This is a genomic window from Blastococcus sp. TF02A-26, assembly GCF_003319125.1.
GTDB lineage: Bacteria > Actinomycetota > Actinomycetes > Mycobacteriales > Geodermatophilaceae > Trujillonella.
Window position 1 is genome coordinate 55,810 of the sequence record NZ_QOHG01000005.1, and the last position, 56,661, is coordinate 112,470.

Below are 56,661 nucleotides of genomic sequence, written 5' to 3' on the forward strand. Positions count from 1 at the left end.
ACGCCCATCGGCTCCCAGGTGGCGAAGGTGAGGTACTCGCCGCGGGAGGGGGTGATGTCCCCGACCATGGTCTCCAGCGTCGCGGCCATGTAGCGGAAGGTGTTGGCCGCACTCAGGCACAGCGCCCGGGTCTCGCCGCGGGTCTTGCCGGTGTCGAGGGTCTGCAGGGCCGAGATGGTGTCGGCGTCGCGCTCCAGGGCCTCGCCGATGCGGTAGAGCACCCGCGCCCGCTCGTGCGGCAGCATCGCCGCCCAGCCGGACTCCGCAGCGGCCTGCAGCCCGCCGCGGACGGCGCGGTCGACGTCCTCCACGGTGGCGCCGTGCAGCGTCGCGAAGACCTTGCCGGTCGCCGGGTCCACCGACTCGATGGGCTCGCCGCTGCCCCGCTGCCACCGGCCGGCGACGAGGATCTCGTCGCGCAGCGAGGCCTGCAGGGCGTCGGCGGAGGAGGACCGCTCGGCGGGCGCGTTCGGCACGCCCTGCACGGGTCCCGGCCGATCGGTCATGGTGTCTCCCTCGGTGGTGCTCCTCTGAGTGCTCATCTTCTTAGCGCTCAGAGATATGCAGCGAATGTAGGAGTGGGCCCGCCCACGGTCAAGGGGCGGGGTGGGACTCGCACGGTGTTCCGTTCGGTTCGGCCTCCCTGCAGGGAGGTCCTTCACGCGATGAGCGGAGGGCGCGCGGTCAGCCCGCTCAGCGTGCGGAGGATCGAGTACGGCACCACCGCGCTGGTGCGCGGGTTGTCCGGGCTCGGCTTGTTCTGCACCTGGAACACGTAGGAGCCCTGCGGCCCCTCGGCCTCGATGCGGTGGGTGGTCAGGTCGGCCGCGGGATCGGCGTGCAGCTCCACCCGGACGACGTCGGGGTCCCCGACGGCCAGCGCCAGGGCGGCCGCGACGTTCAGCGACTGCGGGAAGAGCCGGGAGGCCTCCGCGGGGGTGCCGGCGAAGACGAGCACGTCCTCGGCGGCATCGCGGACCCGCCGAGCCTCCGCCTCGTCCATCCACGGCTGGACCAGGGCGGCCGGCTTCTTGGTGGTGCGCAGGACCGCGCGGTCCAGCCCGCCGACGGCGGCCGCCGAGGCGAGCAGGTCCAGCCCACCGAGCGCGCCGTGCGTGCAGCGCAGCCGGCCGGGGCCGAGCTCGTCCAGCCGCCCGGCCAGGCGGGGGTCGAGCAGGGCCGCGATCGAGCTCACCACCAGGTCGCGGCCGGCTGCCAGGACCGGCTCCACGACCTCGAGCAGCGCGTCGGGCCCGGCGCACTCGACGACGACGTCGCAGGCCGCGAGGGCCTCGTCGAGGCCGAGCCGCGGGACCGGGAGCCCCGGGTCGTCGGGCGAGCGGGTGACGACGCCGACCAGCGTCGCGCCGTCCACCCCTCCCCTCAGCAGCTCCCGGGCGACCACCCGGCCGATGGCGCCGTGACCCAGCAGGGCCACGCGGAGCCCCGTCCCCGCGGCACGGACCGCGGCGGTCCGTCCCGTGGGGCCGGGGACGCCATCGACTCGGGTGGTCATCGGAGGATCAGCCCTCGGCGACGTAGGTGTCGTCGGCGGCCTCGTAACCGTCCTCGAGCAGCCCCTGCTCGACCAGGATGTCGGCGACCTCCTGGATGCGGTCGACGTCGGTCTCGGCCAGGAACTCGGGCAGCGCGATCTCCTGCGCGACCTCCGGCGACACCTGAGCGATGGTCGGCAGCCACTCGCGCCACTCGGCCTCGTTGGCGACGATGTCCTGCCCGGCCGCGTACATCGCCCGGGCGAACGCCGCGACGGTGTTCGGGTTGGACTCGATGAACTGGTCGCTGGCGATGAAGTTGGAGACCGCCAGGCCGTCGTTCGGGCCCTCCTCCGAGGTCAGGTCGACGATCTCGCGCATGCCCGCGGCCAGCGCCGCCGAGGAGAACGGCTCCGGGGAGTAGCCGACGTCGATGGATCCGGCCTCGACACCCGACAGCATCTCGGGGAAGGGCACCTCGACGAAGGTCGGCTCGACGTCGTCCAGGCCCTCCTCGTTCAGCAGGTTGCGCAGGGTGACGTCACCGATGTTGTTGGTGGCGTTGATCCCGATCGTGGCGCCGTCGAGGTCCTCGAGGGTCTGGATGTCGGAGTCGGGGTCGACGTAGACCGACAGGCCGCCGGCGCCCAGGGCGCTGGTGAGGACGACGGTCTGGATCGGCAGCCCGCTCTGCGCGGCGATCGACGTCGAGATGGTGTTGGAGAAGCTCATGTCGAGCTCGCCGGTGGCCACGTTCTGCGCGGCCTGCGGGCCGCCCTGGACCGGCTCGAGGGTGACCGTGAGGCCCTCCTCCTCGAAGAAGCCCTTCTCCTGCGCCCAGTACAGCGCGGAGTAGTCGGCCAGCGGCAGCGCGCCGACGGTGACCTCGGTGGTCTCGAGCTCGCCGTCGCTGGAACCGCCGCCGCCGCCCCCGGAGCTGTTGCCGCTGTCGTCGTCCGAGCCGCACGCGGCCAGACCCAGCAGCGCGAACGCGGTCGCTCCCGCGACCACACCACGGAACCTCATGTAGATACCTCCGGGCTCAGAAACTGAGCGCCAAGTTGTCGGGACGGACGTGACCGGGCGGTCACGCGGGGCGGCGGCCCGGGGGCCGCCGGGCTCAGACGGGAGCCACCTGCTCCTTGCTGCGGAGGAGGCGGGTCACGTGACCGCGGATCTCGACGAACCGCGGGTCGGTCTTGGTCGCGATGTGGTCGCGCGGCCGCGGCAGGTCGACCTCGATGACCTCGGCGACGACGCTGGGCGGCGCGGACAGCACGATGATCCGGTCGGCGAGGTAGACGCTCTCGTCGATGTCGTGGGTGACCACGAGCACCGTGATGCCGAGCTCGGCCTGGATCCGCATGAGCAGGTCCTCGAGGTCGGCGCGGGTCTGCGCGTCGACCGAGGCGTACGGCTCGTCCATCAGCAGCAGCTTCGGGTGGCTGGCCAGCGCGCGGGCGATCGCCACGCGCTGCTGCATGCCGCCGGACATCTGCCAGGGGTAGAGCTTCTCCTTGCCGGAGAGCCCGACCTCCTCGATGGCGAAGCGCACGCGCTCGGCGCGCTCCTTCGCCGGCAGGTGCTTGATCGGGAAGGCCACGTTCTTGTCCACCCGCATCCAGGGGAACAGCGAGCGCGAGTAGTCCTGGAAGACCATCGCCAGGCCCTCGGGGACGCCGTTCACCGGGGTGCCCTCGAACTCGACGCGGCCGGCAGTCGGCTCGTCGAGACCGGAGATGATCCGCAGGAGCGTCGACTTGCCACAGCCGGACGGGCCGACGATGACGCTGATCTTGGAGGCCGGGACCTCGGCGCTGATGCTGCGGACGGCGAGGTTGTCGCCGTAGCTGCGGGAGACGCCGTCGAGCAGGAGCTCGGCGCTGGTGGCGGCGCGGGGCGCCGGGTTCTCGGTCACTCGGGCCTCAGTCATTCTGCTGGGTCGCTCCTCGGTGCCAGGCGAGCGCACGGCGCTCGATCGCCAGGAAGATGAAGTTGAAGGCCACGCCGAGGAGCACCAGGACGATCAGCACCGACCAGAAGCCGGCGTAGTCGAAGGTCCGCTGGGACTGGATCAGCAGGTAGCCCAGGCCGTTCTCGGACTTCTGGAGCTCCGAGATGATCATGAGGATCAGGGAGAAGGACAGCGACGTCCGGATGCCCGCGAAGATCTTCGGTGCCGCACCGGGCAGCACGATGTGCAGCAGCTGGTCGCGGGCCGGGATCCGGAACACCTGGGCGGCCTGCGCCCGGGTCTGCCCGATCGAGCTGACCCCGTCGATGGTGTTGAGCAGGATCGGCCAGACGACGCTGAACGCGATCAGGAAGACCTTCGGCGAGTCACCGGTGCCGAAGAGGAAGAAGAAGACGCCGAGCAGCGCCGGGCTGGGCAGCGACCGGCCCAGGTGGATCAGCGGCTGGAACAGCGCGGTGAGCACCGGCGAGATGCCGAGCAGGACGCCGATCACCACGCCGACGACGATCGCGATGCCGAGACCGGCGAGGGCCCGCCCGACGCTCGGGAAGAGGTGGTCGTAGGTCGCGTCACCGAGGAAGAGCCGCGACGCGTCGCCGGAGAGGAAGTCCTCGACGAACCGCTCGAGGGAGGTGAGCGGGTCCTTGACGAACAGGCCCGACCGCCGGCCCTCCGAGATCAGGTACCAGACGCCGATGATCGCGGCGGGGACCAGGAGGCGGAGCAGCACCGTCACCGGCCAGGGGAAGCCGGCGCGGGCCCGGCGGCGCGGCGGCGCGGGGACGGCGGCGCGCTCCTCGACGGCCTCGGACTCCGGGGCGCTCAGCGGCACGTGGATCGGGTCGGTGCCCTGCTGGACCGTCACGACTCCACCTCGCTGGCGCTCGGCTGCGTCGCGAGCGACGCCACTGTGTCCTCTGGTGATCTCGCGAGCTCGATCACTGTGCGAGCCCCTTCTTCCAGCCGAACACCACGTCGTCGAGCTTCGCCATGACGAGGTTCACGGCGACGCCGAGCACGCCGGCCACCAGGGTCGCGGCGTAGACGATGTCGAGGTTGGTGGCGTTGGCGGTGTTCTCGAGGATGTAGCCGCCGATGCCCGTGCCGTTGCCGATGAGCAGCTCGGCGCTGACCGCGACCAGCAGGCCGATCGAGGCGGCGATCCGGACGCCGGTGAAGGCGAACGGCAGGGCGCTGGGGATCTTCACCGTGCGCAGGACCGCCAGGTCGCTGTTGCCGAAGGTCTTCGCCGTCATCACCGCGGTGGTGTCCGTGCTGCGGACGCCGTACATGGTGTTGAGCAGGATCGGCCAGACGCAGGAGAGCGCGACGGTGAGCGCCAGGGGCAGCATCCCCTGGCCGATGAGCAGGACGAGGATCGGTCCGACGGCCACCGACGGCAGCACCCGGAAGGCCTCGACCGGCCACTCGAACGCGACGAAGACGCTGCGGAACGCGCCCATGAGGCCGCCGACCAGGACGCCGACGCCGGTGGCGATCGCCAGGCCGAGCATCCACTCGCCGAGGGTGAACAGGACGGCGTCCCAGAAGGTGCCGTCGGGTAGCAGGTCCGCGACGCCGCCGAGGACGCCGGTCGGGAGCGGGAGTCCCGCGACGTCGAGGAGGCCGGTGCGGATCACGGCCTCCCAGACCGCTGCGACACCGACGACGCCGACCACGCCGAGGACGGCCTGCGACCGACCGCTGAGCGGTTCGTGCAGGAGCTTCACCCGGATCTCCCTCCTCGGACCGTGCCCGGCGGATGCGTCGCAGTGGGCCGGACCACATCTGTCGACAGATGGTCGCCGGGCGTTCCGCGAGCCGTCAATAGCTGAGCGCAAAGACTCTTGGTAATTAACCGCTTTGACACGTGGCGCCGGGCTCCGGTGACGCAGCGCACTCCTCGGACGTCACCGGGTGACATCTTCCCCGTGTCCGACCACCCCGGGCCGAGCGGTCCGGCCGGCGAGTCCCCACACGCCCGCGACGACCACCGCGAGCGCCAGGGCCAGGAGCGGAGCGGCGGGCACTCCCCCGGCCATCAGCCCGCCACCGACCAGTGCCGGCGGCAGCCAGACCACCACCGGGATCAGCCGCGGCGGCCGTCCCCGGCGCCGGCGGGCCGACTCGACCCAGAAGGGCACCGCGATCGGCGGGGCGATCCCGGCGAGCAGCGACAGCCAGTCGACCAGGATCCGGTGGAAGGCGAGGAGTCCGAGCACCAGACCCAGCCCGGTGATGACCGCGACCGCCACCCGCGCCGGGGCGCCGGTGAACGTCTGCAGCGCCAGCCCGCCGGAGTAGGCCGCGGCGATCGCGGGGGCGAGGACGGCGACCGCGACCAGCAGGTCGCCGACCGGCACCCCGCCGGGCCGCATGGCGGCGACCGCGGCGAGGCTGGCGTCCCCGCCGTCGGTCCCGGACAGCCGCAGGGCCACGCCGATCAGCACGAGCCCCAGGGCGGGCAGGACGAGCGCGGCCACGCAGGCGAGCAGTCCGCCCCGGTGCTCGAGGCCGGCCGTGAAGTCCGGCGAGCGGAGCATGAAGACGGCGACGTAGCCGACGAACGCGGCCAGCAGGACGACGGCCTCCCCGCCGGGACCCGCCGCGACGGTCACCGGCGACCGCAGCCGGTCGACGCCCAGCAGCAGGAGGGGCGAGGCCACGAGCGTGAGCACCGTGGTGGCGACGGCGACGCGGTTCCAGGAGCGGACGTCGCTGAGGGCGAGCGCGCCGACGACGGCGCCCACGGCCGCGGCGCACAGTGGTCGGGGCAGGTCGAGGACCCGGGCGAGCGACTCCCCGCCGATCCCGATGCCGAAGCCGACCCAGCCGACCATCCCGGCCGCGATCAGCACGCCGACCGCCGTCCGCGCGGCGGGCGAGAGGTAGCCGCGGCTCAGCTGCGTGAACGTCTGTCCGGTGCCGATCGGCGGGCGCAGGCCCAGCCGGCCGTGCAGGACCAGCAGCACCGCCATCAGCGCGACGGCGGGCAGCAGCCAGACCAGCGGGAGGGGTCCGCCCCCGTCGGCCAGCTGGGTGCCCAGCACCAGCGCGCCCGGCGAGCTGCCGATGGCCAGCCAGCCCCCGACGTGGCGGGTCCACCGGACCGGCGCGGCGACGTCACTGACCACCGGGACAACTTAGCGATCAGGGACTTTGCGGCAAGACACCCCGCGGGCCCCGCATCTCAGGTGAGCGGCACGGTCCAGGCGTCGTATCCGTACACCCAGTCGGCGTTGCCGGCGGTGCGCAGCCAGTCGTTGCCGCGGGAGCCGATCTGCACGTCGGCGGTCCGGCCGCGGCGGGCCTGCTCGTAGGCCTGCAGTGCCGCGGTGTCGCGCCCGGGCTCGGCGGCGGCCAGCGCGCGGGCGAGGACGACGGCGTCCTCGATAGCCATCCCGGCCCCCTGCGCCATGAACGGCATCATCGGGTGACACGCGTCGCCCAGGAGGGTGCGCGTGCCGACCGACCAGCGCGGCAGCGGGTCGCGCACGTAGAGGGCGGACTTCAGCACCGAGTCGCAGGCGTCGAGCAGTGCGCGCGCCTCGGCGTGGAAGCCGGCGTAGGCGCGGCGCAGCTCGTCGACGTCGCCCGGCGCGGTCCACGACTCCTCGCGCCACGACTCCTGAGGGCGGGTGGCGAAGACGAAGACGTCCTCGCCGCGGTTCAGGGGGAAGGTGACGATCTGCGTCGCAGCGTCCGGGCCCCACCACTTGGTGAAGGCGCCGAGGTTGGGGATCCCCTCCAGCCGCGCGGCGGGGACGACGGCGCGGTAGGCGACGACCCCGGTGAACTCGGGCTGCTCGGGGCCGAACAGCGCCTCGCGGACGACGGAGTGGATGCCGTCGGCGCCGACCAGCACGTCGACGGTCGCCGAACCGCCGTCGGTGAACTCGAGGACGGTCCGGTCGCCGTCCTCGCGGAGGGCCGACAGCGTGCGCCCCAGGTGCAGCACGCCGTCGGGCAGTGCCGGCACGAGCGCGTCGAGCAGGTCCGCGCGGTGGATCGTCAGCTGCGGCGAGCCGTAGCGCTCCTCGGCGACGGTCCCCATCTCCAGGCGCGAGGTCTCCTCGCCGGTGTCCCAGGTGCGGCTGATCCGGTGGCTGGGACGGGCCGCGGTCCGGCGCAGCGCCTCACCCACCCCGAGCCCGTCGAGCGCGACGACCGCGTTGGGCGTCAGGTTGATGTCCGCACCCACCCGGCCGAGGCGGCCGGCCTGCTCGAAGACGACGACCTCGCGACCCAGCTGACGCAGCGCGAGCGCTGCCACCACTCCTCCGACGCCGCCACCGACGACCCCGACCACCTGCTCGCCCATGACGACTCCCCTCAAGATGTGTAAGTACCTATATTCTCAGCACTTACGTATCATCGGCGCAACACCCCTGGCCCGAGGAGGCGGCGTGGCAGTCGAGGGAGCCCGGCCCGACGAGGTGGACGCCGTCCTCGACCGCTGGGTGCAGGTCCGCCCCGACGTCGACCCGGCCAGCATCGGCGTCTTCGGGCGGATCGCCCGGCTGGACCTGATGCGGCGGGCCGCCGTCCGCAGACTGCACGAGCGGCACGGCATCACCTCGGCGGCGTTCGACCTGCTCTCCCAGCTGCGCCGGGCCGGTCCGCCGCACCGGCGGACGACCGGGGAGCTCGCCGAGGCCACCCTGCTCACCTCGGCGGCGACGACGCTGCGCATCGACCGGCTGGAGACCGACGGTCTGGTCCGCCGTGTCCGCTCGGACGACGACCGGCGGGTGGTCTACGCCGAGCTCACCGAGGCCGGACTCGCGCGGATCGACGCCGTCTACGAGGAGCACATCGCCCTGGAGGACCGGCTCCTCGCCGGCCTCGACGCGGCTGAGCGCGCGCAGCTGGCGGACCTGCTGCGCGCGCTCACCCACTCCGTGAGCGGAGTCGCTCGATGACGGTTCCCGCACTCGAGCGACTCCGCTGACCTCAGTCCCGGGCGACCAGGACCGGCACCTCCTCGGCCGGCCGCGGCGCGGGGACGGCCGCGGGGACGGCGTCCTCGTGGCGCAGCTCCGGCAGCCAGCGCAGCCACCGCGGCAGGTACCAGTTCCGGTCCCCGAGCAGCTGCATGACGGCGGGGACGAGCACCGCCCGGACCACCGTCGCGTCCAGCAGCACCGCGATGGCGAGACCGAGTCCGACCTGCTTCATCGACGTCATGGACAGCGTCACGAAGGTGAGGAAGACGAAGACCATGATCACCGCGGCGCTGGTGACCGTCCCCGCCGACGACGTGATGCCGCGCGCGACCGCCGTGCGCGTGTCCAGCCCCTGGTCGTGACCCTCGCGGATCCGCCCGAGGATGAAGACGTGGTAGTCCATCGACAGGCCGAACAGGATCACGAAGAGGAACAGCGGGATCCAGTTCACGATGCCGCCGGTCTGGTCCAGGCCGATCAGGTCGGCGCCCACGCCCTCCTGGAAGACCAGCACGAGCGCCCCGTAGGCGGCGGCCACGCTCAGCAGGTTGAGCACGATCGCGGTGATCGCGATCGTCACCGAGCGGAACGAGACGAGCAGCAGCAGGAACGCCAGGACCAGCACGAAGGCGAACACCCACGGCGTGCGCTCGGCCATGAGCTCGTCGAAGGCCACCGACTCGGCGGTGCTGCCGGTGACCACCGCGGTCACGTCGTCGACCCCGCCGACCGTGGCCGGCACGATGCCCTCGAGGGTGCTCAGCGCGTCGCGTGAGGCCTGCTCCTCGCCGTCGCCGACCAGCGGGACGCTGACCACCGCGACGGTGCCCGCCTCGTTGGTCTCGACGTCGATCGGGTCGTTCATCTGCCCGCTGGCCAGCGCGCGCTCGCGCAGCTCGGTGAGCGCCGCCCGGACCTCGGGGGCGTCCACGTCCGGTGCCTCGACCACGACCTCGGCCGGGGACGGGCCGCCCGGGAACGTCTCCGTGATCCGGTTGTACGTCTGGATGATCCCCAGGTCCTGGGGCAGGTCGTTGACGCTCTCGTTGCGAAGGTCCATCGACAGCGCCGGGACGGCCAGGCCGACCAGCGCGGCCCCGGCGACGAGCGCGGCGACCAGCGGACGGCGCAGCACGACACCGAGCACCGCGGGCCAGAACCAGCCGGGCCGGCCTTCGCGACGGCGGCGGGCGAACGGCAGCCGCCCCTTCTCCACCCGGTCGCCGAGCCACGCCATCATCGCCGGCAGCACCGTCAGCGAGCCGAGCACCGAGATGGCGACGACGAGGATGGTCGCCGAGCCCATGCCCGTTAAGGCGGAGAACCCGGTGAGGAACATGCCGGCCATCGCGACGACGACCGTGATGCCGGAGATCAGCACCGAGCGGCCGGAGGTGGCGGCGGCGATGTCGAGCGCGTCGACCGGGCCGGCCCCCTTGGCCCGCTCCTCCCGCTCGCGCTTGAGGTAGAAGAGCGAGTAGTCCACACCCACGGCCAGGCCGATGAGCAGCATGACGATCTGCGCGCTGCCGTCGACGTGCCAGATCTGGCTGGTGAGGCTGAGCAGCCCGAGCGCGCCGACGAACGCGGTGAGCGCGAAGACCAGCGGCAGGACCGCCGCGACCAGGGCGCCGAAGGTGAACAGCAGGACGGCGAGCGTGATCGGGATCGACAGCAGCTCGGCCCGCTGGAAGTCCTCGTCGAGGGTGTCGCCGATCGCGACGTCGGCGCTGGTGTCGCCGAACTGCTCGACCCGGACGTCGCCGTGGTCGGCTGCGACGGCGGCGACGGCGTCCTGGATCGGCTCGAGCCGCTCGTCGGCGGTCTCCGGGTCACCGGCGATGTCGAGGGTGACCAGGGCCGAGCGGCCGTCCGCCGAGACCAGCGGGGCGCCGTCGAGGGGGCTGACGACGTTCGTGGCCTCGGGGGTCGCCCGGAGGGCGGCGACCAGGTCGGTGAGGGCCGCGGTGACGGCCGCCTCCGGGACGTCGGCGTCCCGCTGGACGAGCACCATCTCCGAGGCCGGTTCCTCCCAGCCGTTGTCGTCGAGGATCTGCTGGGCGCGCGCGGAGTCGCCCAGGCTGTCCTCGGCGGCGGTGGTCTGGGCCTGCGGCACGAGCGTGCCGATGGCCAGGGCGGCCAGGACGAAGGCCAGCCAGCCGAGGACGGCCGCCTTGCGGTGCCGGGCGCTCCACCGCCCCACCCGCCCGGCGAGGTTGCCCGATCGCTGCATCGCACGTCTCCTGTCTTCGAGGCTCGAGATGTCCGTTGATGAATCTGCTGCTCAGGCGCGCGTCGACCCATCCCGCCAGCTGGCGGAGTCGGTGTCGGGCCAGCCCGACACCCCCGGGCCGCGCGCCGCGCCGAGCCTGTCGCCGGCGGGGCCGCGCGCCCATCGGGGAGCACCCCCATCCGCCCCTGGTCCTGCCGCTCCCGGGAACTCCGGGGAGTCCCCGGGTCGGTGACCCCGTTCCTCGCCGATGTCCGGTAGGACCGTCGAGCGAGGTCGACGCGAGGTCGGGGGGAACGTGCAGAGCTCGGAGGTCGCCGGGTGGCAGCCGTCGTACGCGCGGCTCGCAGCGGAGTGGGCGGCTCTCGGCGCGGCGGCACCGGGGACCGCCGTCCATGACGTCGCGGACTGGGACCGCCGCTTGGCCGAGCTGGCCGGCGAGGTGGCCGGGCTGCGGGCGGCCGGGCTGTGGCGCTCGGGCTCGCGCACGCTGCTCGCCACACTCGGACTGCAGTACGACGAGCTCAGGCTGACCGCCGCGCTGGCGTGGCTGCTGCGGCCCGACGGCCACCACGGGCTCGGGGACGGCCTGCTGCGCCGCCTGTGCGCGCTGGTCGGGAGCGAGCCGACCGACTTCGACCCCGTCACCGTCGATCTCGAGGAGGTGCGGGCCGACACCCGCGCCGACCTCGTCGTGCGGCTGCCCGGAGCGGTGCTGCTGGTGGAGGCGAAGGTGCGGGCGGGTGAGCAGCCGAGGCAGTGCGCCCGGCTGGCCGAGCTGTGGGACCACGAGGACCCCACGCTCGTCTTCCTGACCCCCCGTCGTCGTCCGCCGACGACCGCCGAGGAGAGCCATGACCGCTGGCACACGGTCAGCTGGGGCGACCTCGCCGAGCTGACACGTGCCGCGACCGCAGAGGCCGAGGAGCCGGCGCCGGGCGTCCTCGACGTCGTCGCCACGTGGGAAGGAACCGTCTGATGGACCCGAAGGTCGACTTCTACTGGCGCAACCGCGCCCAGATCGAGGAATGGGCGTCGCTGCGCAGCACCGCGGTGGGCCTGCTCGTGGAGGAGTTCCAGGCACAGGTCGACCTCCTGCGCGAGTTCGCCGCCACGTCCGACGACGTGGCCGTCGTCGACTCGCACGACCCCGTCCTGGTCGGGCTCACCCGGCCTTCGCGCGCGCCTGCGGCGCCGAGGTGATGCAGGGCTGGACGGCGCTCGCTCCGCCGCTGGACGAGGCAGTCGCCCAGGTCACCAGGTAGGACCTCCCGAAGACAGGCCCTTCCCACCCCTCTCCGGGCCCGTCGCCGAGCACACTGCGGCCGTGAGCGTGGCAACCGGCGTCATCGTGCCCCTGGTGAGCGCTGCCCTCGCCGGCGTCGTCGCGTGGCTCGTCACTCGGAGTCAGAGCCGCACGTCGAGGGAGAACTGGGTCCTGGACAAGCGCTACGCCGTGTACGAGCGCGTCGTCGACTCCTGCCTGGAACTCCTCGCCCAGGCCTCGACGGGCGACGTCGATCCGGCGGAGGAGACGAGCCGCTTGCTGCGCATCCCCGCCACCCGCTCGACGCTGATCGGTCGCCTCACAGCGCTCCAACTCGTGGCTCCGGCCGGCATCCAGGACCTCGGACACCAGATCGGGCTCGACGCCTGGGCAGTGGCACGGGACAGCACGAACGCGGAGGCGTTCTACGCGCAGATCGACACACTGGTCCGCCTGCTGCGTGAAGACCTCATCCCGCCGGACATGCGGTGAGCGCGCCGGCTCACGGCACTCCCGTCCGACACGGGCGCTCCCGGCCGATGCCGACCGAGTGGCACATGCGCACCTCGGGCAGCGCTCCGGAGACGAATCTGCCGCGCCTCCCCCGTCGGGGCGGCGCGGCAGATCGGTGTCTCAACCAGACGTGCACCCGAAGGGACTCGAACCCCTAACCTTCTGATCCGTAGTCAGATGCTCTATCCGTTGAGCTACGGGTGCCTGTGTTCAGTTGTCGTGCGCGGAGGCTCCGGGATTTGAACCCGGGATGGGGATTAACCCAAACCGCATTAGCAGTGCGGCGCCATAGACCGGACTAGGCGAAGCCTCCCGGGGTCCGAGTCCCCTCGGAACCACCGCGGAAGAGACTACCAGCGCCCCGGCGGCCCCTTGCAGGGCCCCGGTCAGGCCGGCACCGGCTCCCGCGACACGGCGGGGACGACGGCGCGGCGACCGGGGACCAGGGTCACGAGGACCGCCACCGCGGCGCCGGTCACCGCGAGCAGCAGCGCTCCGGAGACGCCGGCCGGCCCCTCGATGAGCGCACCGCCCAGGGCGGCGCCGATCGCCGAGGCCCCCACCGTGACCGTCGACAGCCAGGTGAACGCCTCGGTGGTGGCCTGCGCGGGGGCGATCGACCCGACCAGCGAGTTCTGCACGGTCAGGGTCGGGGCGATGACCGAGCCGCCGAGGAACAGCAGGAGGCCGAGCACCCAGGGGCTGGAGATGGCCGCGAGCGGGGCCAGCCCGATCGTCGTCCCCAGCAGCAGCCAGCGGTACTGGCGCGGCAGCGACGCGCTGACCACGCGGGCGCCGAACCAGAGCCCGCCGGCGACCGAGCCCAGCGACCAGACCGCCAGGAGGACGCCGGACATCCCCGGCGACCCGGCGTCCTCGGCGAAGGCGGGGACGGCGATCTCGATCGCGCCGAAGCCGACCATGAGCGCCGCGCCGCTGATCAGGACCCGCGGCATGCCGGGGGCGCGCACCGTGGAGAAGACGCCGGACTGCACGTGCGGCGCGGGCTCCCAGGAGCGCATCGCCTTCGAGACGGCGATCGAGACGGCCCCGGCGACGGCGAGCACGCCCGCCGTCCCCACGGCGACCGCCGGCGCGGTGACCACCGCGAGCGCGGCGACGAGCGCCGGGCCGATGACGAAGACCAGCTCGGTCGTCGTCGCGTCGAGCGCGAACGCGGCCGGCCGCACCCGGGGGTCGGTCTTCGACCACAGCGCGCGGACCGTGCCGCTGACCAGCGGGGTCGCGGCACCGGCGGCCGCCGAGGCGGCGACGACCACCGACGTCGATGCCTCGAGGAGGACGACGGCGACGAGCGCGGTGAGCAGCAGCGGGTAGGCCACCGCCTGGGCGAGCAGCACCGGGCGCGGCGAGCGGCGGTCGGCGAGGCGGCCGAGGACCGGGGCCATGCCGGCCATGGCGACGCCGAGGGTGGCCGACGCGAGGCCCGCCACCGCGAAGGAGCCGGTCTGCTGCTGCACCATGAGCAGCAGTGCCAGCGGCACCATGGCCGAGGGCAGGCGACCGGCGAAGCCGCCGATCAGCAGCGTCGGGGCGGAGGACAGCCGCCAGACGGAGAGGTACGCACGCACGGTGGAGCTCGTCTCAGGAGTTGCGGGAAGATGTAGGTGGTCATCGATGGTTGACCACCTACGAGCCACGGTAGCGACGGAGGAGTAGGGAGTCAAATGAACTACGACACCTACGCGTCGAACGCCGTCGAGCTGGCCATCGACCTGGCCAACGTCGACCGCGACGTCGACGCGTGGCCGGTGGACTTCCTCCGCGCGCACGACGAGTGGTTCTCCCCCGGCTCCGCCCGCGAGTTCTCCCCGGAGGAGTCGCAGGCTGCCGGCGAGATCGCCGACCTGGTCCGCGCCGTGGCGCTCGCGCAGACCCAGCCCGAGGTGCTCGACCGCCTCAACGCGCTGCTGTCCCGGGCCCGTCCGGAGCCCTACGCCACCGACCACGACGGCGAGCTCCACCTGCACTACACGCCCGACGAGGCGCCGGTGCTCGACCAGATGACGACCACGGTCGCGATGGGCCTGTCCCAGGTGGTGACCCAGCACGGGTGGCAGCGGCTCGGCGTCTGCTCGGCCGAGGGCTGCGAGGACGTCTACGTCGACACCTCGCGCAACGCCAGCCGCCGGTACTGCTCCAACACCTGCGCGAGCCGCTCGACCGTCGCCGCCTACCGCGCCCGCCAGAAGACCTGAGCGGAGTCGCTCGAGCGCGGTTTCCGCACCCGAGCGACTCCACTAGCGTCGCCGCGTGAGGTCACCGCGGCACTGGGACGCCCGTCTGCATGCCGCCATCGGCGCGATCCCGGCCTCGCCCGCCGACCGCTGGCTGCGCCGGCTCTCCACGTTCGCCGACCGCGGCAAGCTCTGGTTCCTCGTCGCCGCGCTCATGGCGACCCGGAAGGGCGCTTCCCGCCGGGCGGCCATCCGCGGCGTGGGCTCGCTGGCCGTGACGAGCAGCGTGGTGAACGCGCTGCTCAAGCAGATCTTCGGGCGTCGCCGTCCGGACCTCGGGCTGCGCGACGAGACGCGGCTGCTGCGCCGGACGCTGACCACGCACTCCTTCCCCAGCGGGCACTCAGCGTCGGCCGCGGCCTTCGCCACCGGGGTGGCGCTGGAGAGCCCGCTGGCCGGAGCCGCGCTCGCGCCGGTGGCGCTCGGCGTCGGCTACTCGCGGGTGCACGTCGGCGTGCACTACCCGGGCGACGTCCTGGCCGGCTTCGCCGTGGGGACGGCGGTGGCGGCGGCCAGCCGCAAGTGGTGGGCGGTCCGGCCACGGACGCCGGCCCGGGTGCGTCCGGCGCTGTCGGCACCAGCGCTGACCGACGGCGAGGGGCTGTTCGTCGCGGTGAACCCGCGGTCGGGCGACGCGGAGTACGACCCCGCCTCCGACATCCGGCGGCTCCTGCCCCGGGCCGAGGTGCTGGAGATGTCGGAGGAGCGCGGGGTAGCCGAGCTGCTCGGGGAGCCGGCGCGCTCGGGCCGGGCTTCCGCCCTCGGGGTGGCGGGCGGCGACGGTTCGGTCGCCGCGGCTGCGGCGATCGCGCTGGAGTACGGCCTGCCGCTGGCGGTGATCCCGGCCGGCACGCTCAACCACTTCGCCCGGGACGTCGGGGTGGACACCATCGAGGAGGCCGCCGAGGCGGTGACCTCGGGTGCTGCGGTCAAGGTCGACGTCGCCTCGCTCAACGGGACGCCGTTCCTCAACACCGCGGCGATCGGCAGCTACCCGGAGATGGTGCGCCGCCGCGACGCGCTGGCGGGGCGGATGGGCAAGTGGGCGGCGATGACGGTGGCCGCAGCGCGGACGCTGCGCGTCGGGACGCCGGTGGAGCTCGCGCTGGACGGCCGTTACGTGAAGGTGTGGATCCTCTTCATCGGGAACTGCCTGTACACCCCGCGCGGGCTGGCGCCGGCGTGGCGGCCGCGGCTCGAGGACGGGCTGCTCGACGTGCAGTACCTGCGTGCCGACATCCCGTTCAGCCGCACCCGCGCGGTGCTCGGCACGCTGCTCGGCGTCTCCGACCGGGTGTCGGGCTACGCCGAGATGAACGGGACGTCGGTGAAGGTGCGCTCGTTGTCGGGTCCGCAGCCGGTGGCCTACGACGGCGAGATGGGCAAGCCCGCCACCGAGTTCTCGTTCACCAAGGGCGGGTCGCTGACCGTCTACTGCTGCCGGACGACCTGAGGTCCGGCAGCCGCTCTCGCGGGGTTGCTCGTGCTCTCGCGGTGCTGCAGCACCGCAAGAGCGCCGGTTCGACCGCAAGAGCGGGGCTTTGCGGGTGTTGCTCGTGCTTCGCGGGTCCTGCAGAGCCGGTAATGGGTGAGTTCGACCCCCAATGGGCCCGACCGCCGCACTCCTGCGGTGTTCCTCGCGCTCTCCGCGGTGGTGCAGCACCGCAAGAGCACGAGTTCGACCGCGAGAGCTGGCCCTTTGCGGGCGTTGTGAGGGCGTTGCGGGTCCTGCAGCGTCAGCAGCTCGCGAGTTCGACCTGCAATGGGCCCGATCGGGCGGTTGTCCACAGCGAGGACTGCGCTGGTCGAGGCGGGATGGCTAGTCTCCGCAGTCCGTGAGGACGGGGAGGCGGCGCATGGCAGCGGGGTCAGGCCGACGGACGACGGCGGGGCTCGGACTGGCCGCGGTACTGCTGTGCGGCTGCAGCGACGAGTCGAAGCCCGCCGAGACCCTGCCCAGCGCCAGTGACAGCCCGTCGACATCGGCCGAGGCGCTGCCGCCCCTGGGTCCGCCGGACTTCCCCGTCCCCGCCGAGGCCCGCGAGAAGACCCCGGAGGGCGCCCTCGAGTTCATTCGGTACTACATGCGCCTCACCGAGGAATCGGCCGAACGTCGTCTTGATCCTCAAACCCTCGTTGACCTCAGTCAAGGCTGCGGAATCTGCATCCAGATTTCTGAATCGATCGCTGGAGATCAGGCAGCCGGATACCGCTACGAGGCCACCTCGACGGATTTCCGCCCCAACGGACCGGGCATCCTTTCTGGGGACCAGGCTGAGGTTGCATTCGTCTACTCGCAGGGTCCAGTGACGGTTCTAGACGCCGCCGGCCAAGTGGTTGCAGCACGTTCGGCGCCAGCGACCGGCGAGCTGCAATCGGGGGCACAGCTCGTCTGGGACGCGCAGCGGAGCACATGGCTCGTGACGTCGCTGACCGTCGGATGAGGCTCCAGGCAGCGGGCGCTGCACTAGTACTGATGTTCATGGAGGTAGTGCTGGCTCCTGCAGCCGGCGCCTGCGTGTTGAGCGCATGCCCAGCGCCAGAAGTCAGTGCGGGTACCGGTGCTCTGGAAGCGACTTATGCAGTTCAGACGCCGGGAGGCCAGTGGGTCGCGAGCAACGCTGCTCCCGAGGCCCACCCCTACACGTACCGCCTTCTGACTCCCTGCGCGGCGGCGCAAGCAGCAGCTGAGCCGTGCCAGGACTCCGACGACCGGGCGTGTCCCAGCGGTCCGGAGCAGGTGGTCCGCGAGCTCGTCGTCCAGCAGCGTCGGGTCGTCGTCCCGGGGCTGCCGGAGATCGACGGTCTCCCGGTGCCAGCCGGCCTTCCGGCGGGAACACAGTTCGGGGACTGGCTCGCATCCCCGCGGGAGTGCGTCGACATCACGGCGCTGAATCCGGCGCCGTCGCCGGACGAGGTGTTCCGCTACTTCGAGCGGCTCCCGCTCCCCCAGCTCCCCACCCGCCAGCAACCACCGGGCGACGCCCTCGTCGGCCTGCCCGTCATCTTCTTCACCGACGGCCCGACCACGCAGACCTACAGCCTCGACATCCGCGGCTTCACCGTCGACATCGTGGCCACCGCGCAGGGCTTCACCTGGCACACCGGCGACGGCACGACGATGCAGACGACCGACCCCGGCGCCCCCTACCCCGCGCACACGATCACGCACGACTACGCCTCGGGCACCTACAGCGCCTCCCTCACCACGACGTGGGGCGGCACCTTCACCGTCGATGGCAGCGCCGCCGTCGACATCCCCGGGACCACGACCACCGACGGCCCGCCCGTCACCTTCGCCGTGGTCGAGGCACGCGCCGTCCTCACCAACCCCTACGACTGACCTACCGTGGTCGCCGTGCAGCTCTCCGCCGCGGTGGCCGACGTGGTCCGGTCACTCCTCGCCGACCGCGGGTGGTCGGGGCGGCAGCTGGCCCGCGAGACCGGCATCAACCAGGCGAGCGTGGCCCGCAAGCTCCGCGAGGACAGCCCGTTCGACCTCGACGACCTGCACGCGATCGCCCAGGCGCTGAGCGTCGACCTCACCGACCTGATCAGCGCCGCGACGCGACTGCTCGGCTGACCGCCGAGTCAGACCAGCTCGCGCTTCGACCCGCAGCCGGCACAGAGCTCGTACCGGCGCGCCTGTGCCCGGAAGGCCGGGTTGAGCCGGTGCACCCCCTGCCGGACACGGCGGGACTCGGTCACCGAGACGTCCTCGCTGCCGCACACGTCGCACGGGCGCGAGCCGGGACCGAGGCACTTCCTGCGTCTCCTCGTCTCCACGCGCTCATGCTGGCAGCACCCGGCCGCCGGCGGGAGACCTCCGGCTACGCCCGACGGCGCGCGAAGCGCCAGGTCAGGATCGCGGCCGCGACGGCGACGAACATCATGCCCACGCCGATCAGCGTGGTCTGCGTGGTGCCGAGCAGCACCAGCACGACGCCGATGACGACCACGGCGATCATCTCGACGGCGACCACCACCAGCAGCAGCCCGAGCAGCGCCTTCCCCATGGAGCCCAGGGTGCCGGGTTCCGGAGCCGACCGACAGAGGCCCTCACCCGCCGGGGCCAGATCCTGCGGCGGGCGAGAACCCTCACTACGGTCCGGGATGGGGTGTCCCGCCTGCTCAGGTGGGCATGAGGACACCGACACGGTCCCGTTCACGGAAGAGGTCTGCCCATGTTGGTCCGCCGGATCGCCCGGCCACTGCTCGCCGCTCCCTTCATCTACGGGGGGATCAGCACGCTGCGCAAGCCGCAGGATCGCGTGCCCGGCGCCGCCCCCGTGGTGGAGAAGATCGCCGACGCCGCCGACAAGCAGCTGCCGGTCGAGGTCCCCAAGGACGTCGAGCAGTGGGTCAAGGTCGACGCCGCCGTCAAGGTGGCCGCCGGCTCACTGTTCGCGCTGAACAAGGCCCCGCGCCTGACCGCGCTGGTGCTCTCGGCCTCGATCGTGCCGACGACGCTCGCGGGGCACCGCTTCTGGGAGCACACGGACCCGGAGGAGCAGTTCGGCCAGATCTCGAACTTCCTGAAGAACACCGGTCTGCTGGGCGGCCTGCTCCTCGCCGCCGTCGACACCGAGGGCAAGCCGTCCGTCGGCTACCGCGCCCGCAAGGCCGCCAAGCTCGCCGCCAAGGCGACCGAGGAGGGCTACGAGAGCGCCAGCAAGCGCGCGGCCAAGGCCCAGAAGAAGGCCGCCAAGCGCGCCAAGAAGGCCCAGAAGAAGGCGAAGAACTGACCGAGCCACTCCCGCCCGCGGCCGCGCTCCGGAGGATCGCCTTCCTCCTGGAGCGCGCCCGCGAGCCCTCGCACCGGGTCTCGGCCTTCCGCACCGCGGCGGCCGTGATCGACACCCTGGACGACGCCGAGCTCGACCGGCGGATCCGCACGAAGACGCTGACCGACCTCAAGGGCATCGGCCCGAAGACCGGCACCGCGATCGTGCAGGCGCACAAGGGCGAGGTGCCCGAGTACCTGGCCACGCTCGAGGAGGCGCACGCCGAGCTCGTCCCGATGGCCGACGACGTCGCCGCCTTCCGGGCACTGCTCAGAGGCGACCTGCACAGCCATTCGGACTGGTCCGACGGCGGCAGCCCCATCCGCGAGATGGCCGAGGCCGCGACGGCGATCGGTCACGAGTACCTCGCCCTGACCGACCACTCCCCGCGGCTGACCGTCGCCAACGGGCTGACGGCGGCGCGGCTGGAGAGGCAGCTGGACGTCGTCGCCGAGCTCAACGAGGAGCTCGCGCCGTTCCGGATCCTCACCGGCATCGAGTGCGACATCAACCTCGACGGCAGCCTGGACCAGACCGACGAGCTGCTGGAGCGGGTGGACGTCGTGGTGGCCAGCGTGCACTCCGACCTGCGGGCCGAGCGGTCGGTGATGACCGAGCGGATGCTCGCCGCCGTCGCCAACCCGCACACCGACGTCCTCGGCCACTGCACCGGCCGGCTGGTGATCGGCCGGAAGCAGCGCAACGGCACCCAGCGCCCCCGCCCGGAGAGCCAGTTCGACGCCGAGGCCGTGTTCTCCGCCTGCGTCGAGAACGGCGTCGCCGTCGAGATCAACTCCCGGCCCGAGCGGCTGGACCCGCCGCTGCGGCTGCTGTCGCTCGCCGTGGAGCTGGGCTGCGACTTCGCCATCGACACCGACGCGCACGCACCCGGTCAGCTCGACTGGCAGTCCAACGGCTGCGAACGGGCCGTGGCGACCGGCGTCCCGCCTGAGCGGGTCATCAACACGCTGACCGCGGACGAGTTGCTCGACCGGTCGGTCTGATCGACTTACGCGGCGGTGCTCGCAGCGGCGCCTGCCGACGCCCCCGTCGCACCGCGCAGCACTCGGCGTACGAGGAACACGAGCACGACGCAGCCCACACTGTGACCGAGCGCCAGTCCCCAGACCGCGCCGACGATCTCGTGCGACAGGGCACCTCCCAAGGCCAAGGCCATCGACAGAGGCGCCTGCACGAGGGTGGCTCGCAGCAGTACGTCGGCGCGACTCAATGCCTTGAGGGGCAAACCGGCGCAGAGCATCACCGCTTGCGCGCACTGCGTGACGCCGACCGGGAGCAGGACTTGTTGCGCCGTCTTCCATGAATCGCCGAGCAGTTCTCTGCCGACCGAGTCGGGCAGCAGGAGCAGAACGCCGACGACGGTCACACAGATGGCAACGCTGCATGCGGTGATGAGCAAGGTCGGCCGACCGAGCGCGCGAGGGCCCAGCGCGGCGAGACGTCGGGCGAGGAAGGGCACCACAAAGCTGACGATCGCGCCGAACAGCACCTGGATGGGCCCGAGAAGCGTCTGCGCGAACCGCATACCCCCGGTATCCGCAGTCCCGAGGATGACCAGGAGAAGCGTCGTGGTCAGCGCGAACCCACCCATGCTGATCGTGAATTCGCTGCCCAGACGGACACCGAGTGGCGCACTCTCCCGCAGCCACGCCAGACTCGCGCGCCATCCTCGCGGGGTACCGAACTGCCAGACCCCCAGCATCGCCCCGGCCCATGTGCCCAGCGCCCAACTGGCCATGTACCAGACCAGCTCGGTCGTCCCGGACCAGATGCACAGGCCGATGGCCGCCACCTCCACAACCATGCGGAGGCCGTCGTTGGCTGCCGCCTTCCGGGCGTCGCCCGAGGCGAAAGCAGCACTGCGCCAGCTGTCCTGCAGGAAGTGGCCCGGCAGCACGGCGGCGAGCAGGAGCAGGGCCGCCCCGATGTCACCTCGGACCGCCAGTGCTGCCGTCAGACACAGCATCGCGGCGACGAGCGCGACGAGCAGGCTGGAACCGGCGGCCCGACGAGCCGCTGCGGACCGTTCTCGTGCACCGGCCGCACTGAACCGGATGACGAACGGGTCGGTCGCGACACAGTGCATGATGCCCAGCGCGAGGCTGAAGAGCAGGAACGCATAGGCGAATGACCCAGCGACATGCTCGTTCACGGCCCTGGCCACCGCGATGGTGATCCCGAAGTTGGCGATGCTCGAGAAGACCTGGTCCACGGCCGTCCATGCGGCCTGGTGGAGGGAACTGCGCGCCGGCGAGGCGGCCTCGTTCGCGCCGATCACAGGCTCCCCTTCGGGGAGGACCTCGATGGGCCCACCGGAGAGACCCGATTCGCTGCGATCCGGCGCGTCGCCGCATGACGGCTTCACAGTGCCCGACCGCTCTCATCCGGTTTCTCCCGGTCAGCGATCATCGACGTGGCTGGTGTCGTCACCTACGTCGAGGTCCCAGCCGAGTCTCCGCACGGCACATCCCCGGGACGGTACTCGGTCCACCTGCTCACACGGCTGACGGCAGGCGTGTCCTGCAGCTCGGTGCCGGTCGTGTCCGACCGGCATTGAGCGCGCCGAGCGCCGCCCGATTCGCCCCACCCGAGCGGGGGAGACCGGACTTGTCAGGCGGCCGATGAGACCGCACGCTGACACGGCTGACACCACCATTCCGGTCACGCGCGCGACCATCTCTCGATCCGGTGCACTCGTGTCGGGCGGAATGGGAGATGAGGGGACGTGCATGTTGACTGGTCCGGCTGGGGCTCCCATGACCGGACGCCGACCCGTGGCCGTAGGCGCCGTCATCCCGTGCAAGAACGAGGTCGAGACGATCACGCGCTGTCTGGCCGCTCTCCGTGGCCAGCAGCCACCGCTGAGCCGGATCGTCGTCGTGGACAACGGCTCGACCGACGGCAGCGTGGAGTTGGCCAAGCAGTTCGCTGACACCGTGCTCGAGGTGCCGGACGGCAGCATCTCGGGCCTGCGCAACCGTGGAGCCGCTGAGCTGGCCGGTGTGGATGTGATCGCCTTCGTCGATGCCGACACCGAGGTCGGCAGCAACTGGTTGCAGGCCGGCCTCGAGGCCTTAGGAACCGGAGCCGACCTGGTCGGCTCTCGGACCCGGGCCGGCGATGACGCTCGCTGGGTGGCCCGGCGCTGGGCGGCCATCGAGGCGGCCCGGACACATTCGCGCTCGCGGGTGTGGAGCCAGCACATGCTCGTGCGAGCTTCCCGCTTCCACTCTGTCGGCGGCTTCGCCGACATCCCGACCGGCGAGGACGCCGACCTCTCCATCCGCATCGCCGAGGCCGGCGGCCCCGTGACCCTCGTGCCCGGGATGCAAGCCATTCATCACGGCTTCCCTGCGACGCTACGGACCTTCCTGCGCCGCGAACGCTGGCACACCCGTGCTCCGGGCTGGTTCCCCCGGATGGCACGCGGCAGTCAGATCCTGGTGGCCGCGGGAGCAGTCTGGAGCGGGGCCGGTGCGATTCTGGCCGTCGACGCACTCGTCCGGCGGAGGACCGGCCGCCTGCGGCTATGGGCGGCCACGTCGGCCATCGCCGTCCCTGCGCTGGGCACGACGACGTCACGCCGTCCGGCAGCCGTCCTCCAGGACGGCCTCCTGCTGAGCATCTGGACGGCGATTCGGGTCGCCCGCCTTCCGGCCGAGATGCGACACGACCGCATCGCCAGGAACGGTGGGTGAGCGGCTCACCCCGCCGGCTCCACCGTCCCGGTCGCGGCCCTTTCCCCCCGGCCGCCCGAGGGCAGGGCTCCTGACCCGAACGTCCGGGCGGCGCACTCCGCAAGCGTGTGGGGTGGGCGCCATCCCACCGTCGAGGTCAGCCGCGAGGGCGGGAAGGAGAGCGGCTTGAACCGGGCGTCGAACAGGTGGGTGTCGAACAGAGCCGGCAGTCGCGCCGGCCGCCCACTGAGGGCACGGATCACCCCGGCGGCTGCCACCCCGACGCCGCGGAGGGCCGCATGGGGCACCACGACGATCCGGCCGCCGTAGCCGGCCCGGTAGAGCTTCGCGTAGTCCAGCGGGGTGATCGGGAAGCCGTCGACGACGTTGTAGGTTCCTCCGTCCGCCCGCGGATCGCAGACCACCGTCGCGAACGCGTCGGCGCAGTTGTCGACGTGGGTCAGCGGCAGGGGCTTGCGGGAGCCGACGACGACCGTGGTGTCCCTGGCCCGCACGCCGACCCCCCACACCCAGTCGTTCCCCGGCCCCCACACGAAGCCGGGCCGCAGGACCGTCAGCGTCCACGGTGCACCGACCGCCGCCCGCCGGCACACCCGCTCCTGCCACAGCTTCGCTGCGGTGTAGCCGTCCCGGGTGTGGAGGTCCGCCTCGAGCGGACTGTCCTCGTCGAGGGAGCCGGAGACCTCGCTCCAGTCGTAGACGGAGAAGCTGCTGCACAGCACGAGGCGGCTGACGCCGCTGCCGGCCATGGCGGCGAGCAGGTGCTCGGTCGCCGTGACCGTCCCGGTGAACTGTGCGCCGGGTGAGCCGGCGACCACTGCGGCGAGGTGCACGACCGTCTCGACACCGTCGAAGAGCGCGGGAGACACCGGCCTGCGGAGGTCGCCGACGACCACCTCCGCACCCATGGCCGCGAGGTCGTCGTCCGGACGCCGGACGAGTGCCCGAGCGGTGAGGCCGCGGTCCCGGAGCGCGGCAACCACACGGCGCCCCAGAAAACCCCCGGCGCCGGTCACGAGCACGCTCACCGCAACTCCTCCACCTGATCGGTCAGCCCGGCGACGATACGGGCGGTGGCGTCCACGTCGTCCAACGAGAGCGGTGGCTCCGTTCCGTCCTCCAGGCTTGCGTAAAAGGCGCCGAGGAGGAACCAGAGTCCCTCGTAGCTCCCGGGAGCCGATGTCAACTTCCCCCACAGGGAGCGCGCCGCCGACGAGACGGTGCCCCTGGCCTCAGCGACTGCATTGGCGAGCGGTCGGAGAGGTGGCGGGCCGCCACGGAGCGAGTCGACGGTGAGGCGGCCCTCGTAGAGGTTGATGCGCGCCTGGGCGCGCTCGCCGAAGACGCTGACCCAGAAGCCGTCCGGGCCGGACCTGCTGCCGAAGCTCAGCGTCGCCAGTCCTGCGTCGGTCCGCACGGTCCCCACCATGTCGACGTACGGCACCGGCGTCCGACCGGCCTCGCCGGGCAGCCACGTCGCGTGGACGCCGGTGGGCTCGCCCAGGAACTCGTGCACCAAGGACGCCATGTGCGGCAGGAAGTCCGTGATGGGGCCACCCGGCAACTGCAGGGTCGGGTGCGGCAGGAACGGGTCCGCGAACGGGTGGTTGCTCCCGGCGATGCTCTGGAAGAAGCGGACGTCGATCTGGTGGACCGCTCCGAACTCACCTCCGCCTATAAGGCGCTGGACCTGCCGCACCTCCCGCGCGAAACGGTAGTTCTGGTTCTCGATCAGGCGCAGACCCCGGCTCCGCGCCTCGTCCCGGAGCCGCGACCAGCCCTCGTACGTCGGGGCGACCGGCTTTTCGACGACGACGTGAGCCCCTGCCTGAAGCGCGTCGAGGGCGATTCCCACGTGCGCGTTGGGCGGGGTGGTCACGTGCACCGCGTCGGGACGGGCGTCGGCGAGCATCGTGCCGGTGTCGGCATACCAGCAGCGCACGCCGAAGCGCTCGGCCGTCGCCTCGGCGCGAGCCGGGGAGAGATCGACGACCCCGACCACCTCGACATCCGGGAGCGACTTCAGGCAGGCCAGGTGCGTCTCGGCGATGGCCCCGGTTCCGACGACGGCGGCCCGGGTCACGCCGACTCCCTGCTAACGGTCATGACAGCGACCGCCTCCCTGCATCTGTCGGCAGCTCCTCGTCGATCGAGGGAGCTGACCCTAGTCACCGTCGTCGCCGGTTCCCGTACGTGGTGCGGTCGACCACCCGGAGGAGTGCTATAACCTCTCTTCCGTGCTCTGCTTTCCGGTCTCCTGGTCCTGCGGTGACGGCCAGCGCCGGCAGCAACCGCGTCGGAGCCCGCGCTGAGCGCCGAGAGCTCCGCCCCCGGGGCGCCGGATACCGAGGTCCAGGCGCCCTCCGGCCGCCGCACGGTCCGGCGAGGCGGCAGATCGTCCGGCAGGTGGCGCATCGTCGCGATCGTCGGTGCCGCGATCGTGCTCGGTGCCCTGGTGGCAGGGGTGGGAGCGGCCATGACCGGCCAGCAGTACACGGCATCGGCCGAGGTCCGCTGGGATCCGACCGGCCTGGAGACCGTGAGGGCGAGTGTCCCCAACTCGCCCGATGCGCTGGACCGTCAGGTCGCCGACCAGCGGGAGGTGGTCCTCTCGGACCAGGTCGTCAACAGCGCCGCCGACGAGCTCGGCATGGACCCGGAGGAGGTCCGCGACATCGTCGAGGTCGGCACCCAGGCCGGTAGCAGCGTGCTGACCATCAGCGCCACGGACGACGACGCCAGGCAGGCGGCCGCCGTGAGTGCGGCGATGACCACGGCCTACGTCGACTCCGCCCGCTCGTCCAGCGCGGGCGTCCTGGCCGATCAGGCCACGGTCCTGCAGGGCAGCATCGACCGGCTGCAGGACGAGGCCGCGGCGTTGAACGACGAGCTGGCGAGGGTCAACGCCGATCTGGCCACGATCCCCACGGCCTCCCCCGCCTACGGAGCCACCCAGAACCGGGCCACCCAGACCTCGAACCGCCTCGCCGACGTGGCGGCCCGGCTGTCGGACCTGACCGGCCAGCAGGACACGTTCCGCGCCTCCGCCGACCTCTACACCGGTCCGGCCTCCGTGCTCCGTGAGGCCGAGACCCCCGATAACCCCTCGTCGCTGTCCGTCCCCACGGCCGCGGTCCTCGGAGCGGCTCTCGGGCTGCTGCTCGGACTCTGCGCCGTCTTCTTCCTCTCCCGGCGGTGGAACGCCCCTGCCGAGGGCGGCCGGCCCACCGCCGGCGCGTGACACCGACCCCGGAGACCACCTCCGCCATGGATCCCGTGGCGCCCCGCACGCCCGCCACGTGGGAAGCGGCACGGGGCCGCGCGACCGCGCCCTGCTCCATCGCCCTACTGGTGGGCTCGGTCCTCCTCCAGCGGTTGGGGTTCAGCGTCGGGGGCGGCCAGATCCACCTGACGGTGCCGTTCACCCTGGTCGTCCTGGCCATCGGCATGCGCACCGGGGAGTTCCGCATCGTCGGCGCGAAATTGCGGGCGGTCGCCGTCATGTGGTTCGCCGCCGGCGTCTGCACGCTCCTGCAGGTGGCCGTCGGATTTACGCCCTCCCTGCTCTCGCTGGGCTTCGTCATCGTGCTCTACGCGATGCTCGCGTTCTCCGCCAGGCTCTCCCCCGCGGCCGTGGCCTCGGTGGAGCGGGTCTTCCTCGGCATGATGGCCGGCTTCGCCGTCGTCTCGGTCCTGCAGATGCTGGTGCAGTTCCTGGGCGTGCCCTACGAGGACCTGCTGCAGCGAGTCGTGCCCGAGTCCCTGCTGCTCAACGAGTACCACACGGCCGACCCGATCGCCTACGGCGAGTCGTTGCGCCGCTCCAACGGCGTCCTCTTCCTCGAGCCGTCGTTCTTGTCGATGTACCTCGGTCTGGCCGTGGCCCTGGCCGTCTACCGGCGACGCGGGTGGGTCCTGGTGACCGTGCTCCTCGTCGGTTTGGTGCCGCCGCTGGGTGGCAGCGGTGTGGTGGTCGCCGTTCCGGCTCTCGCCCTGCTGGCCCTCACCAGCGGCCGCCGCGCGCTCCTCACCATCCTGCCGGCGCTCGCGGTGGCCGTCCTCGTCGCCACCGTGACACCCCTCGGGGAGCGCTACATCGAGCGGTCCACCGAGGCGACGGACTCGCGTACCAGTTCGAGCTTCCGGCTCATCCAGCCGTACTCGGCGCTGCTCGGTCCCTCGGTGGACGGCCCGCTCGTCGCCGCGGTGGGCCATGGTGCCGGCAGCGCCAACGACTACCTGATCGCGGTCGGTACGCCCGAGGTGACCCAGCCGATCGTGCCGAAGGTCGTCTTCGAGTACGGCATGGTGGGGGCGCTGGGCATCCTGATGGTGCTGCTCGTGACCCTCGGCAAGGGTGTGCGGGCCAGGCCCTGGACGGCGGGGCTGCTCCTGCTCTACCTGTACGTCAACGCGTCGTTCCTGGAGAGCACCACCGTCTTCATGACCCTGTTCTGGATCTCACTGCTCCCGGCGGTGTCGGCGGATCACCAGAGCCGGCGGTAGGCCTCCGCCGAGTCCGGCATGCGCACGTCGTCGCCGAAGATCAGGAACCGGTTCCCGTAACGGTCGTCCTCGACGTTGAACAGGATCTCGTAGAGCACCTGCCCTGCACCGGTGCCGCCGTGCATGCTGAACCACTGGTACATCCCCTCCACGAAGGCCGGGGAGTCACCGAAGTCCGCATTGCCCGACCACTCGGACACGGCGAAGGGCAGTCCCATGTCCTCCGCGAACTGGCGGTGAGCCTCGAGCCCCTTGGGGGCGCCGTACTCGTCGACATCGTCGAGGCTCTCCTGGAACTCCTCGTCCGTGCCGGCGTAGGGGTACTGGTTGTAGTAATCCACGCCGAGGACGTCGACCTGGTTGGCGCCGGGGAAGGTCTCGCGCCAGTCGATGCCGGTCTCGACCGACTCCCGGTTGACGTTGAAGACCAGCAGGGACTCCGGGTAGATCTCCTGCTGCAGCGCCCTGAAGCGGTTCCAGGCCGCGCGGAAGTCCTCGGCCTCGGTGGAGTCGACCGACCACGGGTACCAGTCGCTGTTGCTCTCGTGGGCGAAGCGGATGTACGTCGCCCCACTCTTGTCCCCGCGGAATTCCTGGAGCCGGGTCAGCGACTCCCGCCAACGCTCGTCGTAGGCGCCGTCCGCGGCAGCCTCCCACGTCTCTCCGTCGTCGATGGCGCCGATCGCGATGTCGATCGGGCCGTCCCAGTCGGCCCAGTCCCCGCCCGGCGCCAGGTCCCAGAGCTCGACCATCGCCTCGTTGGTGTCCGACCACTGCCCGGCGATCTCCAGCGGCCGGCCGCGCCAGTCGGTGAACTCGCCGGAGACGGCCGCGTCCCCCGACGCGCCGGACAGCCAGACGCCGGTACCGGCCGGGCGATCACCGGCGCCGGGTCCTGCCGGGTCGCGCCCAGCGACCACGAACGCGGCGACGAGAGCCAGCGCGACGACGAGCACGCCCGCCCACAGCGCGGTGCGGCGGCGCCGCCGGGTCTCCGGGCGCTCCTCGGACCCAGCTGGCCGAGGGGCGGGGCGCGTCGATGTCGACATGGGTGTTTCCTCCCGGGGAGGAGCACCCGACCGGGACCGAGCCCGGAGCTGCGACGCCGAGGAGCGCCGTCGGGTACAGGTGGATGGGTCGATGGACGGCGCAGGGACATCCTCGACGAGCAGCACCGCTCGGCCCGTGGCCTACACCGTGACTGTAGGTGCGTACGGAGCCTCTCGCTACGTCGCAGCCGGCCCGTGGGCCCCATCAGCGGCCCGGACCGGCCGGCCCGCAACCCAGTGCGGTCAGATCACCGCGTAGCGCCGCACCCGCACCTTCTCCTTGGCCGCCTCCACGGTCCGGGCGGCCAGCGACCCCACGGTGAAGTCGATGATCCAGGCCCGACGAACGTTCTCGCCGAGATTCGGGCCGGCACCGTGCACCATGTGCAGGTCGTGCGCCGTGGCTCCGCCGAGCGGACAGGGGGCCTCGGAGACCTCCCTCTCGTCCACCTCGAGGTACTGCACCGTCTTGCCATCGGCCGTCGTCCGCGTCAGGTGCGGCCGCCGCCCGGCCCGGTGACTGCCCGGCACGTAGCGCATCGCACCGTCGGCCACCGCGGTGTCTTGGAAGGGCATCCACACGGCCAGCCGCTCGGCCCGGTCAGGGTCGTACCCCGAGTCCTGGTGCCACGAGGTGGTGCCCGCGAGGCCCGGTGGCTTGTAGATCGCGTGGTCGTACAGCGGGTAGGCGCCCGGTCCCAGCAACTGCCTCGCCAGGCCCAGCGCTGCCCGGAAGAGCGCCGTGCGACGCAGGGCCGGCGCCAGCGTCGAGACGGCGTTGATCTCGGGCAGGATCGGGTTGCTGCGGTTGGCCGAGCCGCCCAGATCGTGGGCGAACTGGGGCGGGATGGACGCGAACCGGTCGAACAGCTCGTCGAGCAGCGCGCGCGCGGCCGCGATCTCGGACTGCGCGACCCCGAGCGACGGCACGACGACATACCCGTCCTCGCTGAAGCGTTCCTGTACGGCCCGGGACTCGATGCCGTCGAGGGTCATGGCACCTCGCATGCTGACGGGGTCCGGCCCCGATCACCGGGATTCGGTGAACACAGCACGGACAGCTCGTGCACACGGTGTCACCGATGACGCGCCGACGCACCCCTTTCCGGTGTGAGGTAGGCGCTTCTCCCCCGGTCAGGGGCTAGAAGAGGTCCCGGTAGCGAGCCGCGGACAGCGGGAGACGTCCGCCGCCGAACAGCCGGTAGTCGTCGCCGTCCATGTCGACGTTGAACTGGATCTCGTAGAGCAGCTGACCGGCTCCGCCGCCGGCGTTCGCAGCGAAGAAATCGTGCATCCCTTGGACGAAGGCCGGCGAGTCACCCTTGCTGGCCTTGCCCGACCACTCCGACACGGCGAGCGGGAGACCGACGCTGCGGGCGAAGTCGAGGTGGGCCTGCAGCCCCTTCGGCGCGCCGTAGCCGTCCGTCTGCCGGACCGACGCTGCCCAGTCCGCCGCGCTGCTCACATAGGGGTACTGGTTGTAGTAGTCGACGCCCATGACGTCGACCTGGCCCGCTCCGGGGAAGGTCCGCCGCCAGTCGAAGCCCGTGCCCACGGACTCCCGGTTCACGCAGAAGACGAGCTTGGCGGCCGGGAAGATGCGCTGCTGGAGGGCGCGGAAACGACCCCACGCCGTGATGAAGTCGCGCTCCTCTCCGGCGGAGACCGACCACGGGTACCAGTTGCTGTTCATCTCGTGGGCGAAGCGGATGAAGACCGTGCCGGCCCGGGCGCCCCACGCGGCGCGCATGTTCTCCAGCGACTGCTGCCAGCGTGCGTCGTAGGCGCCGGTCGCCGCCGCGGCCCACGACTCGTCCGCGCTGATGGCGCCGATGGCGATGTCGATGGATTGGTCCCAGGCGCCGTACTCCTGCCCGGGATCCAGCGACCACAGCTCGATCTGACCCACGTTGCTGTCGGCCCAGGTCCCGGCGATGGGTACCGAACTCCCGCGCCAGGCAGCGAACTGCCCGTTCGCCACTCCCGTTCCGGAGGCCCCGGACAGCCAGGTGCCCGACGGCACGACAGGAGCGGCGCCGGCGGTCTGAGGAGCAGGTGATGCGACGGACGGCGGCACAGCCCCCGTGGCCACGGGTGCGGGGGCCCGCGCGGGCTCGTCGCTCGAGGGGTCCGCGGACGGCGAGATGGAGCCGGGGTCAGCCTCCGTGGACTCCGGCGGAGCGGCCGCCGGCGAGGAGGGCACGGCCTCGCTCGGTGTCCGGGGAGCCGTAACGGAGTCGGTGTCCGACGGAGTCGCTGCGGCCGAGGACCGTGCCGGGGCGGAGTCGTCCCCTTCGAAGGCCGAGGCGAGCGACAGCCCGCCGTCCGCGCAGGCGGCGACGGGGACCAGGACGGCCGCGACGGCCAACCCGGCGAGCAGCCGGCGCCTCGCGGGGGAGCGACGCGACGCACGGTGGACGGACATGGGGGATCCCTTCGGAGTATTTGGTCCCCAGGCGGAGCACGGCATCGTCTGTGACGTTTGACCCCTGCGCAGAGCGACCGCCCCATTACAGACTGCAAATTGCCGGCGCTCAAGACCCTGGAGTTACTAATCTGTGATCTGTCCGGTCCCGCCCGGAACGGTCTCTGCATCGTGACCAGCGCGGACCGCTCGCCCGATGCCGGACTGTGGCAGACGACACACTGCATCAGCTCACAAGCCCGTGCGCGTGGTGTGCGGGCAGCCGCCCCGCTACTTTGCGTGTGCAGTCCGCCACCGGAGGTCCCCAACGTGCGCAGCATCGTCGTCGCCAAGTTCGTGCCATGGCCACCGAACAGCGGGGACAAGCGCCGGACCCTCGGGATCGTCCGGGCGCTGCGGCAGCACGGTCCGGTGACCTTGTGCGCCTTCGAGGGCACCGACGAGGATCCCGAGCCGCTCCGGGCCGAGGGGATCGACGTCCAGACCGTTCCCTTGCGGCGCCGCCCGAGCGACCTCATCCGTTCGCTGCTGCGCAGCCGCTCCCTGACCGCTGCCCGGTTCTGGGACCGCGACCTCGCCTCGGTCGTCGCATCGGCCGCGACCTCCGACGCCGACGTGCTGGTGGTCGAGCACGTGCAGCTCCTCGACTACGCCCGGAGGGCGACGGCGGGCCTGCGCGTGCTCGACATGCACAACGTCGAGTCCCTCTTGATGGCCCGGATGGCCGCCGCGGCCCGGGGCCCGCGCCGCCTGGTCTACGCCGCCGAGTGCCGTGCGTTGCGCGCCCTCGAGCGTCGCGCCACCGGCGCGGACTTCGTCGCCGTGGTCAGCGACGCCGACCGGACGGCGCTGCGTCCGGTCGTGGACCACCCCCGCGTTGTCGTCGTACCCAACGCCTGGGACGAGCCGAACCCCCTCCCGCCCGCGGAGAAACCCGTCGTCAGCTTCGTCGCGCTCCTGTCCTGGGGACCGAACGTGCAGGCGGCCACGTGGTTCACCGAGCGCGTCTGGCCCCTCGTCGTCGACCGCCTCCCGGATGCACGCCTGCAGCTCGTGGGGCGCAACCCGACTGCGGAGGTGCGCGCCCTCGCCGGACCGACCGTGCGGGTGACCGGATCCGTTCCCGACCTCGACCCTTGGTACGCCCGCACCCGGGTCAGCGTGGCGCCGCTGCTGGCCGGCGGCGGATCGCGGCTGAAGATCCTCGAGTCGCTCGCCGCCGGCCGCCCGGTCGTCGCGACGACGATCGGCGCGGAGGGACTCGAGGACCTCGTCGGCCGGGGCGTCCTGGTCGAGGACGCCCCCGAGCGGATGGCCGCCGCCCTGGTCGACCTGCTCACCGACCGGAGGACCGCCGAGGCGCTCGGGCGTCGCGGAGCGGAGGCGGTCGCTGCCGACCACAGCTGGACGGCCGCGGTGCGCCCGCTGTTGGACGAACTGACCCCCGGACGGGGGAACGAGGCCGGCTGAAGGGTGCATCACACCAGGCGCGGGCGTTCTCGCCGGTAACCTCCAGGGGTACTGCCCGAGGAGGATCATGACGACCGTCGCCCCGGCGGACGGCGCGGCGGCGCCCGTCCGCGTGTCCGTCATCGCCCCCGTGCGCAACGAGGCCCACAACATCCCCCGGGTCCTCGCGATGATCTCAGCCCAGACGCTGCCGCCGGACGAGGTCGTGTTCGCCGACGGGATGTCCGAGGACGGGACCCGAGACCTCCTCGTCGCGGCCGACGACCTGCCCGTGCGAGTCGTCGACAACCCCGACCGGATCGTCCCCGCCGGGCTGAACCGCGCGCTCGAGGCCTGCACGGGAGACGTCGTGGCCCGGATGGACGCGCACGCCCAGTACGCGCCGGACTACCTCGAGCAGGTCGTCGGCTTCCTGGCCGACCACCCGGAGGTCGCTGCCGTGGGCGGGTCCATGGCCACGGCCGGTCGCGGCCCCTGGGGCCGCGCCATCGCCGCCACGTTGTCCCGCCCTTTCGGACTGGGCGGCGCCCGTCACCGGGTGGGCGGGGACGCCGGGCCGATCCAACACGTGTTCTCCGGGTGCTACCGGCGCCGGGCACTGGTCGCCGCCGGCGGTTGGGACGAGCGGTTCGCGGCGAATGAGGACTTCGAGGCGGACCTGCGGATCGCCGCCGCCGGGGGGGCGGTGTGGCTACACCCCGAGGCCACCTCGACGTGGTTCGTCCGGGAGTCGCTCCCGGCGCTGGCCCGGCAGATGTGGCGCTACGGCTATTACAAGGCGCTCACCCTGCGGCTGCACCCGGACTCGTTGCGGCCGCGACAGCTGGTGCCGCCCGCCGTCGTGGCCGGCCTCGTCGTCGCCACGGCAGCGCGCCCCAGGCTCGGGGCCGCTCTCGCCCTCGCCTACGCCGTCGCCGGTGGAGCACTCGGCGCCCGTGCCGCGGCGGCGGACGGCGCCGCACCGTGGCGCGGCGCGCTCGTGCCTCCCGTCGTGCATCTCTCCTGGGGAGCGGGGCTCCTGGCCGGCGTCGGTCGCTTCGCCCGAACCTCGGACCGGACGGCCGTTCCCTCGCTGCGAGAGTCGGCCGGCGCATGACCGCGCCCGAGGAGAACCAGCGGGTGGACCTGGTGTCGGCCCTGCGTCAGGGGTGGCTGTGGATCGTGGTCCTGACGGTGCTGGGCGCCCTGCTGCTCGCTGGCGCGCAGTTGCTGCGCCCGCCGGTCTACAGCAGCTCGGCGGACGTCGTCTGGCAGGCCGAGGGTGGCCAGGTGTTGCCGGTCCTGCCCGTCGCCGACAACGGTGACCCCGAGCGTCAGCTCAGCACGCAGGCGCGCCTGATCGTCGGCGACGTCGTCATGGAGGCAGCCGCCGACGCCGCCGGAGTGGATGTCGACGACCTCCGTGAGGCCACCGAGGTCGAGGTGCAGGAGAGCAGCAACGTGCTGGTCGTCGCCGTCACCGCCGGCACCGCCGAGGAGGCGCAGGAAGGCGCGGCCGCGGTCGTGGAGGCCTACGTCGACGACAACCGCGAGCGCGGCGTGGCGTCGCTGACGGCCCAGGCCGATGCCCTGCAACCCCGGATCGACGCCCTGACCAGCCAGCTCGACGACATCGCCGCGCAGGAGGCCGACATCCTGGACGTCCCCGGCGGTGTCCTGGACCCGACGACGGGCGCCCGCCGGGACGCGCTGGTCGAGCAGCTGGCCGTGGCGACCGACCAGCAGGACCAGCTGCGCACGTCCGCGGCCCTCTATGCCGGTCAGGCGTCCGTGATCTCCGGCGCGACCCTGCCGGAGGCCCCGTCCTCGACCTCGCTGCCGGTCGCGACGGCGTTGGGGGCGGCACTCGGCCTCGTCGCCGGGGTCCTGCTGGCGATCGTGCTCGCCACCCGGCGCAACCACCGTCCCGGGGGAGAGACCGTCGCCGGCGTGCCGGCCGGCACCGACCCCCGGCCCCGGGCGGGGGCCGGGACGAAGCCGGGGACCAAGCCCGGCACCAAACCCCAACAGGACCGGCGCTCCGCGTGAGCACGCCGCTCGCGGTACGTCGCGCCCGCCGGGTCGTGGTCGTGCTGCTGGCGGCCACCCTGCTCACCCAGCGCCTAGCCCTCCCCCTCGGCGCCGACCAGCTGCCCTTGTCGCTCCCCCTGGTGCTGGGAGTGCTGGTCATCGGCGTGGCGAGCGGCGCCCTGCGGATCGACCTGGCCGGGCTGAGGCTCTACGCCCTAGCCATGGGCGCTGTGGTGGTGTCCACGCTGGTGGTGCTCGCCCTGGGCAGCTCACCGTCGCTGATGTCCCTGGTCTTCCTGCTGGCGATCTACACCGTCGCCGTCGTGCGGTCACCGGTGGCGCCCGGCTTGCTTGCGGACACCACCCACCGCGCCTACCTCGGGATCATGACCGGCGCGGCAGTGGTGAGCCTCGGGCAGGTCGTGATCCAGTACCTCGGGGTCCCGTACCAGGACTACCTGTTGCGGATCGTCCCGCCGGAGTTCGTGCAGCAGGGCTACGCCACCGGCGACCCGCTGATGTACGGCTCGGACCTGCACCGCACCAACGCCGTGCTCTTCCTGGAGCCGTCGTTCCTCGGGTACTTCCTGGGCATCGCCGTCGTCATGGCACTGGCCCGGCACTGCTCGGCCTGGCGGGTCTGCCTGCTGGTCGCCGGCGCCGTGCCGTCGCTGGCGGGCAACGCCATCGTGGTCGTCCTCGCCGGCGTGGCCGTCCTTGCTGCCGGGCCCCTCCGGCGCAGGCTACGGGGCCTGGTGCCGGTCCTGGCGGTCGTCCTCGTCGTGGCCGTGGCCACGCCGCTGGGTGACCTGTACTTCGAGCGCAGCACCGAGATCTCCGGCGAGGACAACAGCACCACGCTACGACTCGTCGACCCGTACGAGATACTGCTGCCCGCCTGGTGGTCGACGCCCGAATCGGTGCTCGTGGGCAGCGGAGCCGGCGCGGCCACGGAGGTCATCAACACCACGACCGAGCAGGCGGTCACCACCCCCGTGATCCCGAAGCTGCTCGTCGAGTACGGGATCCTGGGCGCCGTCCCGGTGCTGCTGTTCCTCGGCTGGGCCCTGGTGGGCAACCCGCGGACGCGGCCTTGGTCACCAGGTCTGCTGATCGGCTTCTTCGTGGTCAACGCCGCGCTGCTGCAGGTGACCTTCGCCGTCGGCACCATCCTGCTGGCTCGCCTGGTGCCCGGAGTGCCCCGGCCCGGCGCTCCGCCGCCGGTGCCCGACGACCCGGGGGACGGCGGGGCGGCCGCACCCGGCGATCAGGCCCACCTGACCGCGGGAGCACGCGGCTAGGGTCGCCGCATGCGTCTCCAGGTGCTCTACCGGACCCATCCGGGCTCGAACACGAAGTCCCGGCCGTCCTGGTTCGACCGGCGCGCCGCGTGGGAGTCGCTGACGGCGAGCCTGGCGGCAGTCGAGCACAGCGCTGTCACCGTCGTGGTCGACGGCGGACTCCCCCGGGAGCTGGTCGAGGCCATCGGCCGGGAACACCGGCAGGTCACGGTCCGGGGAGGCCGGGCGTCGACGAGCTTCCGCTGCGCCCTGGCAGTCGGGCGCGAGATCAGCCGCACCGCTCCCGACGACACGCTGGTCTGGTTCGCCGAGGACGACTACCTGTACCGGCCCGATGCGATGCCCTCCCTCGTGGCAGCCGTCGGCGCCCTCCCCGACGTCGACTACTTCACTCTGTTCACGCCGGACGACTCCGCATGGCACGCCTCGCACCCGAGCCAGCCCGACCACCGGGTGCCCGCCCTCCCCGGTGGCCCGGTGCACGCCGGTGGGCACCGGTGGCAGCGGATCGCGAAGACCACCTCGACCTTCGGCGTGCGCGCCCGGGCACTCCGCTCCGACAGGTGGCTGCTGGACCTCGGCAGCCGGGTGGGCGCACCATTCGACACGGCGACGTGGCACGCGCTCCAGCGGCTCCGGCCGTTCCCGTGGCGACATCTGCTCTCCGACCTCGACCCGGCGGCCTCACGACGTGGCACGGCGAAGGTCGTCGCCAAGCCGGCCATGCGAGCCGTGCTCAACACCGCGGGACTGGTCAGCCGGCCCCGGGTGCTCGTCGCGCCGGTCGACGACCTCGCCGTGCACATGGAGGTCGAGCACCTGTCCGGCGGCACGGACTGGGCGGCGCTCGCTCGGCAGGTGGAGACCGCCCACGGCCTCGGGCCGCACCAGGGCGGCTGACCGCCGCTGCCCTACGAGGCGGGCGCCCCCGCTCGGAGCAGGCCGGAGAACAGGCGCTCGTAGCCGTCCAGCATCCGCTCGGGGGTGAAGGAGCGGGCCACCTCACGGCCCTGAGCGGCGATCCGTCGGCGTGCGTCGTCGTCCTGGACCAGGTCCACGAGCGCCCGGCCGATGTGCTCGGACGTGGCCAGGACCAGCCGCGCGTCGACGCGGTCGGTGAGATGGTCGGCCCCGAAGCCCACGAGCGTGGTGACCGCCGCGAGCCCGAAGGACATGGCCTCGGGCAGAGCCAGGCCGAAGCCCTCGGACAGGGACGGGAACAGGAAGACCTGGCTCTCGTTCATGAGCCGGATCTGCTCGGCCCGGCTCACGCGGGGCAGCACCGTCACCGCCTGGCGGTCCTCGGGCGCGAAGTGGCCGGCGATCTCGGCCTGGGACTTGCCCGTGCCACCGACGACGAGCCGGGCGTCGGGGCATGCCGCACGGAGCATCCGGAAGGCCGCGGGCACGTACCAAGAGCCCTTGCGGGTCTCCCAGGTGCCGAACCAGAGGACCTGTCCCGGGACCCGCTGGTCCAGCGGCCTGATCTCCGCGCTCCTCGCCAGCAGCTCCGGATGGACGGCCGCGGGGATGTGCACCACCTCACCCCTGGACCGGAGCTGGCCGAGATCACGCAGGTTCTGCACCACGGTGATGTCGGCTGCGGCCACGCCGGCGTACTCCCAGCGGTCGGCGAAGGGGGCGGTGATGAGCCGGTAGGCCAACGAGGCGGGGAAGTGGCCGAGCCGAGCCTCCGCGAGGGTAACGCCGTGGTCGTAGATGGCCATGCCGTGGACGTGGCTCACCAGCGCCGGACGCGGCCCGTCGATCGCTCTCAGCCGCCGGAAGAGCGGATAGCCCATGCCGGAGGAGCTCATGACGAGGTCGTAGGACTCCGGGTGTGCGCGGACGGCGGCCCGGCTGAGCCACTGGGGCATGGCCAGGCGGTCGACGAGCAGCCTCGGAAACGGCCGAGCGGGGATGTCGTAGTCCTCCTGGTGCCGGACGTCGACGTCGTGTCCTCTCGCGGTGAGGCCGTCGTGCAGCAGGTGGTAGATGCGCGAGGCGCCGCCGTCGGGGTCGTTCGGCGAGTGCGAGAGCAGCAGGATCTTCACACGGTCTCCTTCGGAGTATGGGCGCCCGGAGCGCGGTCGTCCGGATCGGCCGCCGACTCCTTCCGCCCGAGCGCGACGGCGCGCGCGAACAGGAACCAGCACAGCGGCAGGACTGACGCACCGGCCACGACGAAGCCGAGGGCCGCACCGGGCGCACCGGCGGTCTGCGCGCCGATCGTGGACAGGATTAGGATGAGGGGGCCGAGCACCGCGTTGACCCACACGCTGTAGGAGACGCGGTTGAGGGCCCGCATGACGGCGGTCGCGCCGACGGATGCGCCGGTCAGGCAGGTGAACGCGATCATCGCCGGCAGGGTGTCGCGCGCACTGGCCCACGTCTCCCCCAGCAACGCCTCCCCCGCGGCGTCCGGCAACAGGAGGAGCACCGTGCCCCAGAGCGCGTCGACGACGACGAGGACGACGCTGACGGCGATGCCGACACGGATCAGCTGCGGCCGGGGTGGACTGCGGCGCACGAGCTCGGGGATCACGAACGAGGCGACGGCGAAGCCGACGATGTTCAGTGGACCGAGGAGGGTCTGGGCGGCTCGGAGCGCCCCGACGGCGTCCACGCCGCCGAGCGCCGCGATGAGCACGAACGCGAGTTGGACCGCGCCGAGGATGACGAGCGCGTTGAGCGTCGAGGGCAGGCTGACGTCCCGGTGGTCCCCGAGCCAGCGGGCGGCTGTGCCGAACGTGGGCTGCCGACCGTTCTGACGTGCGCCGACCAGTGCCGCCACGAGCGCCGCGCCGGCCCACGCGAGCACGAAGGGGACCGCCCGGTCGGCTCCCGCAACCAGCAGGACCGTCACGGCGACGGCCTGGAGGACCGTCCACAGCAGGTCGTTGACGAAGGCGTCGCGCGGAATGCCCTGTGCCACGAACGCCGTCCGCCACATGTCCTGCAGCACGAGCGCGGGCAGCAGGACACCCACGGCGATCAGCACCCCTCGAAGCGACGGGTACACCAGTGCGCCGGCGGCGATCGTGAGCAGACCGGCCACAGCACCGGCGGCCACCGCCACGCCGCCGGCCGCTGCCGCCGCACGCATCTGGGTCGCCCGTGCGGCGCCCGCGAAGCGGATGACGAGGACCTGTCCGCACGGCCCCTGCGCGGTGGCGATGACGAAGCTGTACACCGAGAAGGCGAGCGCGAAGGCGCCGAACTCCTCCCCGGAGACGACCCGGGCGATGACGAAGGTGAGCCCCGCGTTGGCGAGGCTCGACACCGCCTGGTCGGCGATGACCCACATCCCGCGGTTCCGGACTCGCGCGATCCGCTCCGCCGGCTCGTCGGGGACGACCTCGGTCATGCGGGCCGAGCGCCGCCGGGCGGCCACGCTCCGGTCATGCGCCGGATCCGCGGACGACGGAGCTCAGCGTCCGCATCATGATTTTGACGTCGAGCCACAGCGACCAGTTCTCGATGTAGTAGTTGTCGAAGCGCGCGCGTTCGGAGATCGACGTGTCGCCCCGCAAGTTGTGGATCTGCGCCCAACCGGTCAAGCCTGATGGCACTCGGTGACGGGCGTGGTAGCTCGGATAGAGCTCGCGGAACTGGGAGACGAAGTGCGGTCGCTCGGGGCGGGGACCGACCAGGCTCATGTCCCCGGACAGGACGTTGAGCAGCTGAGGGAGCTCGTCGAGGGATGACTTGCGCAGGAAGCGACCGAGTCCGCCGAGCCGGTCGTCCTGGGCGATGTTCCACGTCGTCGCGGACTCCGCCTCGCTGGCCGGTCGCATGGACCGGAACTTGAGGACCGTGAACGAGCGGCCGTCGACGCCGACCCGTTCCTGCCGGAAGAGGATGCCGGGGCCGCCGTCGAGCCGGACGGCGAGAGCGATCGCGGCCATGACCGGGGCGATCAGCAGGAGGACGAGACCCGAGAGCAGGACGTCGAACGCTCGCTTGGCCCGCCATCCCGGCGTGCGGTAGGTGGCGCGGCGCAGCCGGATGAGCGGGATGCCCCAGAGCTGCTCGACGTCGGCGCCCACGTTGTGCAGCTCGAAGAACCGGGGCACGAGGAACAGCTCGCAGTGGTGGCGGCCGGAGGTTCGGATGAGGTCCACCATCGCCGATTCCTTGTGCGCAGAGAACGCGACGACGACGTCGGACACCGATTCCCGCTCGAGCACCTCGGCCAGGGCCCAGGGCCCACCGAGGACGGGCAGACCGGAGTCACCACCGGTCATCCGTGGATCGGCGTCGAGGAAGCCGATCGGGCGGAGGCCGTACTCGGGATGGTCCTGCAGGACCTCGGCGATCTGACTGCCGACCTGTCCCGCCCCGACGACGAGGGTGCGGCGGGCTGGGCGTCCGCTGCGCCGGAGGCTCCGCACGGCGGCATACGAGAGGGTGCGGAACACCAGCACGAGAAGACCGACGAGGCAGACGGCTCCGACGAAGCTCCAGTCGATCAGGTACCCGTCGGACGACACCCCGGACCACGCCATGTCGGCGAGGATGGCGATCCCGGAGGCGGCGAGCCAGCGCCCGGCGATGCGCGGGGCGTCGTCCAGCACGGAGAGGGTCAGTCGCGGGCGGTGCAGCCCGCCGAGCCACAGGACGACGAGGAGGGCGGCACCGAACAGCGCCATCAACCGCCACGACTGGGGCATCGCGAGGACGCCGATGCCGACCGCGGCCGCGTCGGCCGCCACCAGCAGCGCCGAGGGGCCGCGTCGGTGCAGGAGCTTGATCCAGCGGCTCCGGAGCCGAGGGGCGGGCCGGCGCGTGGACGGTGCCGCCCCGCTGGTGACCGACATGGTCGCCCTGGATACGGACGGGAGCGAAGGCGCGGCCGTGGCACCGGCTGTTGCCGTTCCGTCCGGCCCGATCGCCGGATCCGCGGCGTGTTCCTGCTGCCTCCCGATGGCCGCGGGGGCCGGGAGCGGTGCGGGCTCGGGCAGCGCACTGGCGGCCGAGCGAGGGGGCAGAGCACGAGTCATGGAACTCTCCTCAGGGGCATCGAGAAGTGGGCGAAGGCAGACGGCAGCGCGCGCGGACCGACGAGGCGGAACCAGGCGCGACGCCCGACGAGGCATCGGTCGGAGGTCCGTACCGACGGGTCAATCGGGGCTGGACGCTGCGCCCTCCGGATCACCCATGACGACTCCGCTCGCCAGGACGAGCGCTCCTGCACCGCCGATGGGCGGGTGGACGTAGTGGTTCAACCGGTACACCGCGGCGAGCAGATCCCACCCGTGATGAGCCGCACCGCTCGCGCCGGACCCGGCGCCGGAACTGGGCGCCGGGGACGAGGGTGCGGGGGGAAGGGGCTGCACAGGGCCGGGCCGGGGAGGGACCGGGACGTCCTCCACCGGGCTGCCGCCCTGGTCGACGACCGCCGAGCGGACGGTCCCGCCGGTAGGCGCACTGCCCGCCCGGGGGCTCTGCCCCCGGGCGTCGTGCGACCGCTCCGGCTCCAGGTAACGCCACTTCCCGACCGCCGCCGGGCGGTCGGCGGAGGTCATGTCGACGGGGGCAGGAGGCGCGACCGCCGATGCCGGTACCGCGGGGACGGCGACTGCCACGGACACTCCGCTCGCGGACGCGGGGGCGTCCAGCGTGGCGGGAACCGTCGACTCGGTCGACAGCACGCCGGCAGGGGGAACCGTGCCAGTCTCCGTCCCGGCGAGCCCTGAGGACGACTCCGTGCCACTCTCGCCATCGTCGACAGCGTGCTCCGCCACAGACGACGGGGCCCCGGCCGGTTGGGCCGCGGGCGTCTGGGCACCGGTCTCGGCCGGACGAGAGCCCGAACCGGCCTCGGCCGGGGCGGAGCCGGGCTCGGCCGGGGGGGAGTCAGGCTCGACCGGACGAGAGCCGGACTCGGCCTCGGCCGGGGGGGAGTCAGGCTCGACCGGACGAGAGTCGGACTCGGCCTCGGCCGGGGGGGAGTCAGGCTCGACCGGACGAGAGTCGGACTCGGCCTCGGCCGGGGGGGAGTCAGGCTCGACCGGACGAGCGCTCGGCTCGACGGGACGGGAACCGGCCGATCCAGTGGCAGGCTGGGCGGACGAGGCGGGCTTGGCGGCGCCCGGCGCAGACGCGCCGCGCGCGGGCACCTCGGGACGGTTCGCCAGCCCCGGCGGCATCTCGGGGGCCGGCCGCCCGACCCCGTCCGGTCTCGCCGGGTCACCGGCGGCAGCGTTCGAGGGGCCAGAGGGTGCGGCCCCCTCCGCCGAGGCTGCACCGGCGGTGACAGCGAGCAGGATGGTGAAACCGAGGGCAGACAAAAGCGTCACGAGGATGCGAAGCGCCAACCGCCCGCGACCGTCGTCCGGTCGGGGCATGACGACTTCGAGCACTAGTCAGCCCCCCTGACGTGGTCCGCGTGTACCCCCCGCACCGTCGGCCCCATTGCCAACCTCCGCCCCGAGCCTACCGACTCCCGACCGCTCACCGAAGCCTTTGTTGCACAGAGTGACGGGACTCTCTGGTTGTCAGTCACACACCGTAGTCGTAGTGGAGCGAACAGCGACGAGCAATCGTGGAGTTCGGGCGTGGCCAGCAGAGCAGGCCGAGCGCGCACGAACGTGAGTCGAGACATCGATGCCTCGCAACTGCACTACTCCACTCCCCAGCGTCTTGCTGTGACGCTTTACCGGCTGCCGATGGGATCAGCCCGACATAAGGCAACTCCAGCCCTCCCAGGCCGAGACCACCATCTACTGCGCCTCCCAGCTCAGCTCCGGTAGCCACTCGGTCGGCGGACGCGACGACGCGCGACGGATCGCCGTCCCGCCGCGGCTCGACCAGCGGCTCGGACCACTCCCCGTCCACCGTCCCGCTGACATCCCGGATGACCCGCACCATCTCCCGCACCGAGACGCCCTCGCCGCGGCCGATCGCTCACTACGCCGGAGTTCAGCGCGCGGGCGGCGGCGACGTGCGTCGAGGCGAGGGCGGCGACGTGGACGAAATCACGGATGCAGATGCCGTCGGAGGGTGTCGTAGTCGTCGCCGAAGATGCGCGGCGGCCGGCGCTGGTCCAGCTGCTGGCAAACCATCGGGACCAGGTTCGACACGCCGCGGTCGGTCAGCTCGGGTGCCGCCGTCCCAGCGACGTTGAAGTACCGCAACGTCGTGTACCGCAACCGGCGGTGCGGGCGGCGTCGGGCACCATCTGCTCCCCCGCCAGCTTCGTCGTCCCGTACGGGTTGACCGGGCGGCAGTCGACGTCCTCGTGCCCCAGGTCGACATCGGGCGTGCCGCAGAAGGCGGCGCTGGAGGAGAAGACGAACGACTCGAGGCATGCCTACGACGCCTCGTCCAGCAGGACCCGCAGGCCCTCGACGATCTGCTCGTAGGAGTACAGCGGCGGGCGGACCTGCTTCTCCGCGGCCACGTGGACGATGCCGCGGACGGAGTGCTCGCGCAGGGTGCGCCCGACCAGGCCGGGTCCAGGACGCTGCCTACCACCAGTGGGGCGGCCGGGATGCGCGCCAGGTCACCCGTCGAAAGGTCGTCGAGCACGACGACCTCTCGACGGCGGCCTGCATCGCCAGGTTGATGTGCCCTCCGATGTACCCGGCCCCGCCGGTGACCAGCCAGGTCACGACTGGGGAAGGACGACGGGGACGGACATGGGAGCGCTCCCTCGGTGGGTGATGACAGTCATGCGGTGTCCGGAAGCCGGCGCGCCGGCGGGTCGACCGGCCCGTGGGCGATGGCGAGGAGCGCTGCCTGCAGCCGAGGGCTGACGCGAGCTTGCCCTGACGAGGCGCTCGAGCACCTCACGCTCGCGGCGGGTGAAAGGATTGCGCGGCGAGCGGCGCAGCAGCCGGGGGTCGGCGTAGAACGCGTGCTCGGACGAGGAGAGCGACCGGACGACTCCAGCCCACGGTCGCCGGGCCGGTGCTCGCGCCCGGCGGGGCCACCGCGGCACGGCCGGAGTACCTCAGGTGCCGAGCGACCAGTAGTCGTCGAGCGCATGAGCGTGCTCGACCGAGCAGACCCGGCGACCGCGGACCCGGTGGCGCGACGAGAGGAGCTCACGGCCGCACCACTCACAACGACGACGGGTGTCCAGCACCCGCGCCGTCCACCGCAGGACCGCGTTCATCGCGCTCACGGTCCCCCGATCGGGGCGCGGTCGCAACCATCGGGTCGAAGATCCCGGGGGAGGTGGCGCACGGTGACGATGCGCCACCTCCCCCGGGCGGCGTCAGTTGAAGATGCTCACCCCGCCCGGGCCCACGAGGAGCCCGACGACGATCAGCACGATCCCCCACAGGAGCTCCCTGCGGACGATCGCGACGATGCCGGCGACCACGAGGACGACGGCGAGGATCCAGAGCAGTGTGACCATGAGATGTACCTCCGGTTTTGTGGTGGACGAGCACTGACGCCCCGCCGCCTATGGGCGAGCGGAGGGCCAGCAACCGCCGTCGTCCGACGGGTTGCCGAGGACGGACGGTCGTGAGGGAGGCGCACGAGAGGCGCCGGAGTGCTCCCGGCACAGGCAGGTCTGCGGGGCCGGGCGGTAGGAGGTGCGCCACCGCAGATGCGTGGCGCAGGGCGTACCACCCCCGGTGTCGCGGGTCAGTCCGGGGCGGGGGTGATCCCGCCCGCACCGTCGCGCAGCGCTCCACCGTCGGCCGACGCGCTGAAGGCGGGAACGGCGCGGGCGAGGTCACGGTCGGACGGCGCCGACCAGGCCAGGGGCAGATCGGTGCCGCCGTGGTGCCCGCCGCTCGCCCCGGCCGCCGCAGCGGACGTGGCGGGAGTGGGACCGGCCGGCGCAGGTGAGGGCGCGGGCGCGGGCAGTGGCGCAGCGGGGTCGCTCGACCCGACGGTCGCGAGGACCGAGGCTAGGAGGTCCGAGGCTGGGAGGTCCGAGGCTGCGTCATCCACCGACGGTGCGGGGACGGCGGCGGCACGAGCCGGGACCACGGAGGCCGGCGAGCCGTCATGCGCAAGGCCGACGACGTCGGCGGTGCCCGGCGTCCGGCGCGTGTCAGCAGCGGGCGTCACGTCTGCGGGACGGTCGGTCGAGGCGGTCCGGCCGGGCGGCTGGTCGGAGGATCCACCGGCCGGGTTGCCGCGGCCGGGGTCCACCGGCCGGTCGGCGGCGGCTTCGGGCATCACGAGGGTCGGGCGGGCGGCGTTGCCGGCCTGGTCCGGGCGGCCGAAATTGCCCGCCTGCGCCGGGCGGGCCTGCGAGGTAGCCCCGGACGATGCAGCGGCGGGGGCGGGCCGGTCACCGGCCTGCGGGGACGGGCCGGACCGGGCCGGCGGCTCGGCGGGGGAGACGGACGGCCGGTTGCCCGTCTGAGCCTGGGGCGGCGGGCCCGTGCGGGCCGGCGACTGCGGTACGGGCGGCTGGTGGTTGGCCACCGGGGGCCCGGTGGAAGCGGGCTGGTGGGCGGCCGGAGGCTGTGCCGGACGGTTCGCCGCTGCGGGCTCCCCCGCGTCAGCCCGTGCGGAAGGCGCCGAGGCCGGCACCGCCGGCGCGTCGTGGCCGTTCGCCGCGGAGGAGCCGGTAGTGGCCTGCGGCCCGCTCCGACCCGCCTCGTCGGCCCGGGCCGCGCCGGCCGCGAGCAGGAACAGGACGGCCAGGGCGAAGACGAAGGCGAGGACCAGCAGGAGGCGATGCACCAGCAGCAGTCGGTCCGGGGAGGGTCGCGCAGCGGTCGGGGACACCGGCCACCCTCCTCCCCAGATACGACGACACGGCCCCCGCAGTGCAGTGGATAGACCGTAGCCCGGGCCGCCGACCTGCGCATTCGCGAGGCGACCGGCCACCCGATCGGGGAGGACGGCGAGTGCGGTCCGGCTCCGGCCTCATCACCCCGAGGACCTATCTCCCCAACGCGTCCGCGATGAGCTCGGCGATCCGCGCCTGGCCGGCCTCCGTCGGGTGGATGCCATCTGCGAGCAGCGGGATGTCCGCGTCGATCAGCGGCACGTAGATCCGCCCGGCTCCCTCGGTGGCCGCGCGCAGGCCCCGGTCGACCGTGTCGACGGCGGCTCGATCGGCCGCGGGGACGGCGGGCGGCCCGACAACGACCACGGTGGGCACGTCCTCGAGGTCGGCCAGGAGGTCGGTGGCCGCTTGCTGGACGCCGGCCGGGTCGCCGAGCGTGGCGTCGTTGGCCCCGCCCTGAACGACGACGACGTCGGTCTCCGGCAGGTCGTCCGCGAGGCGGTCGCCGTAGGTTACGTCGTCGCCCTCGCAGAAGCCGGCGGTGGTGAAGCCAGTGGAGCCCATCCCGTCGACCGCGACCGGAGCCCCGATCAGGCCGGCGAGCCGGGCGGGCCAGGCGGCGTCGGGGCCGGCGAGCCCGGTGCCCTGCGAGTAGGAGTCGCCGATCACGGCCACAGCGCTCTCGTCGTCGGCGGCGGCGAGCAGGTCGTCGCGGGCCTGGGTCACGTCATCGCACTGTTTCTCGGCCTCGGAGGGCCTGTCCAGCAGGAAGACCGCGCCGATACCGACCACGAGTACGGCCACCGCAGCGGCAACCACCATCCACCGCCGCTGAGTCATCGTCGAGGACGCTACCCGGCCCTGGTCAGTGCGCGACCGAGACGCCACGACCGAGGGCAAGACCTCGGCGACGGCCCTAGGCTGCGGCCGTGCTGCGCCGCCATGTGGGCTACGTGCTCACCTCCGTACTGCTCCTCGGCAGTGCTGGCTGCACGGACGACGTGACGGAGACTGCGCATCTCTTCTACTCATCGCAGGCAGTCGACGGCGGAGGGATGCGATACCAGAGCCTGGCTGAGTTGGCGGAGATCGCGCTAGGGATCGCGCAGCAGGACGGGGACATCCCGGACTCGGTGGAGGTCGGCCTGATGCCGGACACCGCCGTCATCGAGGTGGTCGCGCACGCCGATGACCGGTCGGCTGCCGCCCGCGCAGCCAATGCTGCGGCCGACGAGCTGGTCACGCGCTTGAACGAGCGCGCTGACCGACTCGGCGGCGGGCAGGTGGTCGTCGTCCGGCGCGCCTCTGGGTGAGACCTCAGGACGACAAGGTGTCCAGGTACTCCCGCAGCGCATCGCGCCAGTCCCGCGGTCGAAAACCGGTGGCCGTGACCTTCGCCAGGTCCAGCAGGCTGTTGAGCGGCCGAGAGGCGATGCCGGGCTTGCCGGCGAAGTACTCCTCCGTGCTCACCCGGCTCACCGCCGACCGGTCACGGCCGCGGGCCGCGAAGACGATCTCCGCGACCTCCGCCCAGGTGCTCGGCGGCCCGTCGCTGGTGACGTTGTAGGTCCCGAACGGCGCGCCGGTCTCGATCAGGTGGACGACGGCGGCGGCGAGGTCCTCGGCGAAGGTCAGCCGGCCCACCTGGTCCGCGACGACGCTCGGCTCGATGCCGCGGTCGGCGAGCGATGCCATCGTCCGGACGAAGTTGTGCCCGTCGCCGACCACCCAGCTCGTGCGCAGCAGGTAGTGCCGCTCGACAGCAGTGGCCGCGCGGTCGCCGTCGGCCTTGCTCTGCCCGTAGACGCTCAGCGGCGCCGTCGGTAGGTCCTCGGGCATGGGGCCGTCGTGGGTGCCGTCGAAGACGTACTCGGTGGAGAAGTGCACGAACGTCGCGCCCTGCCGGTCGGCGACCTCGGCGAGGTTCCGGACGGCGTCCACGTTGGTCGCGCGGACGGCGGCGAGGTTCGCCGGGTCCTCCGCTGCGTCGACCTGCGTGTACGCGGCGGCGTTGACGATCAGCCCGGCGCCGGACCAGTCGTGGCGGGCCACCGAGCCGGCGTCGGAGGCGTCGATCTCCTCGCGGTCCAGCAGCTCGGCGTCCGGGAAGCGGCGGGCCAGCGCCCGGCCGACCTGGCCCTTGGCACCGACGATGACGACGCGCACGTCGCTCACTGGCCGCGCGCCGAGTACTGGGCCTCGACCTGGTCCTTGAGCGGCCGCCACCACGACTCGTTCTCCCGGTACCAGTCGATGGTCGCCTCCAGGCCCTCGCGGAAGTTCGTGTACCGCGGCCGCCAGCCCAGCTCCTCGCGCAGCTTGCTCGCGTCGATGGCGTACCGGAGGTCGTGGCCGGCGCGGTCGGTGACGTGGTCGAAGGCGTCGGCCGGCTGGCCGAGCAGCTCGAGGATCGTCTGCAGGACGTCCCGGTTGTTGACCTCGCCGTCGGCACCGATCAGGTAGGTCTCCCCCGCCCGCCCCTTCTCCAGGATCAGGTGGACGGCGGTGTTGTGGTCGTCGACGTGGATCCAGTCGCGGACGTTCTCCCCCGCGCCGTAGAGCTTCGGACGGCGCCTGGTGAGCACGTTGGTGATCTGCCGCGGGATGAACTTCTCCACGTGCTGGAACGGCCCGTAGTTGTTCGAGCAGTTCGAGATCGTGGCGTGGACGCCGAAGGAGCGCACCCAGGCCCGCACGAGGAGGTCCGACCCGGCCTTGGTCGAGGAGTACGGGCTCGACGGGTTGTACGGCGTCTCGGGCGTGAACTTGGCCGGGTCGTCGAGCTCGAGGTCGCCGTAGACCTCGTCGGTGGAGATGTGGTGCAGTCGAACCTCGTGCCGCCGCACGGCCTCGAGGATCGTGAACGTGCCGATCACGTTGGTGTCGAGGAAGGGCCGCGGGTTCGCCAACGAGTTGTCGTTGTGGCTCTCCGCGGCGAAGTGCACGACGGCGTCGGACTCGGCGACGAGCGCATCCACCAGCTCGGCGTCGCTGACGGAGCCCGTCACGAAGCGGATGTCGTCCCGGACCTCCGCCAACGACGCCTCGTTCCCGGCGTAGGTGAGCGCGTCGAGCACGGTGACCTCGTGCTCGGGATGCTCCCGGAGGGTCTGGTGGACGAAGTTGGCACCGATGAACCCGGCGCCACCGGTCACGAGCAGACGCATGTGATCACCCTGTCACGCGGAGGGGTGAATGGAGCCGCACGCAGGCCCGACGCTCCCTCGGAGGGGGCAGCCGCGCCTCAGCGGTGACGGCCGCCGATCCGGACGACCTCGCTCGCCGCGCAGGCCGGGCACGACTTGTACCGGCGGCGCCGGTGGCTGCTCACCAGCCGTCGCAGTCCCCGCAGGACGCGCTCGGACTCGATCAGCTCCAGGCCCTCGTGGCCGCAGAGGGAGCACGTCTCACCCGGGAGGACGGCGATGCGCTGGCGGCGACGGTCCACCGTTTCGGCCATGGGCACAGTCTGCCACCGCGACCGGGACCAAAGTCCCGGTCAGCCCAAGCCACCGCACTCAGCCGCGACGCGGCTCGCCGAGAGGGTGGAGAGCGACCTCGAGGGTGCTCGCGTCGGCGTCCCGGCGCAGCGGCCAGGCGGCGGGCAGGACCAGACGCGGCGCGACACCGACTAGCACCGCGACCAGGAAGGCGACGCCGGCGAGCGCCTCACCGGACTCCTCGAGGAAGGTCACCGTGATCGCAAGCCGACCGGACGTCGCGGCGGACACGGCGGACAGCCCGACCGACGCGAACGCGTAGGCCGCGAGACAGGAGAGGACCCGGCGCCGGTCACGACGCTCGGCCCGGGAGATGAACGCGAGGGAGGCCAGCACGATCCCGGCCAACGCCACGCTGACCGCCACTGCCTCGGCCGCACCGAGGGACTCCTCGAGTCCGTGCATGGCGGTGGCGTGCACGGTGCTGCCGGTCTTGGTCGCGGCGATGAGCCCGGCGACCAGCCCGACCGAGAGCCACCAGCCGCGCCGTCCGGGGATGCGGACCGCGGCCACCAGCGCCGCCACTGCAGCGACGGCGAAGAGTGCAGCGACGAACATCCGGGGGGCCGAGAAGGGGGCGTCCATCGACAGCGCGCGCGCGGTGGTGCCGGTCGAGCCGTTCAGCCGCAGGGCGAAGCCGACCGCCTCCAGCGTGACCGCGGTGGCGGCGATGGCCACGGCGACCGGCGGCAACGGGATGCGCCGGCGGGCCGGGAACAGGGCCGGCACGGGTGTGGGGTCGGCGCCGGTGTCGACGGCACGCTGGTCGGCCAGCCGGATGCCGCGTCCCAGGACGACGGCCACGAGGGCAGCGAGCAGCAGCCAGACGACGAGCCCGACGGCGATCCAGAACCACACGTGCCCTGTATCGGCAGGTCGCGCCCCGAACGTGACCAGCTGGTCACACCAAAGGGGTGGGGCAGCAGACGCCTCGTGGGAGCGGTGTGGCGACCAGCGGTCGAATACCCACGACCGCGTCGGCCGTTCGGCAGGAATCGCCCACGGTTTCGACTGAAGGCACCAACTCCCGCCCCCTAGAAAGAACGCGTGTACCTGATCGTGTTCGTCGGACTGGCCTGGTTCCTCACCGCGCCCGTGATGGCGGTGCTCATCGGCAAGATGGTGCGGACCGCCGATCGGCGCCAGAGCGAGGACTCGCTGTTCGCCGCCCTGGAGGCCGATCTCCGCGGCACCACACACCGCCCGGCGATCGGCCGACGCTGATGCGGCTCGGCGGCGTCTCCCCAGACGGGGTGACGGAACCCGCCGGCACCACCGACGGTGGCGGGCTCCGGCCCTACCGTCCGCTCGTGCGCCTCCTCTTCGTGTGTACCGGCAACATCTGCCGATCCCCCGTCGCCGAGCGCCTGACGATGGCCCGCGCCTCCCAGGCCCTGGCCGACAGCCCCGAGCTCACGCGCATCGAGGTGGTCAGTGCCGGGACGCGCGCCGAGCCGGGCGCCGCGATGGCCCCGCACAGCGCCCGGGCCCTCGAGCAGCTGGGCGGGACCGCGGCAGGCTTCCGCGCCCGCCGCCTCACCGCCGAGCTGGCCGAGTCGGCCGACCTCGTCCTGACCCTGGCGCGCGAGCACCGCACCGCGGTGCTCGGCCTGGCCCCGCGCGGACTCCGCCGCACGTTCACGCTCGCCGAGGCAGCAGAGCCGGTGGCGGTCGCCGACCTCTCCGGCCTGGCCCTCGTGCCCATGGAGCAGCGGGCGAGGGAGCTCGGCCTCCGACTCGACGCCGCGCGATCCCGCCGGCAGTCCGGCTCCGCCGACGACGTCGCCGACCCGATGGGGCACCGGGCCGCCGTCCACGCCGACGTCGCGAGCCGGATCCACCGCGCGATCGGCCCGCTCGCCGACGTGCTGTTCACCAGCGTCCGCGACCGGCTGTCGGCACCCCTCCCCGTCTGAGTCGACCTCCCTCCTGGGGGTCAGAGCCCCTCCTCCAGCGGCACTCGCGCCCGTAGCCTCGGGACCGACTGGCCATCGGACGGGGGACCCAGATGAGCACCGACGACCCTGCTGAGCGCACCGAGCGCTCCGAGCACGGGGACGAGCCGCTGGACGACCACGACTCCTCCGATCCGGCGCCGAGCCGGAGCCTCCGCCGCGCCCTGGCCGCCGTCGGCGTCCTCACGCTGGTGCTGACGCTGCTCGCCGGCGGTGGCATCTGGTTCCTCACCGATCGGTACGCCGGCAACATCGACCGGATCGCGAACGTCTTCGACGACCTCGACGAGGACTCCCGGCCCGCGCCCCCGACGCCGGTCGAGGCGACGGCGGAGGACCCGGTCACCTTCCTGCTCGTCGGCTCGGACACCCGTGAGACGACCGACGAGGGCGTCGCGGAGGGCGGCCGGTCCGACGCGATCATGATCGCGCGCTTCAGCGGCGACCGCCGGCACGCCCAGCTCATCTCGATCCCGCGCGACTCCTGGGTCGACATCCCCGGACGCGGCATGGACAAGATCAACGCCGCATACGCGTTCGGCGGTCCGACGCTGCTGATCCAGACCGTCGAACAGCTCACGAGCGTGCGCATCGACCACTACGTGACCATCGACTTCCAGGGGATCATCCAGGTCACCGACGACCTCGGCGGCGTCGACGTCGTCGTCGCGGAGGAGACCAGCAACGGGCCGTACACGTTCCCGGCCGGGGTGAACCACCTCGACGGCGATCAGGCCCGGTGGTACCTGGGGCAGCGCTACGGCCTCGAGGGCGGCGACTTCGACCGGGTCCGGCGTCAGCAGCAGTTCCTGCAGGCCATGTTCAGCAAGCTGTTCAGCAGCGGCACCTTCGACGACCTCGGCCGCCTCGACGGCGCACTGCGGACCGTGACGGCCGCCGTCGCCGTCGACGACACCCTGAGCGACGCCGATCTGCTGTCGCTGGCCTACTCGCTGCGTGGCCTGCGGCCGGAGAACGTGGAGTCCTTCACCGCACCGGTGCTGGGGACGGGCCGGGAGGGGGCGGCGAGCGTCGTCTACCTGGACGAGGTCACGGGGGAGCGGATGTGGGCATACCTGCGCAGCGACTCCCTGGCGGCCAACGCGGGCGAGTTCGGTGACGAGGCCCTGCCCGACGTCCCACGCTGACCTCGACCGGGGCGCCCACGCCGCCACGTCCTCAGGTAGCGCGGCGCCCAAGCGCCCGGTACGTCCAGCCTGCCTCGGTCCAGGCGGTCCGGGACAGGGCGTTGCGCCCGTCGAGGACGCGCTTCTGCGCCACGACGCGACCGAAGGCGACCGGGTCGAGCTCGCGATACTGCTTCCACTCGGTCAGCACCAGGACCGCGTCGGCACGCTCGGCGGCCTCCTCGGCGGTGTCGGCGTAGTCCAGCTGCGGCCACTGCCGCCGTGAGTTCGCGATGGCCGCGGGGTCGGTCACCCGGACCACGGCACCCTGCAGCTGGAGCTGCGCGGCGACGTTGAGGGCCGGGGAGTCGCGGATATCGTCGGAGTCCGGCTTGAACGCGGCGCCGAGGACGGCGACCCGCTTGCCGAGCAGGGAACCGTCGAGGACCTCGCGGGCCAGCTCCACCATCCGGATCCGCCGGCGCATGTTGATGTTGTCCACCTCGCGGAGGAACGTCAGCGCCTGGTCGGCACCGAGCTCCCCGGCGCGGGCCATGAAGGCGCGGATGTCCTTGGGCAGGCACCCGCCTCCGAAGCCGAGACCGGCGTTGAGGAACTTGCGGCCGATCCGGTCGTCGTACCCGATCGCGTCGGCGAGCTGCTTCACGTCCGCGCCGGTGGCCTCGCACAGCTCGGCCATGGCGTTGATGAAGCTGATCTTGGTGGCCAGGAAGCTGTTGGCCGCCGTCTTCACCATCTCCGCGGTGGCGTGGTCGGTCACCACCTTCGGCGTGCCGCGAGCGACAATCGGCGCGTAGACCTCGTCCAGGACCGCCTCGACCATCGCACCGCCGTCGGCCGGCACGCCGTAGACGAGCCGATCCGGGTGGAGGGTGTCCCGCACGGCGAACCCCTCCCGGAGGAACTCGGGGTTCCACCCCACGGTCGCACCCGGGACCTTCTCCGCGATCATCCGCGCGAGGCCGGCGGCGGTTCCGACCGGCACCGTGGACTTGCCGATGACGACGTCCCCCGGCTCGAGGACCTGCAGCAGGGACTCGGAGGCCTCCTGCACGTAGCGCAAGTCGGCGGCGTACTCGCCGTGCTTCTGCGGCGTGCCGACGCAGATGAAGTGCACCCGGCACCCGGCGGCATCGGCGACCTCGGTGCTGAAGCTCAGCCGGCCCGAGGCGAGCGAGTGGCGGAGCAGCTCGGTGAAGTCGGGTTCGTAGAAGGGCGCCCGACCGGCGGCGAGGTCGGCGACCCTGCCCGCGTCCACGTCGATGCCGACGACGTCGTGCCCCAGCTCGACCAGCGACGCGGCGTGCACGGCACCGAGATAGCCGCAGCCGATGACGGAGATCCGCATGCTTGTGCCTCCCTCGTCCGGTCGCACACCCACCCACCGCAGTGGATCACGCGGCACGTCCGGCCGCGCGCGCAACGGGACGGGATCCCCCGCTCGGTGGGCCCGTACCACCGCCTCGTCGTCTAGGGCTCGGTGTCGAGCAGCGTCGCGTGGACGAGGACGGCGGCGATGTTGTCGCGTCCGTCGTTCGCGACGGCCTGGTCCACCAGTTGGCGAGCGACCGGCTCCGGCGGTGCCTCGCTCCCGAGCAGTGCTGCCAGCCGGTCCTCGGCCACCTCGTTGGAGAGCCCGTCCGAGCAGATGAGGAAACGCTGTCCCGCGACGACGGGCAGCAGCGACACGGCAGCGTCTCCGCCCGAGCCGACCCCCAGCGCCCGGGTCACGATGTTCCGCTGCGGGTGGGTCGCCGCGTTCTCGGGAGCGACGTGTCCGCTGTCGACCAGCACCTGCACGAGCGAGTGGTCGACCGTCACCTGACCCCAGGCCGACGGCGTCCAGCAGTACACCCGCGAGTCACCGATGTGGAACACAGCCCACATCAGCTCGTCGGCGCTCTGGACCATGGCCACACCCGCCAACGTGCTCCCGGCGCCGACCATCGAGGGGTCCGCCTCGCCCAGCGCACGGATGTCCTCGTCGGCCTGCCGCACGGCGGCCTGCAGCTCGTCGACCGTGACCCAGGGGCGGCCACCGAGCACCGCGAGGCAGTCGATCGCCGTCTGCGCCGCCTCTGCGCCCGCGGCGTGCCCGCCCATGCCGTCGGCGACGGCGAACACCGGAGGCGCCGCCAGGAGTCGGTCCTGGTTCTCCTCGCGCTGCCCGATGTGGGTGGCCGTCCCCCACTGCAGCTGCACCTGCGGCATCGGTCTCCCGTCTCGACGCGGCGACTCTGCACGCGTACTCCCCGTGGGCCGGTGAGCCTATTGGCCGCGGGAGCCGCCAGTTGCGCCGACCGTCGTCGGGTGGGGACATATCCGCCGTGCTGCGTCTCCATCCGGACCTCGCGGGTGTCCAGGCACACACCACAGACCTCGCTCGCGGCGTCCGCCCGCCGGCGTCTGCCGCCGTCCCGCTACGAGCGGATGATCCCCTCGGGATCGAGGCCCACGACGGTCGCCGCGGCGGCGGCCACCAGCCACATGGCGAGAGCGACGTAGCGCCGGACCCGCGTCACCTGCTGTTCCCCCATGTCAGCTCCCCCCTCCGGCCGCCGAGAGGCGGACGTTATCGGCGTGGCGCCCCGCGTCCCAGCCGGTTGTGACCGGTGGGTTCTGTGGGACCGGTCGTTGCTCAGTCGTGCGGCGGCTCGAGCGTGCGGGGCACGCAGGCGTTGGCCAGCTGCTCCGCCGTCATCGTCGGGAAGGTCTCGCTGCACCAGGCGACGACGTCGGCGCTGCTGGCGAAGTAACCGGGGTCGGCGAGGGTCACCCAGTACGGCCGGCCGGCGGCGTCGACCGAGCGCTTGCCGAAGTCGGTGCTGTGCAGCAGGAGCACGTCGGCGAAGCCCCCCACCTGCTGGAGCAGCGCCTCGTGCTCGAGGAGGATGTCGGTGCCGAAGAAGTCGTGGGTGCCGTTCGCCGCCACCTGCAGCGGGTCGTTCGTGCCGACGCTCTTGGACGCCAGCTGCGCCACCCAGTGCCCGTCGAGGACCACCCGGCCGATGTCGGCCTGGGCGCGGGCGTTGAGCTCGGCGACGGCGTCGGCCTCGGCTTGCGCCTGCGGGTCCTCCGGCGGCGGGGAGGGGGCGCTGCTGGTGGTCGGCGGAGCGTCCTCCGCGTCCTCGACCGGCTCCAGCTCGGCCGCGGCCGACACCCCGCCTGCGCGCCCGGCGAGCGCACCGTCGGTACCCGAGCCCTCGTCGTCGGACTGGCCGAGCAGGAACCAGGCGGCCGCGCCGAGGCCCAGCAGCAGGCAGGCCACCACGACGCCGATCAGGATCCCGAGGCCCGCGCCGCCGCGGCGCTGCTCGGTCTCCTCCCAGCGCACCTCCCCGGGCGGCTGCTGCGGCAGGACGACGACCGGGATGCCCTCCGGCGGAGTGGGCAGCGTCCAGCCCAGCGGGGGCAGCGCACCGACCGTGGCGGGGTACTCCCCGTAGCCGGCGCCCACCCCGGCGGGAGGGCGCGTGACGGGCATCGGGGTGCCCCAGCCCGCGGGCGGGACCGACCACGCCGGGGCGGGTGTCACGGTCGGCGCGGCACCGCCGACGCCGGGTGTCCCGTCGGGCAGAGTGGGCCCCGTGCTCGGTCCGACTGCGGGGTCCTCGCCGTCTCGCACCATCTCGCCGTCCCCCGCCGTTCCGTGACCCCGGTCGTGCCCGCCCTGAGAGCCGGCACCGAACCGGTGTGCGCAGAGAGTAGTGGCACGGTTCGGTTTCGCGAACCCTCCTCGCGCTCGCCGTCGAGCGACGCGCGGAGCTCAATCCGCCGGTCGACGACGTGGCGTCAGCTCACGGTCACGCTGAGCATCCTCCTGCTGCTGGCCCTCACCGCGTGCGGCGGCGGCGACGAACCACCGGCCGCGACGCAGTCCTCGACACCGGGGACGGAGACCTCCAGCACGGCGGAACCGGACCCCGAGGCGGCCGCCCAGGCCGCGCGCGAGGCCCAGGTCGACGCCGTCCTCGGCGGGCTCGACCGGCGCCGCCAGATCGCGCAGCTCTTCGTCGTCGGGGTGCCGGTGAACAACCCGTCCGGGGCGGCGGTGCCGCTGATCCAGGAGACCGGCGTCGGCGGGATCTTCCTGCACGGGCGCAGCGCCATGGCCGCGACCGACCTCGCCGCCGCCACCGCCGGGTGGCCCGAGCTGACCCCGGGGCTGCGGCCCTGGGTGGCCGTCGACCAGGAGGGCGGTGAGGTGCAGACGCTCTCCGGGCCGGGCTTCGACGAGCTGCCGCCCGCCGTCGAGCAGGGCGCGCTCCCGCCCGACCAGCTCGCCGCGGTCGCCGACGGGCTCGGAGCCTCCCTGGCCTCGGCCGGCATCAACCTCGACCTGGCGCCGGTCGTGGACGTCGTCCCCGCGGGGACCGAGCAGCGCAACGAGCCGATCGGCGTCT

General features: G+C 72.5%; 55 protein-coding genes and 2 tRNA genes (2 of these 57 cut by a window edge). 24 read left to right on the forward strand and 33 right to left on the reverse strand.

Annotation, left to right across the window (positions count from 1 at the left end):
• The 8 genes from DQ240_RS07090 to DQ240_RS07125 all read right to left on the reverse strand — a co-directional run.
• Nucleotides 1-506: the beginning of an aldehyde dehydrogenase gene (locus DQ240_RS07090; RefSeq protein ID WP_113838929.1), read on the reverse strand. It extends 1,060 nt beyond the left edge of the window; 506 of the gene's 1,566 nt are visible here — the first part of the coding sequence; the start codon lies at nt 504-506; its stop codon lies off the left edge, out of view.
• Between the two features lie 152 nt (nt 507-658).
• Entirely contained in the window at nt 659-1,516 is an 858-nt protein-coding gene (locus tag DQ240_RS07095; RefSeq protein ID WP_113838930.1) for an aspartate dehydrogenase domain-containing protein, read from the reverse strand.
• A gap of 7 nt (nt 1,517-1,523) precedes the next feature.
• Nucleotides 1,524-2,522: an ABC transporter substrate-binding protein gene (locus DQ240_RS07100; protein ID WP_113838931.1), complete on the reverse strand. Its 999-nt coding sequence runs from the start codon at nt 2,520-2,522 to the stop codon at nt 1,524-1,526.
• Between the two features lie 94 nt (nt 2,523-2,616).
• Nucleotides 2,617-3,429 carry an ABC transporter ATP-binding protein gene (locus tag DQ240_RS07105; protein WP_113838932.1) on the reverse strand — a complete coding sequence of 271 codons (813 nt, stop codon included), beginning with the start codon at nt 3,427-3,429 and terminating at the stop codon, nt 2,617-2,619.
• Nucleotides 3,422-4,336: an ABC transporter permease gene (locus tag DQ240_RS07110; protein WP_199589143.1), complete on the reverse strand. Its 915-nt coding sequence runs from the start codon at nt 4,334-4,336 to the stop codon at nt 3,422-3,424. Before DQ240_RS07110 ends, DQ240_RS07105 begins: the two co-directional genes overlap by 8 nt.
• Before the next feature lie 73 nt (nt 4,337-4,409).
• On the reverse strand, nt 4,410-5,201 hold the full coding sequence (locus DQ240_RS07115; RefSeq protein WP_113838933.1) for an ABC transporter permease: 792 nt from the start codon (nt 5,199-5,201) through the stop codon (nt 4,410-4,412).
• A gap of 180 nt (nt 5,202-5,381) precedes the next feature.
• Nucleotides 5,382-6,605, reverse strand: a complete 1,224-nt coding sequence (locus tag DQ240_RS07120; RefSeq protein ID WP_113838934.1) for a hypothetical protein — start codon at nt 6,603-6,605, stop codon at nt 5,382-5,384.
• Between the two features lie 56 nt (nt 6,606-6,661).
• Entirely contained in the window at nt 6,662-7,792 is a 1,131-nt protein-coding gene (locus DQ240_RS07125; RefSeq protein ID WP_113838935.1) for an FAD-dependent monooxygenase, read from the reverse strand.
• 85 nt (nt 7,793-7,877) lie between these two features.
• Here DQ240_RS07125 and DQ240_RS07130 point away from each other — a divergent pair, with 85 nt between their 5' ends.
• Entirely contained in the window at nt 7,878-8,393 is a 516-nt protein-coding gene (locus DQ240_RS07130) for a MarR family winged helix-turn-helix transcriptional regulator (protein WP_233498570.1), read from the forward strand.
• 31 nt (nt 8,394-8,424) lie between these two features.
• On the opposite strand, the gene DQ240_RS07135 is transcribed toward DQ240_RS07130, so the two are convergent.
• A complete protein-coding gene (locus tag DQ240_RS07135) occupies nt 8,425-10,650 on the reverse strand; it encodes an MMPL family transporter (RefSeq protein WP_113838937.1) in 2,226 nt (741 codons plus the stop codon).
• A gap of 295 nt (nt 10,651-10,945) precedes the next feature.
• Between DQ240_RS07135 and DQ240_RS07140 the strand changes: the two genes are divergently transcribed.
• The 3 genes from DQ240_RS07140 to DQ240_RS07150 all read left to right on the forward strand — a co-directional run bounded on the left by DQ240_RS07140 (nt 10,946) and on the right by DQ240_RS07150 (nt 12,406).
• Complete coding sequence (locus DQ240_RS07140) at nt 10,946-11,626, forward strand: PD-(D/E)XK nuclease family protein (protein ID WP_158548561.1); 681 nt, start codon at nt 10,946-10,948, stop codon at nt 11,624-11,626.
• Nucleotides 11,626-11,850, forward strand: coding sequence for a hypothetical protein (locus DQ240_RS07145; protein WP_113838939.1), 225 nt, complete (start codon nt 11,626-11,628; stop codon nt 11,848-11,850). The genes DQ240_RS07140 and DQ240_RS07145 overlap by 1 nt, the downstream gene beginning before the upstream one ends.
• Before the next feature lie 124 nt (nt 11,851-11,974).
• Nucleotides 11,975-12,406 carry a hypothetical protein gene (locus DQ240_RS07150; RefSeq protein WP_113838940.1) on the forward strand — a complete coding sequence of 144 codons (432 nt, stop codon included), beginning with the start codon at nt 11,975-11,977 and terminating at the stop codon, nt 12,404-12,406.
• 152 nt (nt 12,407-12,558) lie between these two features.
• Here the strand turns inward: DQ240_RS07150 and DQ240_RS07155 are convergent.
• From DQ240_RS07155 to DQ240_RS07165, 3 genes are all read right to left on the reverse strand, one after another.
• Nucleotides 12,559-12,631: transfer RNA gene (locus tag DQ240_RS07155), tRNA-Arg, on the reverse strand.
• A 20-nt stretch (nt 12,632-12,651) separates the two neighbouring features.
• Nucleotides 12,652-12,740 (reverse strand) — tRNA-Ser (locus DQ240_RS07160).
• Nucleotides 12,741-12,813: 73 nt separating this feature from the next.
• Nucleotides 12,814-14,019, reverse strand: a complete 1,206-nt coding sequence (locus DQ240_RS07165) for an MFS transporter (protein WP_113838941.1) — start codon at nt 14,017-14,019, stop codon at nt 12,814-12,816.
• A gap of 96 nt (nt 14,020-14,115) precedes the next feature.
• Here DQ240_RS07165 and DQ240_RS07170 point away from each other — a divergent pair, with 96 nt between their 5' ends.
• From DQ240_RS07170 to DQ240_RS07190, 5 genes are all read left to right on the forward strand, one after another.
• A complete protein-coding gene (locus tag DQ240_RS07170) occupies nt 14,116-14,646 on the forward strand; it encodes a CGNR zinc finger domain-containing protein (protein ID WP_113838942.1) in 531 nt (176 codons plus the stop codon).
• A gap of 55 nt (nt 14,647-14,701) precedes the next feature.
• Nucleotides 14,702-16,138, forward strand: a complete 1,437-nt coding sequence (locus DQ240_RS07175) for a bifunctional phosphatase PAP2/diacylglycerol kinase family protein (RefSeq protein WP_113838943.1) — start codon at nt 14,702-14,704, stop codon at nt 16,136-16,138.
• A 403-nt stretch (nt 16,139-16,541) separates the two neighbouring features.
• Nucleotides 16,542-17,129 (forward strand): hypothetical protein, encoded by a 588-nt coding sequence (locus DQ240_RS07180; protein WP_113838944.1) that lies wholly within the window; start codon nt 16,542-16,544, stop codon nt 17,127-17,129.
• 296 nt (nt 17,130-17,425) lie between these two features.
• A complete protein-coding gene (locus DQ240_RS07185; protein WP_233498571.1) occupies nt 17,426-18,028 on the forward strand; it encodes a hypothetical protein in 603 nt (200 codons plus the stop codon).
• Nucleotides 18,029-18,043: 15 nt separating this feature from the next.
• Nucleotides 18,044-18,268, forward strand: a complete 225-nt coding sequence (locus DQ240_RS07190; RefSeq protein ID WP_158548563.1) for a helix-turn-helix transcriptional regulator — start codon at nt 18,044-18,046, stop codon at nt 18,266-18,268.
• Nucleotides 18,269-18,515: 247 nt separating this feature from the next.
• Here DQ240_RS07190 and DQ240_RS07195 read toward each other — a convergent pair whose 3' ends face one another.
• The gene (locus DQ240_RS07195) at nt 18,516-18,701 is read right to left on the reverse strand and encodes a hypothetical protein (protein WP_113838947.1); all 186 of its coding nucleotides are present in this window, start codon (nt 18,699-18,701) and stop codon (nt 18,516-18,518) included.
• Between the two features lie 168 nt (nt 18,702-18,869).
• Here DQ240_RS07195 and DQ240_RS07200 point away from each other — a divergent pair, with 168 nt between their 5' ends.
• Together DQ240_RS07200 and DQ240_RS07205 are read left to right on the forward strand one after the other, a co-directional pair.
• Nucleotides 18,870-19,430, forward strand: coding sequence for a DoxX family protein (locus DQ240_RS07200; protein ID WP_113838948.1), 561 nt, complete (start codon nt 18,870-18,872; stop codon nt 19,428-19,430).
• Nucleotides 19,427-20,473, forward strand: coding sequence for a PHP domain-containing protein (locus DQ240_RS07205; RefSeq protein ID WP_113839120.1), 1,047 nt, complete (start codon nt 19,427-19,429; stop codon nt 20,471-20,473). The genes DQ240_RS07200 and DQ240_RS07205 overlap by 4 nt, the downstream gene beginning before the upstream one ends.
• Nucleotides 20,474-20,478: 5 nt before the next feature.
• Here the strand turns inward: DQ240_RS07205 and DQ240_RS07210 are convergent, their stop codons facing one another.
• Entirely contained in the window at nt 20,479-21,768 is a 1,290-nt protein-coding gene (locus DQ240_RS07210) for a hypothetical protein (protein WP_113838949.1), read from the reverse strand.
• A gap of 478 nt (nt 21,769-22,246) precedes the next feature.
• Here DQ240_RS07210 and DQ240_RS07215 point away from each other — a divergent pair, with 478 nt between their 5' ends.
• A complete protein-coding gene (locus tag DQ240_RS07215) occupies nt 22,247-23,188 on the forward strand; it encodes a glycosyltransferase family 2 protein (RefSeq protein WP_158548565.1) in 942 nt (313 codons plus the stop codon).
• Nucleotides 23,189-23,193: 5 nt separating this feature from the next.
• Here the strand turns inward: DQ240_RS07215 and DQ240_RS07220 are convergent, their stop codons facing one another.
• Nucleotides 23,194-24,216, reverse strand: coding sequence for an NAD(P)-dependent oxidoreductase (locus tag DQ240_RS07220; protein WP_158548567.1), 1,023 nt, complete (start codon nt 24,214-24,216; stop codon nt 23,194-23,196).
• Entirely contained in the window at nt 24,213-25,271 is a 1,059-nt protein-coding gene (locus DQ240_RS07225) for a Gfo/Idh/MocA family protein (protein WP_113838952.1), read from the reverse strand. The genes DQ240_RS07220 and DQ240_RS07225 overlap by 4 nt, the downstream gene beginning before the upstream one ends.
• Nucleotides 25,272-25,664: 393 nt before the next feature.
• On the opposite strand from DQ240_RS07225, the gene DQ240_RS07230 reads away from it, so the two are divergent.
• Both DQ240_RS07230 and DQ240_RS07235 read left to right on the forward strand, forming a co-directional pair.
• Nucleotides 25,665-26,429, forward strand: coding sequence for a hypothetical protein (locus tag DQ240_RS07230; protein ID WP_147261949.1), 765 nt, complete (start codon nt 25,665-25,667; stop codon nt 26,427-26,429).
• Between the two features lie 110 nt (nt 26,430-26,539).
• The gene (locus DQ240_RS07235) at nt 26,540-27,694 is read left to right on the forward strand and encodes a hypothetical protein (RefSeq protein ID WP_113838954.1); all 1,155 of its coding nucleotides are present in this window, start codon (nt 26,540-26,542) and stop codon (nt 27,692-27,694) included.
• On the opposite strand, the gene DQ240_RS07240 is transcribed toward DQ240_RS07235, so the two are convergent.
• The 3 genes from DQ240_RS07240 to DQ240_RS07250 all read right to left on the reverse strand — a co-directional run bounded on the left by DQ240_RS07240 (nt 27,676) and on the right by DQ240_RS07250 (nt 30,652).
• Complete coding sequence (locus DQ240_RS07240) at nt 27,676-28,743, reverse strand: glycosyl hydrolase (protein WP_113838955.1); 1,068 nt, start codon at nt 28,741-28,743, stop codon at nt 27,676-27,678. The genes DQ240_RS07235 and DQ240_RS07240 overlap by 19 nt on opposite strands.
• Before the next feature lie 243 nt (nt 28,744-28,986).
• A complete protein-coding gene (locus DQ240_RS07245) occupies nt 28,987-29,739 on the reverse strand; it encodes a phytanoyl-CoA dioxygenase family protein (protein WP_158548569.1) in 753 nt (250 codons plus the stop codon).
• A 145-nt stretch (nt 29,740-29,884) separates the two neighbouring features.
• Nucleotides 29,885-30,652: a glycosyl hydrolase gene (locus tag DQ240_RS07250; RefSeq protein ID WP_113838957.1), complete on the reverse strand. Its 768-nt coding sequence runs from the start codon at nt 30,650-30,652 to the stop codon at nt 29,885-29,887.
• Between the two features lie 825 nt (nt 30,653-31,477).
• Between DQ240_RS07250 and DQ240_RS07260 the strand changes: the two genes are divergently transcribed.
• The 5 genes from DQ240_RS07260 (at nt 31,478) to DQ240_RS07280 (ending at nt 36,849) form a co-directional block, all read left to right on the forward strand.
• Nucleotides 31,478-32,638 carry a glycosyltransferase gene (locus DQ240_RS07260; RefSeq protein WP_113838959.1) on the forward strand — a complete coding sequence of 387 codons (1,161 nt, stop codon included), beginning with the start codon at nt 31,478-31,480 and terminating at the stop codon, nt 32,636-32,638.
• A 67-nt stretch (nt 32,639-32,705) separates the two neighbouring features.
• A complete protein-coding gene (locus DQ240_RS07265; RefSeq protein ID WP_113838960.1) occupies nt 32,706-33,734 on the forward strand; it encodes a glycosyltransferase family 2 protein in 1,029 nt (342 codons plus the stop codon).
• Nucleotides 33,731-34,666: a Wzz/FepE/Etk N-terminal domain-containing protein gene (locus tag DQ240_RS07270; protein WP_113838961.1), complete on the forward strand. Its 936-nt coding sequence runs from the start codon at nt 33,731-33,733 to the stop codon at nt 34,664-34,666. The genes DQ240_RS07265 and DQ240_RS07270 overlap by 4 nt, the downstream gene beginning before the upstream one ends.
• Nucleotides 34,663-35,949 (forward strand): hypothetical protein, encoded by a 1,287-nt coding sequence (locus DQ240_RS07275; protein ID WP_113838962.1) that lies wholly within the window; start codon nt 34,663-34,665, stop codon nt 35,947-35,949. The genes DQ240_RS07270 and DQ240_RS07275 overlap by 4 nt, the downstream gene beginning before the upstream one ends.
• Nucleotides 35,950-35,958: 9 nt before the next feature.
• Nucleotides 35,959-36,849 (forward strand): hypothetical protein, encoded by an 891-nt coding sequence (locus DQ240_RS07280; protein WP_113838963.1) that lies wholly within the window; start codon nt 35,959-35,961, stop codon nt 36,847-36,849.
• Nucleotides 36,850-36,860: 11 nt separating this feature from the next.
• Here DQ240_RS07280 and DQ240_RS07285 read toward each other — a convergent pair whose 3' ends face one another.
• From DQ240_RS07285 to DQ240_RS07315, 7 genes are all read right to left on the reverse strand, one after another.
• Entirely contained in the window at nt 36,861-38,003 is a 1,143-nt protein-coding gene (locus tag DQ240_RS07285) for a glycosyltransferase family 4 protein (RefSeq protein WP_113838964.1), read from the reverse strand.
• A complete protein-coding gene (locus DQ240_RS07290; protein WP_113838965.1) occupies nt 38,000-39,343 on the reverse strand; it encodes a hypothetical protein in 1,344 nt (447 codons plus the stop codon). The genes DQ240_RS07285 and DQ240_RS07290 overlap by 4 nt, the downstream gene beginning before the upstream one ends.
• Before the next feature lie 7 nt (nt 39,344-39,350).
• Nucleotides 39,351-40,769, reverse strand: coding sequence for a sugar transferase (locus tag DQ240_RS07295; RefSeq protein ID WP_158548571.1), 1,419 nt, complete (start codon nt 40,767-40,769; stop codon nt 39,351-39,353).
• Between the two features lie 2,276 nt (nt 40,770-43,045).
• Nucleotides 43,046-43,201 carry a hypothetical protein gene (locus tag DQ240_RS24495; protein ID WP_369832002.1) on the reverse strand — a complete coding sequence of 52 codons (156 nt, stop codon included), beginning with the start codon at nt 43,199-43,201 and terminating at the stop codon, nt 43,046-43,048.
• Between the two features lie 705 nt (nt 43,202-43,906).
• The gene (locus DQ240_RS23210) at nt 43,907-44,071 is read right to left on the reverse strand and encodes a hypothetical protein (RefSeq protein ID WP_158548573.1); all 165 of its coding nucleotides are present in this window, start codon (nt 44,069-44,071) and stop codon (nt 43,907-43,909) included.
• Nucleotides 44,072-44,173: 102 nt separating this feature from the next.
• Nucleotides 44,174-44,317 carry a GPGG-motif small membrane protein gene (locus tag DQ240_RS23565; protein WP_199589144.1) on the reverse strand — a complete coding sequence of 48 codons (144 nt, stop codon included), beginning with the start codon at nt 44,315-44,317 and terminating at the stop codon, nt 44,174-44,176.
• A gap of 1,491 nt (nt 44,318-45,808) precedes the next feature.
• A complete protein-coding gene (locus DQ240_RS07315; protein WP_147261950.1) occupies nt 45,809-46,495 on the reverse strand; it encodes an SGNH/GDSL hydrolase family protein in 687 nt (228 codons plus the stop codon).
• Between the two features lie 89 nt (nt 46,496-46,584).
• Here DQ240_RS07315 and DQ240_RS07320 point away from each other — a divergent pair, with 89 nt between their 5' ends.
• Nucleotides 46,585-46,968 (forward strand): hypothetical protein, encoded by a 384-nt coding sequence (locus tag DQ240_RS07320; RefSeq protein WP_147261951.1) that lies wholly within the window; start codon nt 46,585-46,587, stop codon nt 46,966-46,968.
• A gap of 4 nt (nt 46,969-46,972) precedes the next feature.
• On the opposite strand, the gene DQ240_RS07325 is transcribed toward DQ240_RS07320, so the two are convergent.
• From DQ240_RS07325 to DQ240_RS07340, 4 genes are all read right to left on the reverse strand, one after another.
• Nucleotides 46,973-47,830, reverse strand: a complete 858-nt coding sequence (locus tag DQ240_RS07325; protein WP_158548575.1) for an NAD(P)-dependent oxidoreductase — start codon at nt 47,828-47,830, stop codon at nt 46,973-46,975.
• Nucleotides 47,827-48,822 (reverse strand): dTDP-glucose 4,6-dehydratase, encoded by a 996-nt coding sequence (gene rfbB, locus DQ240_RS07330; protein ID WP_113838972.1) that lies wholly within the window; start codon nt 48,820-48,822, stop codon nt 47,827-47,829. Before rfbB ends, DQ240_RS07325 begins: the two co-directional genes overlap by 4 nt.
• A 77-nt stretch (nt 48,823-48,899) precedes the next feature.
• Nucleotides 48,900-49,115 carry a hypothetical protein gene (locus DQ240_RS07335; RefSeq protein ID WP_147261952.1) on the reverse strand — a complete coding sequence of 72 codons (216 nt, stop codon included), beginning with the start codon at nt 49,113-49,115 and terminating at the stop codon, nt 48,900-48,902.
• A gap of 58 nt (nt 49,116-49,173) precedes the next feature.
• Nucleotides 49,174-50,013 (reverse strand): hypothetical protein, encoded by an 840-nt coding sequence (locus DQ240_RS07340; RefSeq protein ID WP_113838974.1) that lies wholly within the window; start codon nt 50,011-50,013, stop codon nt 49,174-49,176.
• A 189-nt stretch (nt 50,014-50,202) separates the two neighbouring features.
• Here DQ240_RS07340 and DQ240_RS23215 point away from each other — a divergent pair, with 189 nt between their 5' ends.
• From DQ240_RS23215 to DQ240_RS07350, 3 genes are all read left to right on the forward strand, one after another.
• The gene (locus DQ240_RS23215) at nt 50,203-50,379 is read left to right on the forward strand and encodes a hypothetical protein (protein WP_158548577.1); all 177 of its coding nucleotides are present in this window, start codon (nt 50,203-50,205) and stop codon (nt 50,377-50,379) included.
• An 86-nt stretch (nt 50,380-50,465) separates the two neighbouring features.
• Nucleotides 50,466-51,071 (forward strand): low molecular weight phosphatase family protein, encoded by a 606-nt coding sequence (locus tag DQ240_RS07345; RefSeq protein ID WP_158548579.1) that lies wholly within the window; start codon nt 50,466-50,468, stop codon nt 51,069-51,071.
• Nucleotides 51,072-51,163: 92 nt separating this feature from the next.
• Nucleotides 51,164-52,258: an LCP family protein gene (locus tag DQ240_RS07350; protein ID WP_113838976.1), complete on the forward strand. Its 1,095-nt coding sequence runs from the start codon at nt 51,164-51,166 to the stop codon at nt 52,256-52,258.
• Between the two features lie 31 nt (nt 52,259-52,289).
• Here the strand turns inward: DQ240_RS07350 and DQ240_RS07355 are convergent, their stop codons facing one another.
• The 3 genes from DQ240_RS07355 to DQ240_RS23220 all read right to left on the reverse strand — a co-directional run bounded on the left by DQ240_RS07355 (nt 52,290) and on the right by DQ240_RS23220 (nt 55,742).
• Nucleotides 52,290-53,606 carry a UDP-glucose/GDP-mannose dehydrogenase family protein gene (locus tag DQ240_RS07355; protein WP_113838977.1) on the reverse strand — a complete coding sequence of 439 codons (1,317 nt, stop codon included), beginning with the start codon at nt 53,604-53,606 and terminating at the stop codon, nt 52,290-52,292.
• A 122-nt stretch (nt 53,607-53,728) separates the two neighbouring features.
• Nucleotides 53,729-54,469 (reverse strand): PP2C family serine/threonine-protein phosphatase, encoded by a 741-nt coding sequence (locus tag DQ240_RS07360; RefSeq protein WP_113838978.1) that lies wholly within the window; start codon nt 54,467-54,469, stop codon nt 53,729-53,731.
• 427 nt (nt 54,470-54,896) lie between these two features.
• Entirely contained in the window at nt 54,897-55,742 is an 846-nt protein-coding gene (locus tag DQ240_RS23220) for a hypothetical protein (RefSeq protein ID WP_158548581.1), read from the reverse strand.
• 177 nt (nt 55,743-55,919) lie between these two features.
• Here DQ240_RS23220 and DQ240_RS23225 point away from each other — a divergent pair, with 177 nt between their 5' ends.
• Nucleotides 55,920-56,661, forward strand: partial view of a glycoside hydrolase family 3 N-terminal domain-containing protein gene (locus DQ240_RS23225; protein ID WP_158548583.1) — the 5' portion only. The gene runs 581 nt beyond the window's last position; the window shows 742 of its 1,323 coding nt (coding positions 1-742); the start codon lies at nt 55,920-55,922; its stop codon lies off the right edge, out of view.

Excerpts from the sequence above, each read along its gene's own strand:
- DQ240_RS07105 (WP_113838932.1), bottom strand. The coding sequence starts at position 3,429 with ATGACTGAGGCCCGAGTGACCGAGAACCCGGCGCCCCGCGCCGCCACC.
- DQ240_RS07280 (WP_113838963.1), top strand. The coding sequence starts at position 35,959 with ATGCGTCTCCAGGTGCTCTACCGGACCCATCCGGGCTCGAACACGAAG.
- DQ240_RS07245 (WP_158548569.1), bottom strand. The coding sequence starts at position 29,739 with ATGACCCTCGACGGCATCGAGTCCCGGGCCGTACAGGAACGCTTCAGC.
- DQ240_RS07200 (WP_113838948.1), top strand. The coding sequence starts at position 18,870 with ATGTTGGTCCGCCGGATCGCCCGGCCACTGCTCGCCGCTCCCTTCATC.
- DQ240_RS07135 (WP_113838937.1), bottom strand. The coding sequence starts at position 10,650 with ATGCAGCGATCGGGCAACCTCGCCGGGCGGGTGGGGCGGTGGAGCGCC.
- rfbB (WP_113838972.1), bottom strand. The coding sequence starts at position 48,822 with ATGCGTCTGCTCGTGACCGGTGGCGCCGGGTTCATCGGTGCCAACTTC.
- DQ240_RS07360 (WP_113838978.1), bottom strand. The coding sequence starts at position 54,469 with ATGCCGCAGGTGCAGCTGCAGTGGGGGACGGCCACCCACATCGGGCAG.
- DQ240_RS23210 (WP_158548573.1), bottom strand. The coding sequence starts at position 44,071 with ATGAACGCGGTCCTGCGGTGGACGGCGCGGGTGCTGGACACCCGTCGT.
- DQ240_RS07180 (WP_113838944.1), top strand. The coding sequence starts at position 16,542 with ATGGCAGCGGGGTCAGGCCGACGGACGACGGCGGGGCTCGGACTGGCC.
- DQ240_RS07335 (WP_147261952.1), bottom strand. The coding sequence starts at position 49,115 with ATGGCCGAAACGGTGGACCGTCGCCGCCAGCGCATCGCCGTCCTCCCG.
- DQ240_RS07145 (WP_113838939.1), top strand. The coding sequence starts at position 11,626 with ATGGACCCGAAGGTCGACTTCTACTGGCGCAACCGCGCCCAGATCGAG.
- DQ240_RS07215 (WP_158548565.1), top strand. The coding sequence starts at position 22,247 with ATGACCGGACGCCGACCCGTGGCCGTAGGCGCCGTCATCCCGTGCAAG.
- DQ240_RS07355 (WP_113838977.1), bottom strand. The coding sequence starts at position 53,606 with ATGCGGATCTCCGTCATCGGCTGCGGCTATCTCGGTGCCGTGCACGCC.
- DQ240_RS07100 (WP_113838931.1), bottom strand. The coding sequence starts at position 2,522 with ATGAGGTTCCGTGGTGTGGTCGCGGGAGCGACCGCGTTCGCGCTGCTG.
- DQ240_RS23565 (WP_199589144.1), bottom strand. The coding sequence starts at position 44,317 with ATGGTCACACTGCTCTGGATCCTCGCCGTCGTCCTCGTGGTCGCCGGC.
- DQ240_RS07230 (WP_147261949.1), top strand. The coding sequence starts at position 25,665 with ATGACCGGCCAGCAGTACACGGCATCGGCCGAGGTCCGCTGGGATCCG.
- DQ240_RS23220 (WP_158548581.1), bottom strand. The coding sequence starts at position 55,742 with ATGCCCGTCACGCGCCCTCCCGCCGGGGTGGGCGCCGGCTACGGGGAG.
- DQ240_RS07095 (WP_113838930.1), bottom strand. The coding sequence starts at position 1,516 with ATGACCACCCGAGTCGATGGCGTCCCCGGCCCCACGGGACGGACCGCC.
- DQ240_RS07125 (WP_113838935.1), bottom strand. The coding sequence starts at position 7,792 with ATGGGCGAGCAGGTGGTCGGGGTCGTCGGTGGCGGCGTCGGAGGAGTG.
- DQ240_RS07270 (WP_113838961.1), top strand. The coding sequence starts at position 33,731 with ATGACCGCGCCCGAGGAGAACCAGCGGGTGGACCTGGTGTCGGCCCTG.
- DQ240_RS07240 (WP_113838955.1), bottom strand. The coding sequence starts at position 28,743 with ATGTCGACATCGACGCGCCCCGCCCCTCGGCCAGCTGGGTCCGAGGAG.
- DQ240_RS07195 (WP_113838947.1), bottom strand. The coding sequence starts at position 18,701 with ATGGGGAAGGCGCTGCTCGGGCTGCTGCTGGTGGTGGTCGCCGTCGAG.
- DQ240_RS07170 (WP_113838942.1), top strand. The coding sequence starts at position 14,116 with ATGAACTACGACACCTACGCGTCGAACGCCGTCGAGCTGGCCATCGAC.
- DQ240_RS07350 (WP_113838976.1), top strand. The coding sequence starts at position 51,164 with ATGAGCACCGACGACCCTGCTGAGCGCACCGAGCGCTCCGAGCACGGG.
- DQ240_RS07315 (WP_147261950.1), bottom strand. The coding sequence starts at position 46,495 with ATGACTCAGCGGCGGTGGATGGTGGTTGCCGCTGCGGTGGCCGTACTC.
- DQ240_RS07265 (WP_113838960.1), top strand. The coding sequence starts at position 32,706 with ATGACGACCGTCGCCCCGGCGGACGGCGCGGCGGCGCCCGTCCGCGTG.
- DQ240_RS07295 (WP_158548571.1), bottom strand. The coding sequence starts at position 40,769 with ATGTCGGTCACCAGCGGGGCGGCACCGTCCACGCGCCGGCCCGCCCCT.